General features: G+C 42.9%; 42 protein-coding genes. 17 read left to right on the top strand and 25 right to left on the bottom strand.

Annotated elements, in window-relative coordinates:
- Window positions 1–809 (top strand): IS3 family transposase (locus ACED53_RS14055; RefSeq protein WP_371715267.1); only part of this gene is annotated, 809 nt, incomplete at its 5' end.
- Here ACED53_RS14055 and ACED53_RS14050 read toward each other — a convergent pair.
- The 4 genes from ACED53_RS14050 to ACED53_RS14035 form a co-directional block, all read right to left on the bottom strand.
- Window positions 751–1,065: a hypothetical protein gene (locus ACED53_RS14050; protein ID WP_371715266.1), complete on the bottom strand. Its 315-nt coding sequence runs from the start codon at window positions 1,063–1,065 to the stop codon at window positions 751–753. The two genes, ACED53_RS14055 and ACED53_RS14050, sit on opposite strands and share 59 nt — an antisense overlap.
- A 199-nt stretch (window positions 1,066–1,264) precedes the next feature.
- Entirely contained in the window at window positions 1,265–1,387 is a 123-nt protein-coding gene (locus ACED53_RS14045; RefSeq protein WP_277948684.1) for a hypothetical protein, read from the bottom strand.
- Window positions 1,341–1,535 carry a hypothetical protein gene (locus ACED53_RS14040; protein WP_102580049.1) on the bottom strand — a complete coding sequence of 65 codons (195 nt, stop codon included), beginning with the start codon at window positions 1,533–1,535 and terminating at the stop codon, window positions 1,341–1,343. Before ACED53_RS14040 ends, ACED53_RS14045 begins: the two co-directional genes overlap by 47 nt.
- The gene (locus ACED53_RS14035; RefSeq protein WP_050546904.1) at window positions 1,535–1,894 is read right to left on the bottom strand and encodes a hypothetical protein; all 360 of its coding nucleotides are present in this window, start codon (window positions 1,892–1,894) and stop codon (window positions 1,535–1,537) included. Before ACED53_RS14035 ends, ACED53_RS14040 begins: the two co-directional genes overlap by 1 nt.
- A 219-nt stretch (window positions 1,895–2,113) precedes the next feature.
- Here ACED53_RS14035 and ACED53_RS14030 point away from each other — a divergent pair, with 219 nt between their 5' ends.
- A complete protein-coding gene (locus tag ACED53_RS14030; protein WP_017101102.1) occupies window positions 2,114–2,713 on the top strand; it encodes a porin family protein in 600 nt (199 codons plus the stop codon).
- 354 nt (window positions 2,714–3,067) lie between these two features.
- A complete protein-coding gene (locus ACED53_RS14025; RefSeq protein ID WP_029225506.1) occupies window positions 3,068–3,670 on the top strand; it encodes a DUF2971 domain-containing protein in 603 nt (200 codons plus the stop codon).
- Between the two features lie 158 nt (window positions 3,671–3,828).
- Here the strand turns inward: ACED53_RS14025 and ACED53_RS14020 are convergent, their stop codons facing one another.
- From ACED53_RS14020 to matP, 3 genes are all read right to left on the bottom strand, one after another.
- A complete protein-coding gene (locus tag ACED53_RS14020) occupies window positions 3,829–4,140 on the bottom strand; it encodes a hypothetical protein (protein WP_017101103.1) in 312 nt (103 codons plus the stop codon).
- A gap of 104 nt (window positions 4,141–4,244) precedes the next feature.
- Window positions 4,245–4,553: a DUF3634 family protein gene (locus ACED53_RS14015; protein ID WP_012603889.1), complete on the bottom strand. Its 309-nt coding sequence runs from the start codon at window positions 4,551–4,553 to the stop codon at window positions 4,245–4,247.
- A 23-nt stretch (window positions 4,554–4,576) separates the two neighbouring features.
- Window positions 4,577–5,032 carry a macrodomain Ter protein MatP gene (matP, locus tag ACED53_RS14010; RefSeq protein ID WP_009846670.1) on the bottom strand — a complete coding sequence of 152 codons (456 nt, stop codon included), beginning with the start codon at window positions 5,030–5,032 and terminating at the stop codon, window positions 4,577–4,579.
- A 189-nt stretch (window positions 5,033–5,221) separates the two neighbouring features.
- On the opposite strand from matP, the gene ACED53_RS14005 reads away from it, so the two are divergent.
- Window positions 5,222–6,874, top strand: coding sequence for a Lon protease family protein (locus tag ACED53_RS14005; RefSeq protein WP_017101104.1), 1,653 nt, complete (start codon window positions 5,222–5,224; stop codon window positions 6,872–6,874).
- 70 nt (window positions 6,875–6,944) lie between these two features.
- On the top strand, window positions 6,945–7,460 hold the full coding sequence (gene fabA, locus ACED53_RS14000) for a bifunctional 3-hydroxydecanoyl-ACP dehydratase/trans-2-decenoyl-ACP isomerase (protein WP_010440782.1): 516 nt from the start codon (window positions 6,945–6,947) through the stop codon (window positions 7,458–7,460).
- Between the two features lie 306 nt (window positions 7,461–7,766).
- Here the strand turns inward: fabA and rmf are convergent, their stop codons facing one another.
- The 14 genes from rmf to ACED53_RS13930 form a co-directional block, all read right to left on the bottom strand.
- On the bottom strand, window positions 7,767–7,940 hold the full coding sequence (rmf, locus tag ACED53_RS13995) for a ribosome modulation factor (protein ID WP_009846667.1): 174 nt from the start codon (window positions 7,938–7,940) through the stop codon (window positions 7,767–7,769).
- A 162-nt stretch (window positions 7,941–8,102) separates the two neighbouring features.
- The gene (locus tag ACED53_RS13990) at window positions 8,103–9,812 is read right to left on the bottom strand and encodes a DUF3466 family protein (RefSeq protein ID WP_017101105.1); all 1,710 of its coding nucleotides are present in this window, start codon (window positions 9,810–9,812) and stop codon (window positions 8,103–8,105) included.
- A gap of 9 nt (window positions 9,813–9,821) precedes the next feature.
- Window positions 9,822–11,738, bottom strand: a complete 1,917-nt coding sequence (locus tag ACED53_RS13985) for an ABC transporter ATP-binding protein (RefSeq protein WP_102580050.1) — start codon at window positions 11,736–11,738, stop codon at window positions 9,822–9,824.
- The gene (locus tag ACED53_RS13980) at window positions 11,716–11,976 is read right to left on the bottom strand and encodes a glutaredoxin family protein (RefSeq protein ID WP_017101106.1); all 261 of its coding nucleotides are present in this window, start codon (window positions 11,974–11,976) and stop codon (window positions 11,716–11,718) included. The genes ACED53_RS13985 and ACED53_RS13980 overlap by 23 nt, the downstream gene beginning before the upstream one ends.
- 25 nt (window positions 11,977–12,001) lie before the next feature.
- Complete coding sequence (gene rlmKL, locus ACED53_RS13975; RefSeq protein WP_017101107.1) at window positions 12,002–14,122, bottom strand: bifunctional 23S rRNA (guanine(2069)-N(7))-methyltransferase RlmK/23S rRNA (guanine(2445)-N(2))-methyltransferase RlmL; 2,121 nt, start codon at window positions 14,120–14,122, stop codon at window positions 12,002–12,004.
- Between the two features lie 510 nt (window positions 14,123–14,632).
- Complete coding sequence (locus tag ACED53_RS13970; RefSeq protein ID WP_017099303.1) at window positions 14,633–15,187, bottom strand: cell division protein ZapC; 555 nt, start codon at window positions 15,185–15,187, stop codon at window positions 14,633–14,635.
- A 257-nt stretch (window positions 15,188–15,444) separates the two neighbouring features.
- Window positions 15,445–16,455, bottom strand: coding sequence for a quinone-dependent dihydroorotate dehydrogenase (pyrD, locus tag ACED53_RS13965; RefSeq protein ID WP_009846660.1), 1,011 nt, complete (start codon window positions 16,453–16,455; stop codon window positions 15,445–15,447).
- Window positions 16,456–16,801: 346 nt separating this feature from the next.
- Window positions 16,802–21,643 (bottom strand): NAD-glutamate dehydrogenase, encoded by a 4,842-nt coding sequence (locus tag ACED53_RS13960; RefSeq protein ID WP_017101108.1) that lies wholly within the window; start codon window positions 21,641–21,643, stop codon window positions 16,802–16,804.
- Window positions 21,644–21,871: 228 nt separating this feature from the next.
- Window positions 21,872–22,090: a DUF2835 domain-containing protein gene (locus ACED53_RS13955; RefSeq protein WP_004733645.1), complete on the bottom strand. Its 219-nt coding sequence runs from the start codon at window positions 22,088–22,090 to the stop codon at window positions 21,872–21,874.
- Between the two features lie 221 nt (window positions 22,091–22,311).
- Complete coding sequence (gene pepN, locus ACED53_RS13950) at window positions 22,312–24,918, bottom strand: aminopeptidase N (RefSeq protein ID WP_017101110.1); 2,607 nt, start codon at window positions 24,916–24,918, stop codon at window positions 22,312–22,314.
- 218 nt (window positions 24,919–25,136) lie between these two features.
- Window positions 25,137–25,820 (bottom strand): hypothetical protein, encoded by a 684-nt coding sequence (locus ACED53_RS13945; RefSeq protein ID WP_012603881.1) that lies wholly within the window; start codon window positions 25,818–25,820, stop codon window positions 25,137–25,139.
- Between the two features lie 266 nt (window positions 25,821–26,086).
- Window positions 26,087–28,081, bottom strand: a complete 1,995-nt coding sequence (gene prc / locus ACED53_RS13940; protein WP_009846655.1) for a carboxy terminal-processing peptidase — start codon at window positions 28,079–28,081, stop codon at window positions 26,087–26,089.
- Between the two features lie 17 nt (window positions 28,082–28,098).
- Window positions 28,099–28,722: an RNA chaperone ProQ gene (gene proQ, locus ACED53_RS13935; protein WP_009846654.1), complete on the bottom strand. Its 624-nt coding sequence runs from the start codon at window positions 28,720–28,722 to the stop codon at window positions 28,099–28,101.
- Between the two features lie 97 nt (window positions 28,723–28,819).
- Window positions 28,820–29,311, bottom strand: coding sequence for a GAF domain-containing protein (locus tag ACED53_RS13930; RefSeq protein WP_017101111.1), 492 nt, complete (start codon window positions 29,309–29,311; stop codon window positions 28,820–28,822).
- Window positions 29,312–29,400: 89 nt separating this feature from the next.
- Between ACED53_RS13930 and ACED53_RS13925 the strand changes: the two genes are divergently transcribed.
- The 4 genes from ACED53_RS13925 to rsmF all read left to right on the top strand — a co-directional run bounded on the left by ACED53_RS13925 (window position 29,401) and on the right by rsmF (window position 36,813).
- On the top strand, window positions 29,401–31,197 hold the full coding sequence (locus ACED53_RS13925) for an ABC transporter ATP-binding protein (RefSeq protein ID WP_017101112.1): 1,797 nt from the start codon (window positions 29,401–29,403) through the stop codon (window positions 31,195–31,197).
- 78 nt (window positions 31,198–31,275) lie between these two features.
- Window positions 31,276–32,577, top strand: coding sequence for a paraquat-inducible protein A (locus ACED53_RS13920; protein ID WP_017101113.1), 1,302 nt, complete (start codon window positions 31,276–31,278; stop codon window positions 32,575–32,577).
- Window positions 32,564–35,221 carry an MlaD family protein gene (locus ACED53_RS13915; RefSeq protein WP_017101114.1) on the top strand — a complete coding sequence of 886 codons (2,658 nt, stop codon included), beginning with the start codon at window positions 32,564–32,566 and terminating at the stop codon, window positions 35,219–35,221. Before ACED53_RS13920 ends, ACED53_RS13915 begins: the two co-directional genes overlap by 14 nt.
- A gap of 170 nt (window positions 35,222–35,391) precedes the next feature.
- Window positions 35,392–36,813 carry a 16S rRNA (cytosine(1407)-C(5))-methyltransferase RsmF gene (gene rsmF, locus ACED53_RS13910; RefSeq protein WP_017101115.1) on the top strand — a complete coding sequence of 474 codons (1,422 nt, stop codon included), beginning with the start codon at window positions 35,392–35,394 and terminating at the stop codon, window positions 36,811–36,813.
- A gap of 347 nt (window positions 36,814–37,160) precedes the next feature.
- Here the strand turns inward: rsmF and ACED53_RS13905 are convergent, their stop codons facing one another.
- Window positions 37,161–38,069, bottom strand: a complete 909-nt coding sequence (locus ACED53_RS13905; RefSeq protein WP_009846647.1) for a S1 RNA-binding domain-containing protein — start codon at window positions 38,067–38,069, stop codon at window positions 37,161–37,163.
- 28 nt (window positions 38,070–38,097) lie between these two features.
- On the opposite strand from ACED53_RS13905, the gene ACED53_RS13900 reads away from it, so the two are divergent.
- Entirely contained in the window at window positions 38,098–39,453 is a 1,356-nt protein-coding gene (locus ACED53_RS13900; protein ID WP_012603874.1) for a hypothetical protein, read from the top strand.
- A gap of 119 nt (window positions 39,454–39,572) precedes the next feature.
- On the opposite strand, the gene ACED53_RS13895 is transcribed toward ACED53_RS13900, so the two are convergent.
- The gene (locus ACED53_RS13895) at window positions 39,573–40,058 is read right to left on the bottom strand and encodes a PaaI family thioesterase (protein WP_017101198.1); all 486 of its coding nucleotides are present in this window, start codon (window positions 40,056–40,058) and stop codon (window positions 39,573–39,575) included.
- Between the two features lie 176 nt (window positions 40,059–40,234).
- A complete protein-coding gene (locus tag ACED53_RS13890; protein WP_017101199.1) occupies window positions 40,235–41,122 on the bottom strand; it encodes a putative PEP-binding protein in 888 nt (295 codons plus the stop codon).
- Window positions 41,123–41,329: 207 nt separating this feature from the next.
- Between ACED53_RS13890 and ACED53_RS13885 the strand changes: the two genes are divergently transcribed.
- Together ACED53_RS13885 and ACED53_RS13880 are read left to right on the top strand one after the other, a co-directional pair.
- Window positions 41,330–42,388 carry a 3-deoxy-7-phosphoheptulonate synthase gene (locus ACED53_RS13885; RefSeq protein ID WP_017101200.1) on the top strand — a complete coding sequence of 353 codons (1,059 nt, stop codon included), beginning with the start codon at window positions 41,330–41,332 and terminating at the stop codon, window positions 42,386–42,388.
- A 12-nt stretch (window positions 42,389–42,400) separates the two neighbouring features.
- A complete protein-coding gene (locus tag ACED53_RS13880; RefSeq protein ID WP_004733632.1) occupies window positions 42,401–42,883 on the top strand; it encodes a YajQ family cyclic di-GMP-binding protein in 483 nt (160 codons plus the stop codon).
- 164 nt (window positions 42,884–43,047) lie between these two features.
- Here ACED53_RS13880 and ACED53_RS13875 read toward each other — a convergent pair whose 3' ends face one another.
- The gene (locus ACED53_RS13875) at window positions 43,048–43,989 is read right to left on the bottom strand and encodes a bifunctional precorrin-2 dehydrogenase/sirohydrochlorin ferrochelatase (RefSeq protein WP_017101273.1); all 942 of its coding nucleotides are present in this window, start codon (window positions 43,987–43,989) and stop codon (window positions 43,048–43,050) included.
- Between the two features lie 510 nt (window positions 43,990–44,499).
- Here ACED53_RS13875 and ACED53_RS13870 point away from each other — a divergent pair.
- The 5 genes from ACED53_RS13870 to ACED53_RS13850 all read left to right on the top strand — a co-directional run bounded on the left by ACED53_RS13870 (window position 44,500) and on the right by ACED53_RS13850 (window position 49,670).
- Window positions 44,500–45,528 (top strand): amino acid ABC transporter substrate-binding protein, encoded by a 1,029-nt coding sequence (locus tag ACED53_RS13870; RefSeq protein ID WP_004733634.1) that lies wholly within the window; start codon window positions 44,500–44,502, stop codon window positions 45,526–45,528.
- A 71-nt stretch (window positions 45,529–45,599) separates the two neighbouring features.
- Window positions 45,600–46,805: an amino acid ABC transporter permease gene (locus ACED53_RS13865; protein WP_009846641.1), complete on the top strand. Its 1,206-nt coding sequence runs from the start codon at window positions 45,600–45,602 to the stop codon at window positions 46,803–46,805.
- Window position 46,806: 1 nt separating this feature from the next.
- Window positions 46,807–47,904 carry an amino acid ABC transporter permease gene (locus ACED53_RS13860; protein ID WP_009846640.1) on the top strand — a complete coding sequence of 366 codons (1,098 nt, stop codon included), beginning with the start codon at window positions 46,807–46,809 and terminating at the stop codon, window positions 47,902–47,904.
- Between the two features lie 22 nt (window positions 47,905–47,926).
- Window positions 47,927–48,691, top strand: a complete 765-nt coding sequence (locus ACED53_RS13855) for an amino acid ABC transporter ATP-binding protein (protein ID WP_009846639.1) — start codon at window positions 47,927–47,929, stop codon at window positions 48,689–48,691.
- A 313-nt stretch (window positions 48,692–49,004) separates the two neighbouring features.
- Window positions 49,005–49,670, top strand: coding sequence for a Bax inhibitor-1/YccA family protein (locus tag ACED53_RS13850; protein WP_012603870.1), 666 nt, complete (start codon window positions 49,005–49,007; stop codon window positions 49,668–49,670).
- The last annotated feature ends 103 nt before the right edge of the window (window positions 49,671–49,773 follow it).

Genomic DNA, 49,773 nt, shown 5'->3' with positions numbered 1-49,773 from the left:
ACCGCTCTGAGTTCGCAAGCTTACCTCCGACTCAAATCGTCCCGACACTGCTTGATAGAGGTGAGTATATCGCCTCTGAGTCAAGTTACTATCGGATACTGAGTGCACAGGGGCAACTAAACAAACGAGGTCGTCAAAGAAGTAGGCAGAAGCGTGCGAAACCAACAAGTTACACAGCTACAGATTCGAACCAAGTCTATACATGGGATATCACTTACTTACCTTCAAAAGTTCGAGGCCAACACTATTACCTGTATGTCATCGAGGATATCTACAGTCGAAAAATCGTGGGTTATGAGGTGTATGAGCATGAATGCGGTGAGCTGGCGTCACAACTTCTGCAACGAACGTTGATGCGAGAGCAGTGCTTCAATCAAGCTCTGGTTCTTCACTCAGATAATGGTGCGCCGATGAAGTCGTTGACGTTCAAAGCTAAAATGGAAGAGTTAGGTATTACTTCATCGTATAGTCGCCCAAGAGTCAGTGATGATAACCCGTATGTTGAGTCATTGTTCCGCACGGTAAAGTACATGCCAAGCTGGCCAACAAAGGGCTTTGAAACAATCGACAGTAGTCGAAGTTGGGTTGAAGCCTTCGTACGCTGGTACAACACCGAGCACAAGCACAGTAAGCTGAATTACGTCACGCCTTCAGAGCGTCACAATGGAAAAGATAAAGAGATCTTGAAGCGCCGAGCGGAGGTATTACTCACTGCGAAAGAGCTAAACCCTGAACGCTGGCCAGGTGATATCAGAAACTGTGAACCTGTTGGTGACGTTCACTTAAATCCAGAAAGAGAAGCTGCTTAATAAGCAAGCAAATGATGACAACTACCTTGAAAAACACCGCTTGTTTAGAACGATCTATTTGATCAATTTTTAACGAATAATGATGAACAGATTTCTTGTCTTTACCTAATATTTCTAACAGCGTAGCTATTCTAAAAGCTTGTGGCCCTTCTTTTAGCACCACTTGTTTGATCAAACCTACATTAGAGTTATGGTACGATTTTTTTATCTTAATTTTTACATCTTCTAATGTATTCTCAGGAGGTAGTAACCCCATAAAACTTACCTCATCTAGCCCAAACTCTTTTTCATCAAGGCAATTTTATTTAAGGAACCTGATTATAATCATTAACCCTATCTATAACAGTGATTTAAGTCATTAGATGTGAAACTAGATGCTAAAGAGGGAGGCTCTTATAGATGAGATGTCAAAAGAGCCACTTTCATAAGAACATGGCTCTTTTAATAGGTTGGTTTTATCGGCGTTTCTTGTAGCGTTTTCGTGTGGTGTTCGCCATCACCACTCGCCCGTTCTTGAGTGTGTAACCTTTCTTAAGTTGGCCGTTTGGTCGACGTCCCTTGCATTTGTGTTCTTTCATAAGGTATCTCCAATTTTCGTATCCGTTGCTCTTGGTCTTGTTGCACTCGCTTTATCCAATTGATGTCTGTTTTTAAAGCCGCAATCGTGCCAAGGCTTGAGACTCCACCTGTAATTAATGCAATGATTAACGCTTCGAGATAAGCCATCACTTCGTTTTCCATCGAGAAGCGTAGTATTCAAGTAGGTATCGCACCATGGCACGCATGCCTAGCGTATCGACCACAACAGCACCTAAGACAAACCAATAAGGGTTAGGGATGTTCTGCAGTGCATTGAAGCCTTGTTCTACATATGGCGCGTAATTGGGAATGAAAGACAAGATGAGTGGTACGAAGACGACTAACAGGATAAATTCATCCTTAAATCCCCTATCTCGAATGCTGATGTCATCAAGGCTACTGGCCTGCTCTTCGCCATTTTGCAATCGACGCACCCTCGCCTGATGCTTCTCATTTTCGAGTTCATCTTTACGCTTTAACGCCTCAGCTTTGTTTTGATTGAGCAGTTTCCCTACCCGCCACTTTGTTGTATTCGGCTAAAGGCATATTGATTGCTTAAACATAAAGCAATATGGCGAAAATCAAATCATGTTGCTTCGTATTGATGTTTATATCGATAATAAGTTCATAAAATCAGATGGTTACACAAAACCATTATTAGTTTAAAGCTCTACATTTGGTAAGGTATTCAAGGAATCAATAACTTATTATATAAAAGGCTTAATATGAAAATCGGTATGGTTGCCCTATCACTATTCACCGCTTTTGGCATGAGTTCATACGCGCTTGCTAATGAAAATGACACAGCAGCTAAAGAGCTTGGTCATTTTTATGCAGGTGTAGATGTCGGATTTTATAATGAAACCGAATTAGAATACCGCGGTAGCAAAATTGAAGATTCTTCTGATCTAGCTGACTTGAGTTATAACTTAGTTGGCGGTTATGAGTTCAATACACACGATGTAGTAAAGCTGGGATTAGAAGCGGAGTACCGAAAAATTGGCAAAGTTAACTTTGCTCAAATGATGGATATGGAAGGCCAAGCCTTCTTCGTGAATGTTAAACCCAAATTCATCGTTAAAGGCGACGTCTTGGATTTGTATGTCTCCCTGTTAGCAGGCGTTGGATCTATTGATACGGAAATCAAAGCCTTTGGGCTCTCAGCTTCTGAATCTGAGGCCGCTTACCAAATCGGTGGAGAATTTGGCGCAATAATTACCGATAACATCGACGTTCATATCGGTTACCGCTCTGCACATATTGAAATAGAGTCCATCGATGTTTCATCCAAAACAGCATACATTGGTGCACGATACCATTTCTAAAGTTCCTTCAATGGCTAGACCAATTTATTGCGGTCAACTAGCCTAACATTGCAAATAGTCCGATCTCTTTGAGGTCGGATTTATCATTATTGGTTCACTTAACTTCCTTTACATTGCCTCCAAATATAGACCTATTCTTCCACCAATATAAAGTTACGTTGCAACTTATTAAAAAAACCAGCGCTATTGCAAGATAAATCACTCAAACAGGCTGCTATTTCGTGTTTAAATTTTGATCTATCAATCAGTTATATGATTAAACTTGGTGACTAAGCAAGCAAACACTATGCATTCACGCTTACATTATGAATTATAGTGTTAACATCAGACAATGTTGTAAACCAGGTGTTTGATATGTTGCCTAAACTTTATAAGTTCAGATCTCTTCACGATAGAAACATACAATCGATATCCGAGTGTTCGTTGTGGTTTGATTCCGCTAAGACCTTTAATAACCCTTTTGAATCTCATCACCTGTTCAACAAAGAACTTCAGAATGACTTCAAGGTTATGTGCTTCTCTCAATCGAATGACCATCCCATACTTTGGTCTCAGTATGGCGATAACTTTAAAGGTATGTGTATTGAGTATGATCTTAACTGTTATCACGGTGAGGCAGATCTCAATTGCTTTGAAGTTCAGTATACTGACAACCCAAGCATGCTTAGTTCTCCTTCGCTAGTTAAGTCAAAAGCATCGAAATTAGCCGTGAGCGTACTTGGAATCAAACATTCAAACTGGCGTTACGAAAAAGAATATCGCTGGGTACTGCCCAATGAAGAGATTATTGGCAACAAGCTGTATCTGAATAAAGAGTGTATAAGCTCTGTGATTCTCTCAGAACATGCTCCTGCCGATAGAAAACTAAAGGTACTAATGACTTGCCAACACCTCGGCATCCCCGTTAAACACGCTGTCGCTAAACAAGATTCGTGTACATTTGGCACCTTCGGTTAAATAGATATCAGTAAAATGAACGCCCTACGAGACATATTGTTATATCAAGTGACAGTACAACATACTGAAATCTAACTCAGATCACCGTAATTCACTCGTATTCATTGACGTTTTAGTCAATCAAATTAATATTATTTAGTTATAGTGCATCATAATGGTCAGTTTGTGATATGAAGTCGGATGTACTTTTCTGGAAAACTATATTTGAACTTTTTCTTGGTTGGTAAGTGCTGTTTCGCCTGTCTACAAGCTTTACTATCGCCGGACGTTCTCACTCTCTTGATTTTTGTATAACCTTTGGAGTGCTTCATTTCAATCATCAGGTCACAATAACCATCGATTTCAACATTGCTCTTTTTTAGTCCTTTCATGACCGTGGCTTTGATTTTTTTGGCTACGGGATTAACCAATGCATCGTCGGGAAATACGACTGGGGATGAAAAAAACAACAAAAGGATTAGATATCTCATACTGTTCTCCTTTATTGGAACTGAGAACAGTATGACGATGGCTAAGGCAAGCGAAGAACTAACTTAGTATGAAGATTGACAAGATAAGACGTAATTCTTGACCATTACGCCTTCTTTGAGCCTTTAGATTTGAAGCCGTTATGCGGGAATACATTACGGATACGTTGTTGCACGTTCTTAGGTACATCCTTTGTGAACTTGAGATTATAACCAGAACGCTTTGCGTACACTTTTAATTCACCTTTAAAAGTGTTGTTGTGGCCAATCTCTTGAAGGTTGTGCTTAAAGCTCGGTGGAAGATGACCTTTAACTTGTTCGATCGCCCCATCGTTAAATTTGATTTTCAATACCGGCCTATCAACCGCAACTAACCAAAAAACCAACGCTGCACCGATTAAGATTACATACATCATAATGTCACCACTACTGTTGATGATTATTTATCGTCAGAAAGGAGCTTGCTTAAATCTTCTTTAAGATTGGTTACTGTCTTGCTGGCCTGTTCACTACGAGATGCTTCGCTTACCAAATACTCGATGGCATCTGATAGCGTACAACCTAGCTCGTTCGCACGCTGGGATAGCTTTTCCCATACACGATAATCAAGGTCGATTGATTTTTTCTTGGTGTGAACTTGTTCAGCATTAAAGTGACGCTTTCGCTTAGCTCGGATCGCTTGCTTAAGCTTATTATCGAGCTCAGGAGACATGTTGTCAGATATCCACTCAAGAACACCTGTTGGTTGGTGTTCAAGCTTCAATAAGGCTTGTACAGCAACGTCAGCTTCACTTGAATCAATATGGCAGGTGATCGACTCGCCTTCTTTCCATTTTTTGACTAGATAGTTCCATTTCCAACCACATTCCAAGTTTTCAAGTTGCTGATATTTCATGTCTAATCTCGAGAGTTAATCCTAGTGACAGCGTAACCCAAAATAGGCTATTTAACAATTGTTGTCTTGAAAGAATAGACCAAGATCATACTTATATTAGCTTAGTGATTAGTAACTACAACATAGAGCTACAAGCGAGATCGGTTTTTCTATATACTCCCTACCTCATTATCATAATCAGAAACTTAAATGACTCTAGTAGATTGGCGACATGTTACGCCTCAGTACGACGAATATAGCGCTCAATTAGAGCAATTCCCTGACATCTCGCCTTTCCCATTTTCAGACATTCAACATAGATTCAACGATGCGCTAACCCGCTTTGTCCGCTTGTCCAATCTTTCGCGTGTTTTACTTGTCAACGCTCCGGACAATTCGATCTATCGTCAAATGATTGTTGAATCTTTAGTAACTGCTCTAGATGATCACACGTTACCAGTAATAAAAACTGAGTCTTTAAATGCTGTCTCTCTGTTTGACCAAGTTCAATCAAAAGACGGCCAAGTCGTTGCGACAAAGCCTGGCTTACTGGCTAGAGCGAACAATGGTTATCTGATTGTTTCAGCCAACTTGATTCTAGCAAACCCGGGAAGCTGGTTACTGCTTAAATCTGCACTTCTTGGTGAAGCCGTAGAGCCCATCAGTAGCAACCCTGAACACTTAAACCAATCTCCATCTTTACCGCTTACCTACAATATTAAGTTGATTGTGGTTGGAGACCGAGCTCAACTCGGCGATCTTGATTACCTAGACAGTGATATTCAAACCGGCTTCTGCCTATTCAGTGAAATTGAACAAGACATAAAGCTAACAGAAGAGACGCTGACGCAATATCTTGGTTACCTTAAATGGCTCCAACAACGTTATGAATTGCCAAACATCACGCAACAGGCGGTGACAGGCATTCTTACTGCAGGTGCGAGAGAAACTGAAGACCAAAGCTATATACCGTTATGCCCGATTTGGCACAATGCGTTATTGAACGAAGCTTTGATTGAAGCCGACCATGATGAGATCGATGGTCACCATATTCAGCAAGCACAACAACACAAATACAACCGCGAATCGTACTTACCTGAACGTGCTCTTGATGATATTCGAGATGGCCAAGTTATTATCGAAACCGAGGGTGAACAAGTTGGACAAGTTAATGGTCTGACGGTTATCGATGTACCAGGACACCCTGTATCGTATGGCGAACCAGCCCGAATTTCATGTGTTATCCACTTTGGTGATGGTGATATTGCCGACGTTGAACGCAAAGCGGAACTCGGTGGTAACCTTCACGCCAAAGGCATGATGATCATGCAAGCATTTGTAAGCAGCGCATTAAACCTTGAAGATCCGCTGCCCTATGCGGCTTCTGTTGTGTTTGAGCAATCATACTGCGAAGTTGATGGCGATAGTGCTTCTCTTGCTGAGCTTTGCTCTTTGGTCAGTGCTTTGTCGGAATACCCTATCAATCAACAAATAGCGGTAACCGGTGCTGTCGACCAATTCGGTCGTGTACAAGCAGTTGGTGGGCTAAACGAGAAAATCGAAGGCTTCTATCATGTGTGTAAACACAACGGGTTAACTGGCGAACAAGGTGTGATCCTTCCAAGATCTAACTTACGACATCTTGCTCTGAAGCCTGACCTAATTGAAAGCATCAAAAACAAAGAATTCCATATTTGGTCTGTCTCTAATGTAGATGAAGCTATTCCTCTTATTATGAACAAACCATTTAGAGACGATGAACAAGAAAGCGTTCTGAGCAAAATTGCGGAACGTATTGAAAACTTTGAAAGACATGAGCACCCTATTGGAATTGTTGGACGCATTAAAAACTGGTTTGTCTAGTACTGATCGGACTTGTTTAGCGTACACCTGTTCACTAATATGCACCTATCAAAAATTGGAGTAATTGATAATGCAAAACAAACGTGATTCTTACACTCGCGAAGATCTTCTAGCATCAAGCCAAGGCGAACTATGGCCTGAAGGTCCTCAACTACCAGCACCGAACATGTTGATGATGGATCGCATCACTAAAATGTCTGAGACTGAAGGTGATTTCGGTAAAGGTTTGATTCTTGCTGAACTGGATATTACTCCTGACCTATGGTTCTTCGACTGTCACTTCCCTGGTGACCCAGTAATGCCTGGTTGTCTAGGGCTTGATGCAATGTGGCAGCTTGTTGGCTTCTACCTTGGTTGGGTTGGCGGCAAAGGTAAAGGCCGTGCTTTAGGTGTAGGCGAAGTGAAATTCACTGGTCAAATCCTACCTACTGCGAAAAAAGTGACTTACGAAATCCACATGAAGCGTGTTGTTAACCGTCGCCTAGTTATGGGCCTTGCAGATGGTCGCGTACTTGTTGATGGCAAAGAGATTTATGTTGCTAAAGATTTGAAAGTTGGCCTTTTCCAAGATACGTCAGCATTCTAATCCAACTGTTTAATTAGAATAACGCAGTTAGATTTTAATAAAGCAGCCAATGGCTGCTTTATTTTCACTCCAATAAATTTAGTTATAGTGCACTAGAGTGTACTGGTTAAACAAACTTTCTTATCCCGAAACTGTACTGTATTAGTCCACCAGCAACTATGTATTCCACTATCACTATCAGCTTAAGCACTAGCTCTCTACGCCATTACATTTATTTTATCTAAATTATGTGCCCACTCAGAAACTAACAAGGCTCCACTGCTGTACAACAATGGAGCCTTGATCTTTGAATATGTTCCGCCCTATCTATTTATAGAGACCTGATTGCTTATCACCTTTGGCGTCACGCCAACCACCTAACCAATAAGACCGAGAATCCATTTGGCTATATGGGCAAGCTTCTTGTGACCTACCGTTTATACCAGCTTTGTAGCCTTGAGATTGTGCTCGTTCTAGTCGATCACGCTTTTGTCTCTTCATAGTGCAGTCCTCATACGGGTGTTCTATTTACTAACATACAATGATTACAACTTTGCGGAGTTTTTGTGACTCCAACTTTAAGAATCGACCAGTTTTTCACTTTTCTCAAGGCGAAAAAAAAGCCCGAATTCAGAATTGTGAACTCGGGCTCAAGAGATGAAATTATTTAAATTTTCTACGGAACCCTAATAAGCCGAGTACAGTCAAAGCGAACCAACCTAAGCTACCGCCTTTACGATCGACCTTTGCTGTATCAGTACTACGAGCTTGGATATCGCTCTTACCTTTACCTTCGATAGGAATCAATTTAACCGCAACAACCTTTTCAACCGCATTAGACGCAGCACCGCCACAGTATGAGTTGTGAGACGTTGTATCGTATGGTTTAGGTGTGCCGCCAACAACACATTTGATAGCCGTCGCAGAGATAACACCCGCATCGTTGATGCCTGAAGCATCAATGATTCGGAACTTGTTGTTCTCTCCAGAAACGTTGCCATCATTAGTTAGATCGTCTAGCCACCAAGCTTTGTTCTGAAACAGATCAATTCTTGATGGGTCAGTACCCGTTGCTTGATATGGATAAATAAAGCCGCGGTGTCTACGCTCACTTCCATCAACTTCACGCGTTGTTTCTGCGTCAACTTGACCAACAATTTCATTGAAGTTGTTAACTGCTCTAGCTTCACCACTCGAACCAGCAAAGAAGATACCACCCGTTAGGTATGTCGCTGTTGGAGTCGCAACTGAAGCATCAGTAACAACAAACATCTTGCTGCCTGCGCTACCATTTTCAGGCACTCGACCATTACGCTTAGAGTTACCAATAACAAACAAGTTTTTGTTGATATCGGTCGCTACAGAGTTACTGTATTTGTAATCATTAGACGAGTTAGAGTTGACCTTAGCCCCCTCAATTGATTTGGTCGTCCAAGTATTCGCGCTGTCAGCTAAGTCCAGAGATTTACTGATGAATACAGATGCATTCATATCTTGCAGATCACCACTACCATCAACAGTATTGTAGCCTACGCCATAAAACTTAGTATCCGATTCGGCAATTGAACGCATGCTACCTTGAGCATAGTAATCGCCTTGTCTAGCAGTCCCACCACGAGTCCAATCGATTTGCTTGGTATTCGTACCATCCCAAATAGCAGCTTTTGAACTAAATACAGGATCCGGCGTTGACGTCTCCGTAATGGTTTCACTAGTAGAAACACTACCTACATTGTAAACAGTACCATTACTCGCTGTGATGGCTTTCCATGCTCGAGTCTCAGAAGATCCTGCAGGCTTGGCTGTCGTTGTAAATATTGCATTGTTTCGGATGGTTCCCTCAGACTTAACACCGAGTGGGTTGGCATCTTTATCTAGAGAGTTGATCACTGTATTGCGAGTATCGAGTATTGCCCCGTCTTCTATAAATGCCTTTGCATTTACATAACTCAGGTTGTTTCTTTCCTTAAACCAAGTATCTTCCCAGCGAGTTTTCGCCCAGCTTTCACATGTGGAATATCTTAGTTCACGGTTACAATAGTTTTTGAAGTCATCGAACTCTTGTAAATATTGGAAGACAGCATCCATAGCGAAAGGAACTTCTTCACGGTAACTAATGGCTTCAAGCGAATTACGTGTTTCACCTGCTAGCTTAAAGCTATCACAAGCGACACCACCGATAGTACCAGTGGTAAAACAACTTTCAGTTCCGGTAACCGCCGCTGGTTGAATCGCGACACCAAACGTTTCAGAAGCTCCGACAATTGAGCTAGGAGTCGCGACTTCAACTACCTTGTACAGTGCAGCATTCGCGTTAGTTGCAGCCAAAACTAAGGCTGCAACTGTTGTTAATTTAAATTTATTACAAGTCATGATTACTTCTTAACTTTCCTGTTGTAGTGCCTCGAGCTCTTCCCAGCGCTCAAAAGCAACTTCAAGCTCCTGCTCTGCTGCAGATAGCTTATCTAATACTGGTTGTGTCTGCTCTACAGATTTTGAAAAGAAGCTAGGATCGTTGACTTCTTCCTGAAGAGTTTCAATTTGAGTTTCCAATTCTTCCAAATGCAAAGGTAGCGCTTCTAGTTCTCGTTGTAGCTTATACGATAACTTCTTAGCTTTAGCCTTAACTGGCGCAGTTTTGGGAGTTTCCTCAACTACTTTCTCTGGCTTTGATGGCTTTTCAACCTGTCGGTACTCTATAGCCTGCTTTCTTTGTTGCTGAGCATCGTGGTAACCACCAACAAATTCTTCAACAACGCCGTTGCCTTCAAATATCCAACTTGTCATAACCGTGTTATCAACAAACTGTCGATCGTGGCTCACTAAAAGAAGCGTACCCTGATAGTTGGCAAGCAAATCTTCTAAAAGTTCCAAAGTTTCGATATCTAGATCGTTGGTTGGCTCATCGAGAATCAATAAGTTATTCGACTTAAGGAAAATACGAGCTAATAACAGACGGTTTTTCTCACCACCAGACAGTGCCTTCACAGGAGTGCGAGCACGTTTAGGAGAGAACAAGAAATCTTGTAGGTAGCTCAGTGCATGGCGCTCACGGCCGCCTACTGTCACTTCTTGCTTACCATCCGCCAGATTGTCAATTACTGACTTCTCAGGGTCTAGAATTTCGCGATATTGGTCGAAGTAAGCCACTTCAAGTTTAGTACCACAATGCAGACGGCCAGAATCAGGCTTCAGCTGATCAAGAAGCAGTTTAAGTACGGTACTCTTACCACAGCCATTAGGGCCGATCAGAGCAATACGATCACCACGCATAATGTTGAAGCTGAAATCTTTAACAATCTCTTTGCCTTCAAAACCAAAGTTAAGATTCTCTGCTTCGAATACAATCTTGCCTGAACGTTGACCATCATCGATCTGAATAACCGCTTTACCCTGCACTTCACGACGATTGATGCGCTCTTCACGCAACTTCTTAAGTGCACGTACACGACCTTCGTTACGCGTTCGACGAGCTTTAATGCCCTGACGAATCCACACTTCTTCTTGAGCAAGCTTTTTATCGAATTCAGCGTTCTGCATCTCTTCGACACGTAACGCTTCTTCTTTCTCTAGCAAGTAGTTTTCGTAATCGCCAGGGAACGAGCTCAGCTTGCCGCGATCAAGATCAACAATGCGAGTTGCCATCGATTTGATGAAAGCACGGTCATGCGAGATAAAGATGATTGAACCACGGAAATCTTTCAGGAAGCCTTCTAACCATTCGATTGTCGCAACATCTAGGTGGTTAGTCGGTTCGTCGAGTAGAAGCACGTCTGGGTCACATACAAGCGCACGAGCAAGCGCCGCTTTACGTTGCCAACCACCAGACAAATCCGTCAGTTTTGTTTCAGCAGTGAGTTTAAGCGCCGCCATTACGTTACTTACGCGATCTTCGAAACGCCATGCGTTGGCATGATCCAACTGCTCTTGCACACGAGTAAGACGATTTAAGTTCTTTTCGCTAGGGTCAGTACCAATGAGATCCAAAAGATCATGGTAGATCTTCAACTGTTCGCCGATTTCCGCTAGGCCACCAGCAACGTAATCATAAACGGTGCCTTCTTCATTACGCGGTGGATCTTGCTCAAGGCGAGACACAACCACATCTTGTGTGATTTGCATCTTGCCGTCGTCCATGATGATGTTCCCTGACAGGATTTTCATCAACGTAGACTTACCCGCGCCATTGCGCCCTACTAAACACACACGTTCGTTTTCTTGCAGTGCAAAGTCCGCACGATCTAATAACGGGTGATCGCCAAACGCTAATTGCCCGTTATGAATTGTAAGTAATGCCATTCTTTTTTAACCAATCATTAAGTTCTAACAAGCCAAATGGCCAGTTAAGCTCTGAGCTTTGAGAAAAGTCAGAGCTTTCAAATTTGAGCACCGGAATAGTGACCCCGTAACGGGAAAAGAGCTCATCATCAAATGCAATGTCGACAACGTTGACGTGATGGCTAATGTTTAACTGTTCCGTGAGTTGGAATGCCATCTCACATAGATGGCACCCTTCTGTACTGTAGAGAGTCAGCACTATATATCCTTATACAATCTCTTAACTACTTATGAGTAATCAACCAGCAGTTATGAATGTGCTTATTGCGAGAGAAGTCCAATGGAAGCGTCTTAGCTGAGATATTTTGAGCTTTAAGACCTAACGCTTCTAGGCCTTCTACATCCATTTTGAAGTGACGCTTGTTGTTAGAGAACACAATCGTGCCTTCTTCACGAAGAAGACGCTTAAGGTTTTCCATCAATTGAATGTGATCACGCTGAACATCAAAAGATTGATCCATACGCTTAGAGTTTGAGAACGTTGGGGGATCAATGAAGATCAGGTCGTAAGAACCCTGCTCTTTAACCAACCACTGTAAGCAGTCAGCTTGAACAAACTGATGTTGACGACCAACACGGCCATTAAGCTCCATGTTCTGCTTTGCCCACTCAAGGTAAGTATTAGACATGTCAACGGTTGTTGTAGAGCGTGCGCCACCCACAGCAGCATGAACAGAGGCACTGCCTGTGTAAGCAAATAAGTTAAGGAAATCTTTACCTGCAGCCATTTCGCCGATACGACGACGAGTGATCTTATGATCTAAGAACAAGCCCGTATCTAAGTAGTCATGAAGATTAACAATCAGCTTAACGCCGTATTCGTTCACTTCTAGGTTAGAGGAGTCTTGAGCCATTTTTTGATATTGAGATCGGCCTTTCTGCTTCTGACGAACCTTAAGAACCACGTTGTTTGCTTCAACGCCAGTGACTTGAATAGAAGCACGGATGATATCGGTTAAGCGACGTTTTGCTTTCTCTTCCGGTACATCTTTAGGTGCTGCGTATTCTTGAATCACTAGGTGACCTGGGTATACATCAATCGCTACATTGTATTCTGGTAAGTCCGCATCGTAGATACGGTAACAATCTAATTGCTCTTTCTTAGCCCACTTGCCAATTTTACCGATGTTCTTTTTAAGACGGTTTGCGAAGTCTGGAGCAATAAGTTGCTCTTGTTCACCCGTTGGACGCTCTGACATCGGACGGTCTGAAATTGAGTAGTTCTTTTGGTGACACGGTAACGCACCATTGTTCAATTTGAACTGTTTGTCTGCACGCATACGTAAGCAGCTAAGCAGTTCGTCAGAACTAGAGAAGATAGACGCGTTACAACCGCCAAATTCCGCTTTAAGTTGTGCACCGAATGCCGTGTAAAGTGCAATAAGACCCGGCTCTGTGCCAAGACGCTCACCATAAGGTGGGTTTGAAACAATCACACCATCAGTAAACTCTGTAGGACGCTTAAGCTTTGCAGCATCGCCTACTTCGAATTCAATCAGCTCTTCAACACCAGCACGACGAGCATTGTCACGCGCTGTTTTGATCATGCGCTCGTCATTGTCGTAGCCATAGAACTTACACTCTACTTTCTTAACGCCACGACGACCTTGAACGTTCGCTTCAGCTTTCACTTCAGCCCACAGTTCTGGTTCAAAATCTTCTAGTGATTCAAAACACCACTTCTGGCGTTTAACACCTGGAGCCATGTTCGCAGCCATCATTGCCGCTTCAATCACTAACGTACCTGAACCACACATTGGGTCTAGGAAAGGCTTAGTCGCATCCCAGCCACTACGAAGAAGAATCGCAGCAGCAAGGGTTTCACGCAATGGTGCTCGGCCTGATTCTGGACGGTAACCACGTTGGTGAAGACCGCTACCTACCATATCAACACCAAGAATCGCTTTATCACGATGTAGACGAACGTGAATACGAATATCTGGATTTTCCTTGCTGATAGACGGACGAGGCAAAGACTTTTTCTCAAAGCTATCAACAACGGCATCTTTTACTTTCATCGCACCGTATTGGCTATTACGGATTTCGTTGTTTGTACCGTTAAAGTCAACAACAAAACGCTTAGAGCTATGGAATTGATTTACCCAGTTAACCGCGGTGGTTGATAGGTACAAATCCATGTCGTCCATACAAGTGAATTCAGAAAGGACACGTACAAATCTAGAAGCCAAACGACTCCATAAACAACAACGATAAATTTGCTCATTGGTCGCTTTGAATTTAACACCTGCTTGAACAGGTTTTGCATTTGTAATCCCTAGTTGGGTTAGTTCTTCAACTAATAAATTCTCAAGGCCGTTTGAGGTAACCGCTAGATATTGATTCATAGTGTTCTTTTATTGATAAAAATTAGCTCGATTATACCTGAATTTGTTATTAGAGCATCACACTAAACTTGTCTTTTCATTGAATCTTTCGACTAACTGGCTAGCAAACACACAGTCATGAAGCGATCGCTTACCCACATCCCCTTAGAACATAAGACTTATCGAATCAGCACAATTTATGACCAAACATCGACCAATGCGGCGGTGTGAATTTATATTCACCTTAAATTTGGTATACACCAACCCCAACTTAAGGCTGAAAGTTAGCTACAAAAGCACAAAAACAGGGAATAAAGGGGGGGTAATTTACACTTCTGGCGATGAAAATAGGCAGAAATTAAGATGAAAAAACAGTCACAAGTTCACTAATTAAATAGTTAAGCGGTGATGTATTTATCTGGATGAGGTTTTTTAGGCACAAAAAAATCGGCTATTGAGCCGATTCTAAGGAAGGTTTGATAGGTTTATGCGTTGCAATGTGTGTTAGAAATGATGAACTAAACTGGGGAATTAACCGACCATTGCAATATGTGTATGGTGAAAATGAAGAATAGAGTTCGCGTCTACCATCCTATCGTGCATCACCTTAATCGAGTCTCCAAAGCTTAACCCTTTTGAAGGTGTGAGCAGAAACTCTTCTAAGTCGACAAATGCACATAGGCTCGCACACTCTCCCACTTCCAGTACAATGAAGTAACCTAGGCTATGCTCGTTATTCATTTGTACGATATCCCCTTCTTGAGGAGATTCGTGGCCAGCGCCTTGTGAATCGAAGAACCAGCTTTTAGGCTGTACAGGCTTGTGGAAGCGCTTTGCTGCCACACAATATAGTGCGAGTTCAGCTTGGCGAGGCTCAGACAGTTCTAAGCCAGAAATTTGTTCTTTGAAGGTTTGGTATGAAGATGCGTCATCAACGGTGAATTCATTATCTCTAAACGCGCAGTCCACCAGCTTATTGCGGACCAGATTCGTTTTGAAAATCATATCCTCTCCGAGGTTTAGCATTAATGAACATTGCTGCTCATCGTAATACCAACTCCATGTATCGCTAGGTTTAAGCATCATTTCGTCTCACACTGTTGAACCATTCCATTAGGTAAAACGCAAAATTACCTTCAATTACAGTAATTTTACTGAGCAATAGGCAAAAAAAAAGAGGAAATGAATTCCTCTTTCTTATCGCTTCTGTCTACAACTCAGTGAGTTACAGTGTCTCTTTTAGTAAGACGATGCCAAATTATAGCTTTCCTAAAATAACCAAATCTTTTTGATAACTCTGTTTATAAAAGCTCTGGGTTTATAAAAGATCTGGTTTTCGGGGACTATAAATTTTTAACGATGTCGCCTACAAGACCTGGGCCTTTGTAGATGAAACCAGAGTAAACTTGTACAAGCTTCGCGCCTGCCATCATTTTCTCTTTCGCAGCAACGTAAGAGTCAACGCCACCTACCCCGATGATCGGTAATGCGTCACCAAGTTCTTCGTGAAGTTTACGAACCACTTCAGTACTGCGAGATTGAACCGGACGTCCACTTAGGCCACCCGCTTCATCGCAATGTTTCATGCCTTCAACGATTGAACGATCCAATGTTGTGTTTGTTGCGATCACACCATCGATCTTATTTTTGATCAATGATTCACAAATTTGGCTAATTTCGTCATCACTTAGATCCGGAGCAATCTTAAGAGCAAGAGGAACATATTTACCATGCTTCTCTTCTAGTTCAGATTGTTTTGTTTTAAGTTCAGACAATAGATCGTCTAGAGCTTCGCCGTATTGTAGAGAGCGAAGTCCGGGAGTATTTGGTGAAGAGATATTCACAGCAATGTAACCAGCGTATTGATATACCTTCTCCATACAGATCAAGTAATCTTCAGCGCCCTTTTCAATTGGTGTGTCTTTGTTCTTACCGATGTTGATACCTAAGATGCCGTCGTAGTTCGACTTCTTAACGTTCTCAATAAGATTGTCGACGCCTAGGTTATTGAACCCCATGCGGTTGATGATACCTTCAGCTTCAACAAGACGGAACAGACGTGGTTTGTCATTACCGGCTTGTGGACGAGGAGTTACCGTTCCTACTTCAACGAAACCAAAACCCATTGCGCCAAATGCATCAATACATTCGCCGTTTTTATCTAGGCCAGCCGCTAGGCCAACTGGGTTTTTAAAAGTAAGACCCATGCATTCTACAGGTCGATTAGGTAATTGTTGGCGATACAAAAGATCAATAGGAGTGCCTGTGAAGCGTTTGAAATTTTGAATTGCAAGATCATGTGCCTTTTCGGCATCAAGTTGGAAAAAGCCAGTTCTGGCTAGACGGTAGAGCATTGTGCCTCCGATAGAAAAAAGCCCCGTGTAAACGGGGCGATATTATTTACTTATTTACTCAACTATTCAATCTATTACTGTCTGTAAGGGTAAGATAATCGAGTTTGTTAGCGAATGAGGTTCTTTATTAAGCAAACGTTATCGTTTCTGCAGTCAGTTTACTCATTTCTAGTCTCTACCATATTACAGCCACCCACTCTTTTAACAACAAGCAAGGTGTCCACGAAGTGGGTCCGTCAAAAGAAGTGGGTCCGTCAAAAATCGTTAGACCTATTGATGCCACTTTATAGAAACGAAAAAGGCAAACCTTATGGCCTGCCCTTATGTCTTTCGTTTTATCTAATCACTAATCTGTCGACATGCAGTTTAGATTCAATAACATCAATTCACGCAGTGCTACTGAGAACTTGGCAAACTCATGAACCGAGCCTACTTTGAATTCATTGAGGATACTTTCCCAACGATGTAGAGAAACAGAGTTACTCTCCATCCAATCATCAAGCGCTTTAATCACATCGATGTCTGAAGCACAACCGCAGTTAAGCACTTGGCCAGTTAGCTGACGTTGCTGCCAATCCAGATCTTCTCTGAATGCTGCACGTGCCAGCGCTTGCCAGTTGTTATCTACAGCTTGACCATTGATTTGCTTCAAGAACCAGTGCAGAGACAAACGGTCGCCAAGGTTGAAGTAAAGCTTCGACGCTTGTTGTACTGTTTTACCTGTCTCACGAGCCACTGTGGATATATCCAGTGCCGAGTACAAGCTAGACAAACGCGCAACTGAATTAGCCAACTCAGGGGTTACGCCTTGGTCAATCCATAACTGTGCCATTGCGTTATGCTCTTCTACTTCAGAAGCCACTAGGTTTTCATCCAGTTTCTCTGTGATAGTAAGAACATCGCCTTGGTAAAGTTCAATCAATGCTTTCACTGACTGTTTTCCGGTACGGTTTCTTAGCAACCAACGAGCCAAACGACGAAGTGTACGACGAACATGGTAGATCAATTCATATTGAGCTTCAGAACTTGAAACATTGTCCAGTTCACGGATGCTCTTCAGGACTTTACCAAGACCGTAGATTTCACGTGATGCCGCGTAAGCATTGGCAATATCAACGATATTTGCGCCCGTCTCTTCTTGCAGACGAGTAACGAAGTTACAACCCATCTCGTTAACCATTTGGTTAGCCAGTGCCGTCGCAATGATTTCAGAACGTAGTGGATGATTATCCATGTGTTGAGAATAGTTACGACGTAACGCTGTTGGGAAGTATTGCATAAGTTGTTGAGCATGGAATTCATCATTAGCGATATCATCACTAACAAGATCTTCTTTAAGCACCATTTTACCGTAAGCGACGAGTACAGAAAGCTCTGGTCTTGTTAGGCCTTGGCCCTGCTTTTCACGCTCAAGCAGTGTTTCGTCATCAGGGATGTATTCCAAACCACGATCCAAGTACCCTGCTTTTTCCATTGTATGAATAAAGCGGATTTGCTCTTTGACTAAGCCAACACCTTGATGCTCAGTAACCGAAATAGACTCAGCTTGGCAATATGCGTCGTCTAGTACGATTTCGCCCACTTCATCTTCCATTGATTCAAGCACTTGGTTACGTTGCTTAACGGTTAGATCACCATTAGACACCAAACCATTCAAGAAGATCTTAATGTTTACTTCATTATCCGAACAGTCAACACCACCAACGTTATCAACGAAGTCAGTATTAACGCGGCCACCCGTCAGCGCATATTCAATACGACCCAATTGAGTCATACCCAAGTTACCGCCTTCACCAACAACCTTAGCTTTCAGGTCACGGCCATCGATACGAAGCACGTCATTTGCACGGTCACCTACGTCAGTATGAGTCTCGTTCGAAGACTTAACGTATGTACCGATACCGCCATTCCAAAGAAGATCAACCTGCATAGACAAGATCGCTTTGATCAAGTCATTTGGTGCCATTGATGCTTTCTTAGTACCCAGCATTTTCTGAATTTCAGGCGTCAGAGAGATAGACTTAGATCGACGAGAGAAGATGCCACCACCTTGAGAAATCAGGTCTTTGTTGTAATCTTCCCAGCTTGAGCGAGGTAGGTTGAACAAACGCTCACGCTCTACCCAGCTTGATGCTGATTCTGGATTCGGGTCGATGAAAATATGCATGTGGTTAAACGCAGCTTGCATACGAATATGCTTAGACAATAGCATGCCGTTACCAAATACATCGCCCGCCATATCACCTACACCTATAGCGGTGAAGTCCGTTGTTTGGCAGTTGATGCCCATTTCACGGAAGTGACGTTTAACAGATTCCCAGCCACCTTTCGCAGTGATACCCATGGCTTTATGGTCATAACCGTTAGAGCCACCAGAGGCAAATGCATCGCCTAACCAGAAATTGTATTCAGCAGATACTGAGTTTGCTAGATCTGAGAACGTTGCGGTACCTTTATCGGCGGCAACAACCAAATACGGGTCATCTTCATCGTGACGAACAACACTCTTAGGTGGAATAACCTCACCTTCAATGATGTTGTCTGATACGTCTAGTAGTGCACGGATGAAGCGCTTGTAACAACGTTGACCTTCAGCAAAGATCTCGTCTCGGCCAGACATAGTATGCTGACGCTTACAAACGAAACCACCTTTTGCACCAACCGGTACAATTACTGTGTTCTTAACTTGCTGTGCTTTAACTAGGCCTAGAATCTCAGTACGGAAATCCTCTTGACGGTCTGACCAACGTAAACCACCACGAGCGACTTTACCGCCACGTAGATGCACACCTTCAATGTCTGGTGCGTAAACGAAGATCTCAAACGCAGGAACCGGCGCTGGGATATCTGGGATCTCGCTTGGTCTCATTTTCAGAGCCAACCAAGGTTTAGACTGTTTGTTGTCGTCTAACTGGTAGTAGTTAGTACGAAGCGTTGCTGTGATCATTTCCATGTAACGACGAATGATACGATCATCATCCAAGCTTTCTACATGATCCAACTGTTCAGTGATCTTCTTAATAAGATCTTGTTGGCCTTTCGCGCTGCCCTTTAATTTAGGATCAAAACGCTTGCCGAATAAGCTCACTAACCCTTTCGCTAGATCTGGGTAATGAGACAATGTGTCTTCAATGTATTGTTGGCTAAATGGGAAACCCACTTGGCGCATGTAACGCGCATACGCACGTAAGATTGAGATTTCACGGCCAGAAAGAGCAGCACCCAATACCAAGCGGTTAAAACCATCGCTGTCTAATTCTCCTTCCCAAATTGCCGCAAAGGCTTGTTGGAAAAGATCGCGAGCTTCACGAAGATCAATCGTCTTGTCACTCTTATGCAGCATCGAGAAATCAAGGATCCAATAAGTCACCCCATTGGTCTTGCGCACTTCATAAGGTGATTCACCAATAACGCGCAGGCCAAAGTTTTCAAGCATTGGCATAACATCAGACAGGTGAATCGGCTCATCACTGTGGTAGAACAGCTTCAAACGAACAGCTTTAGAGTCTGCTGCCTCTTCTTGAGGGCGGTAGAAAAGCATACCCAGTTTGTTGTCTTCACTTAGTGCTTCTAGACGCTCGATATCTGCAACAGCAGAACCAGGCATCATGTCTTCTTTGTACGAACGTGGGAATGCACGCATGTACTCTTTCGATAACGGAAGACCTTTGCTCTCACCGAAGTTAGCAACGATTGATTCAGACAGGCGGTCATCCCACGTAGACGATACTTCCATTAAATTTTGCTCAATTGTTTTCACGTCCACATCCATGTTGTTGTTATCAACACGAACAATATAGTGCGTTCTTGCCAGTGGGCTTTCAGAGAAGTATGTCGTGAATTCGACCTCTTCTTCGCAACCGAAATACTGCTTCAAGATGCGTTGGGTTTGACGACGAAGTTCGGTGTTGTAACGATCTTTGGTAACGTAAACCATGCAGCTAAAGAAACGGCCAAACGGGTCTTTGCGAACAAACAAACGCAGAAGATCGCGATCTTGCATTTGAACTACGCCAGTACCGACTTCTAGCAATTCTTCTTCACGAGCTTGAAGCAGTTCATCTCGCGGGTAGTTTTCTAGAATGTTGTGCAGAGCTTTGTAAGAGTATGAACCTTCACGGTAACCACTCGCGTCTAAGATACGCTCTACTTTCTCGCGAACAAGAGGAATAGTTTCAACGGTTTGGTTATAAACGGCAGAGGTGTAAAGACCAGTAAAGCGGTGTTCACCAATGACCTTACCGTTCTTATCGAACTTCTTAATACCAATGTAATCATTGTAAGCTGGGCGGTGAATGCGTGAAGCCGTGTTGCCCTTGGTTACGATAAGTACATACGGCTTTTTGGCTTCAAGACGTGCCGAATCAGAAAACTCAGACAGCTTAACGTTACGCACACGATCTGAATTCGCAAACAAACCAAGACCTTGCTCCTTGGTCGGTTGTAGTTCTGTGTCGCCATTTACAGAAACAAGGTCATATTCCTTGTAACCCATAAACGTAAAGTTGTGCTCGCCTAACCAACGAAGAAACGCCAACGTCTCATCAAAACGTTGAGCGTCTACAGGAATGCTTTCTTTTTGCTTTTCAACTTGATTCGTTACTTCCTCAAGTTTTTCAACCATCTTCAGCCAATCGTTCACTACTAAACCAGTATCGGTAAAGATATCCAGTAGTTCCGTTTTGAGCGCTGTCATTTCAGCTTTGCTGCTAAGACGGTCTACTTCGATATGGAAAAGCGATTGGAATGCACCTTCGTTATTGCTCACGCCGACAACACTGCCCTTATCAGAGCGAGAGATTTGTGTTGGATTGTGAAGCATAAGGTGAGAAGAAAGGTCTAGGCGAGTCAGCGCCATTTTTACAGAGTCTACAAGGAATGGGCTATCTGGTACGACTATCTCTACGATAGTGTGAGTAGATTGCCAACCTTGACGACTTACTGTCGGGTTAAAAACACGAACAGAGATTTGGTCAGCTTTCTTTTCATTGATGTGATGCCATAAGCTAACTACAGCACCGTATAAATCGGATTCGTTTCTCTGAGTTAGATCGTCGTGAGAAACATTACTAAACAAGTGTTGAGCAAGTTGAGTTACGAGAGGTCGATGAGCAAGGTCAAGTTTGTCTTGAATCAGTTTGTAAACTTTTTCAAGTAAAACTGGAACCACAGTTTCACGTGCGGTCATAGTCACACTCCACAATTAGAATTTTATTTTATTATTAGGGGGCTTACTTAAGCTAGCGTTTGAATCAAGCCTTCAAGGCCAGTTCTACTAACGAGTTAAGCAAAGGTAATGCATTCATTTATTGTAAAAGCATTATTGATAAATAGTTAATTGTTTTAGAGGTGGTAAGAGGTGAAATGTTTGATTATGTGATTAAGATTCCCTTTAACTCACTAGGCACGCCAAGCTTTACAGAGCTTCCAACTTAATAAACTTATTTTTTTGGTCAGTTGTTAACCTAAACTGCCCTCTAACCCCTATTTGTGTAAGAAATGGTCTGAAGCGAGTTGCAGGTAGCTGTAAGCGTAGCCCTGTTGTTGTTATCACTTGAACTTTACTTGCGGCACCCGAATAGCTAGCCAAAAACTGCTGATATGAGATGTTAAGTTGGAAAATATAGCGATTCATACGATACCTGTATAAACATACAGCGCCGGTGTTTTTGGCACTTAACGATGTCTGAAAGTGAAACTGAACTTGAAACTGCTCTAGCTTATCGAAAATTCGATAAACCAGAAACAAAAAATCAGTGGCAGATATTCTCTACCACTGATGACTTTTCGTTACTAGTAAACTGCTTATTAGCAAAACCTCTTATGATAAATCAGTTACCTGAATAAGCGGCTGACTTAAGCCTCTAGTGCTTTTGCCACTTTCTCGAATAAGTCTTTTGCAAGGTTGTCCATGTTCTTCAGCGTCTCAAGTTCTTTTTTGATTAGAGCTTGGCGTTCATCATCGTACTTACGGAACTTAAGTAGCGGGTCAATCAAACGTGAAGCCACTTGCGGGTTGCTGCTGTTCAGTTCACGTAGGATCTCGCCCGCAAACGCATAACCTTGTCCTGACTTGGCGTGGAATTGAACCGGGTTCATGTTTAAGAACGAACCTACCAAGTTACGAGTACGGTTCGGGTTCTTCAAGCTAAACGCTTGGTGCGACATCGACGCTTTAATCACTTCAAGTGCATTAGAACTTGGGTTTGAACCTTGCAATGCAAACCACTTATCCATGACAAGACCATCGTGTTTCCACTTGTCGCTGTAATCCGCCATCAAGGTTTCACGACATGGTAGTTGCGCACTGTTCGCCGCGCCCATTGCAGCCATTGTATCTGTCATGTTGTTTGCTTGTTGGTACATAGCAACAACCAAGTCATTACCCTTTTCAGTATGCGCTAAGTAACTTAGACAAACTTTACGTAGAGTACGCTTACCAATCGAATCGTGATCGATCGTGTATTCTGTTAGTGCATGGCTGTGATAAACCGCCGCTAACTCGTCTTCAAGTTCTGCAGCTAGTGTTACTTTCATTGAGTTAAGAACAGATGCGACCGCATCAATATCAACGCGCTCATACCAACCCGACACTTCGTTATGGCTCGGTAGAGAAAGCATTTCTGCAATAAACGCAGGTTCTAGTGAATCACTAAGCAGTACCCCGCGGAATGCATCAACAACAGAAGCAGAAAGTTCAAACTTTTGACCTTGTTGAACGTTATCTACGTTGCTACGGATGTATTTCGCTAGCAGCATTTGTCCCGCATCCCAACGAGAGAACTCATTGCGAGCATTCACCATCAGGAAGATCAGCTCTTCATCTGAGTAATCGTATTCCAATTTCACTGGCGCAGAGAATTCACGAAGTAGCGATGGGATCGGTTGCTCTGAAACGTTTTCAAACACAAACGTTTGTTCCGCTTCTTTCACATCAAGTACATTGTGAACTGGCTGACCGTTACATTGTAACCCAATCACTTCACCCGACGCGGTGTATAGCTCGATGTCTAGAGGAATATGCAGAGCTTGCTTTTCCGTTTGCTCATGAGTTGGAGCCGTTACTTGGCGAGTTGTTAACGTGTACTCTTTTTTGTCTGCGTCGTAGTGACTTTCAACAGAAAGCGTCGGCGTACCAGATTGGCTGTACCATAAACGGAACTGAGACAGGTCAACGCCCGACGCATCTTCCATTGCAGCAACGAAATCTTCGCAAGTTGCAGCGGTACCATCGTGACGTTCAAAGTAAAGCTTCATGCCTTTTTGGAAACCTTCCTCACCCAACAATGTGTGGATCATTCGGATCACTTCACTGCCCTTTTCGTATACAGTCAATGTGTAGAAGTTGTTCATTTCTATCACTTTTTCAGGGCGAATTGGGTGAGACATTGGACTTGCATCTTCAGCGAATTGTGGCCCGCGAATAATACGAACATTGTTGATTCGGTTTACTGCGCGAGAACCAAGATCAGATGAGAACTCTTGGTCACGGAATACGGTTAAGCCTTCTTTCAAGCTTAGTTGGAACCAATCGCGACATGTCACTCGGTTACCGGTCCAGTTATGGAAATATTCATGACCGATTACCGCTTCGATGCCTAGGTAGTCGGTGTCGGTTGCTGTTTGGTCGTTCGCTAAAACAAACTTAGAGTTGAATACGTTTAGACCTTTATTTTCCATCGCACCCATGTTGAAGAAATCAACGGCTACGATCATGTAGATATCTAGGTCGTATTCAAGATTGAAACGCTCTTCGTCCCACTTCATTGAGTTAATTAAAGAAACCATCGCGTGGTTCGCACGGTCCAAATTGCCTTTGTCGACAAAGATTTCTAGATCAACTTTACGGCCTGATTGAGTGGTGTAAGCGTCACGAAGTACATCAAAGTCACCCGCAACTAAAGCAAACAAGTACGCTGGTTTTGGATGTGGGTCTTGCCATTTCACCCAGTGACGACCGTTTTCAGCTTCACCTTCATCTATACGGTTACCATTACTAAGTAAGAATGGATTTTCTGCTTTGTCTGCGATTACCGTTGTGGTGAATTTTGCCAATACATCAGGGCGGTCCATGTAGTAAGTAATACGACGGAAACCTTCAGCTTCACACTGAGTACAGAATGCGCCACCCGACTTATACAAACCTTCAAGTGCACTATTCCCTTCAGGATTAACTTCCGTCACGATCGTGAGTGTGAAATCTTTCGGTAGTCCGCTCAGTGTCAGTTGAGTTTCAGATTGCTCGAATTGCGTCCACTCTTGACCCTCAACTAAAACAGAAACCAACGTCAAACCTTCACCATCAAGTACTAAGGTCGAACTATCTTTCTCTTGCTTAACACTAGACACCGCCGTAATAATGGACGCTGAATCGTACAAATCGAAAGTAAGATCGATTTGAGAAATAGTGTGAGATGGTGATTGATAATCTTTACGATACTTGGCTTGAGGTGTATGTGCCATGACGGGTTCCTTTTGATCGTTATACGTAATTGTATTTTAACTGTATATATCTAAAGGTTGAGGGCCAAGAACACAAGGGGAATATTGAAAAAAGGAGGCATTGTAGTAAAACGCCTCCATGTTTTGCTATTTTATCAACCAAATAAGAAAGGAACGGCTAATAAATGAACTGTGAGCCATATTATCAACAAGCCTGACTTTGCGCATCCAACTCGTCATTATCGAATACGATTGAGTACTGCAAACATGTCGCCTTCTTCACCTTGAAGCGTCAAGACGTCGCTGTTTAATGTGTAACGAGTGCCGTGCTCGCCATTTTCATACAGAAGCACCAATTGATCGCCTTCTGTGTAATACACCCCACGACGAACAACCTCACTCCCCACTTCATCGGACACTCTGAACATAAATACAAAGTCAGGTTGAAGCACTAAATCCATTTTTTGAATGTTACTCGCGCGCAGGTCGCTACCTGAAAGCTCAGCACTCGACCAAATACCTGCCAGTGCATTCGGTAAGGCTTTGGTAAACATGACACCGTTGAGGTTCAACATATTATGGTTACTGCTATAGGCGTAAACTTGAGGTTCAGAGGTGTTTAAACCCAAAATAATGGTATCTTCATTGGCGTTATACAAGCCTTCCCAATGGTCGACACTGTAGTCTTTCTTTTGAATATCAATGGAGAATGAATAATTTGAATCAAGGGTTAGCTTTATCGCTCTAAAATTTTCAGTACCTTGTTCAGGATCTGGGTTCATCAAATACCAATCACCAAGCAGTAAAGGAAGGTCAAAATGAGATAGATTGCTGTCACTTTTTGATTGCTGCTCGCTTGAAGCGACCTCACTCCCAAAAGCAACAAAACTTAAACAAGATAAAAATAGTAGAATCCATTTCATACGCGCCCCCTCGTTTTCTTTAAGCTTAGGCACGTAATGAATAGAAAGCGAAAAAATTTGATCCAAGTCACTAAATTTTAAGTGCAAAGTAACTTAAATGTCATTATTCGACACAAAACAGAGCTAAATAACCCTGAACATTGAGAGTTCTTTGCGACAGTCTCAACGGTTACAATCAGGTATTCCTGTCAAATCATAGACACAAAAAAAGCGAGCCTAAGCTCGCTTTCTTAAAAAACGCTGCCTTTAACAAGGCACGTTAGCGTCTATTTCTTTATCATATCCAGCATGATAGCGACTGACTCATCAAGATAAGCATCTGGGGCTTCGTAGTCTTTAGGGATATCATCCAACGTTTTAAATGCCTCTAACTTAGCGGCTTTTTGACGTTGATTGATACGCTCTAGACGAAGCACATCCCCATCATCACTCTCTTGTTGACGTACTTTTTCGTTCAAAGAAAGGTCATTATCATCTTTATCAGCCTTATATTTTTCAATATCTTGCGCGATAAAGCCAAACTCCATGTCTGTCGCAATACGAGCTTGGTGTTGAGCGGTTAAAGCAGCAACTTGCTCATCGTTACGCTGTAACACTGAATAGTTAGCTTTATCTATGCTATCCCAAGGCAGAGCATTATCTTCAACACTTTCACCAGTATCTGCTGGATCAATTGCCGTTGGGTAAGCAATATCAGGCACTACACCTTTGTTTTGCGTACTTCCGCCATTGATTCGGTAGAATTTCTGGATGGTGTATTGAACGTAGCCTAACTCTTTATCGAACAAATCATAAATATGATTCAAAGAGCGGTGTTGTTGCACCGTTCCTTTACCGAAAGAGTTTTCACCAAGGATAATTGCACGACCATAATCTTGCATCGCTGCTGCAAAGATTTCAGATGCTGAAGCACTGTAGCGATTCACCAATACCGTTAATGGACCTTGATAACTAATTTCGCCATCAGTATCACTGTTCACTTTTACACGACCGTAGCTATCACGAACTTGAACAACGGGACCCTCTTTGATAAACAAACCAGAGAGTTCGGTTGCTTCCGTTAGTGCACCACCACCGTTGTTTCGCAGATCAACAATGATACCTTCGACACCTTGCTCTTTAAGTTCGGTGATCAGTTTATCAGTATCTTTAGAAAGGCCAACATAGAAGCTTGGTACTTCGAGTACGCCAATCTTCTTGCCATCTTTCTCGATAACTTCTGATTTAACAGCGCGGTCTTCTAAGCGAATCTTATCGCGTACAATTGTGACAACGTGACTTTTTGCATCTTTACCATCTGGCAAGATCTGTAGCTTAACTTTAGTCCCTTTCGGTCCTTTAATTAATTGCACTACATCGTCTAAACGCCAGCCGATAACATCAACAATATCTTCGCCATCTTGGCCGACACCAACAATACGGTCACCATCACTCAATTGTTTGCTGTTTGACGCAGGGCCACCAGCAACGAGAGATCGGATAACGGTGTAGTCGTCTGTCATTTGAAGTACAGCACCAATGCCTTCTAGAGATAGATTCATCTCAGACTGGAATTGCTCTGCATTTCTTGGAGAAAGGTAACTGGTATGAGGGTCAACTTCTCGCGCGAATGCGTTCATGTAGATCTGGAAAGCATCTTCGTTGTGCGATTGCGTAATACGCTTCATCGCATTGTTGTAACGCTTTTCCAAAACTTCTTGAATCTCTGGCCACTCTTTACCTGTAAGTTTTAGATTCAACGCGTCGTATTTAACACGCTTCCTCCAAAGCTCATTCACTTCAGCGATATCTTTTGGCCATTCCGCTTCGCTACGATTGAGCTCAATACTTTCATCAGTATCAAACTTAATCTCAGTATCTAGTAAAGACAGCGCATATTGGAAACGTTCAAAACGCTTCTGCATGGACAAATTATAAACATCGAATGCAATTTGGTTATTACCGGCTTTCAGTTGGTCATCAATTTGTTTAGATGAAGTAGCGAAAGAGTCAATATCAGCTTGAGTGAAGATATTACGGTTATAATCCAGCATCTCTAAATAACGATTAAAGATAGCTTGGGAGAAATCATCGTTGAGATTGAAGTGTTTATAGTGGGAACGAGTAAATCGTGAAGTAACACGTTTACTAGCAGTTTCGTGTTGAACCTCAGGAGCGAGTAGAGGTAAATCGTCCTGATTTAATTTGGCTTCAAGAGCCTGAGCTGAAGCTGCTAGCAAAAAGCCAGCAGCAATCAGTGTCAATTTTGAACGGCATTTCATGCGTAGGAGTATCTCCTTTAAGCGCGCAAGTGCTCCGCTTTAACAACCATTTGTAGGCCGTTTGCTAACTGAACACGCACATCTTCCTTATTGATTTCAACAATGGTCGCAGCCATGTTTCCTGTACCCATGTTCACATTTACTTCTTTACCAGTGATAAATTCATCGGCGTTCAAAGCGCGTGTTTCTACAGGCTTTTCTACTTTCGGTGCTTTAGGCGCTTGACGACGAGGCTGTTGAGCTTTCTTCGCTTTAGCTTTCGCTTTGCCTTCGTCACGAGCTTTCTGTGCTTGTTCTTTACGACGAGCCTGAACTTTCGCTTTGCTTTCTGCAAGTGTCGCTTTAGCGTGCTCAACGTGCTCTTCTTCTAGTGTGCCACATACGTTGCCGTCTAGGTCAACACGTTCTGCGCCAGCTTTTACGCCGTGCAGGTAACGCCATGATGATGTGTACTGTCTTAACGCTGCACGAAGCTGAGTCTTACTTACTTTTTCGTCTTCATTTAGACGTTCAGCAAGATCTTGAAAAATACCAATTTTAAGTGGTTTCGCTTCACCTTCTAGAGTAAAGCATTTAGGGAAACATTCAGCAACATATGCGATAACTTCTTTGCTGTTTTTTAACTTTTCAGTGTTTTCCATGTGGGTTCCTGGTTTTTGCGGTTTTCCGCGAGCATTAAGAAAATATTTTTACGTATTATAGAGAGATGCTTGGGAAAAACCACAGTAAGAGAATAATTTATGCCTTGTTCGCGTGCGAATTAAGCAGCTTTTCCACTTCTGCCATGAAAAATGTTAATCCGTCCTCGTCAATTTGAGAAAAACGGCCAACATTTGGGCTATCGATATCAAGAACGCCCGCAATTTTCCCGTCAATCGAAAATGGTATAACGATTTCTGAGTTACTTGCAGCGTCACAAGCGATGTGTCCTTCGAATTCATGAACATCATAAATGCGCTGAACTGTATTCGTCGCGACCGCAGTTCCACACACACCACGCCCTACCGGAATTCGAACACAAGCTGGTTGACCTTGGAATGGGCCAAGCACAAGTTCGTCTTTTTCCTTAGATTGGTCCTGCTTCATTAAATAGAAGCCTGCCCAATTTAATTCATCCAACTCCATGAATAATAATGAGCTGATATTAGCTAGATTAGCAGTTAGATCGGGTTCTGATTCAATTAATGCAACGGCTTGTTTGGTTAAGCGTTGGTAATGTTCTATTTTCATATTAACTTCCAATTAAATTGAGACTTCCATTATCAAGAGAACGCAGTAAAATGCGGCCATCAAACTAAATAGGACTTATTCTCATTACAATGACCAATTCAGAAGACACTATTAGCCGTTCTTGGTTAATAACTCAAGTAAAAAAACACAAGTCCAAATTACTGTTTGCTAACATTATTGCCATACTTGCAACTCTCATTAGTGTCCCTATCCCGTTGCTCATGCCATTAATGGTTGATGAAGTATTACTTGATAAGCCGGCTTCTGGCTTAGAGATGATGAACCATCTACTTCCAATATCGTTGCAGACACCAACTGGCTATATTGCACTGACTTTGCTGTTAGTCATAATCATGCGTACTGTTAGCCAAGCGTTGAACATTCTACAAGGGCGTCAATTCACGCTTGTCTCAAAAACAATTACCTATCAAATGCGCAGCAAGATGATAGATAAGCTTGGCCGCATTAGTATTAGACAATACGAGACCAAAGGCAGTGGCGGTATTAATGCTCACCTGATAACAGACATAGAGACAATAGATAAGTTCATTGGTTCGACTCTATCTAAGTTCATAATTAGCTTCTTAACCGTTTTCGGTACCGCTATCGTGTTGCTATGGTTAGAGTGGCGTTTAGGACTGTTCATTTTACTGGTCAATCCTGTTGTGATTTATTTCTCCCGTAAACTAGGTAGCAGAGTTAAACACCTTAAAAAGTATGAGAACCAATCTTTCGAGCGCTTTCAAAACCGTTTAGTGGAAACCTTAGACGGTATTTACCAACTGCGTGCGGCAAACAAGGAACGTATCTTTCTCGATGAACTTAAGGTTCAAGCAAACCAAGTGAGAGTCGATGCAGACAAATACGCTTGGCAATCAGAAGCTGCTGGCCGTGTTTCGTTTCTGCTGTTCTTATTAGGTTTCGAGCTTTTCCGTGCCGTCGCGATGCTAATGGTGTTATTCAGTGACTTAACGATTGGTCAGATTTTCGCGGTATTTGGTTACTTGTGGTTTATGTTAGGCCCGGTACAAGAGTTGTTAGGGATTCAATTCTCTTGGTATAGCGCAAAAGCAGCACTTCAGCGCATCAACGACCTTCTTCAGTTAGAAGAAGAGAAGCGCCCTATCAGTAAAGTGAACCCATTTAATGAAGATCAAGAAGTGACAGTCGACATTGAAGACGTTACATTCTCTTACACATTAGAAAACACTGTTTTAAATAGGCTATCGCTGCACATTCCAGCAGGTAAGAAAGTCGCTTTGGTGGGTGCGAGTGGTGGTGGTAAATCTACGTTAATCCAGTTACTGATTGGTGTTTATCAAGCGGATTCTGGATGCATTCGTTATAACGGCGAAACCACCGACGACATCAGCTTCGATGTAATACGCAGTCAAATTGCCGTTGTTTTACAACAACCTATACTTTTTAACGATACATTAAGGCATAATCTGACGCTTGGTGCTGAATACGATGAAATGTCGTTGTGGCGTGCACTTGAAGTCTCTCAAATGCAAGATGTCATCAAGCAACTGAGTAATGGCTTAGATACACAAATTGGTAGGAATGGCGTTCGACTGTCTGGCGGGCAACGACAACGCTTAGCGATAGCCCGAATGGTGCTGAGCAATCCTAAGTTTGTTATTCTAGATGAAGCGACATCAGCACTCGATACAGCAACAGAGTCAGCACTGCATAAAGCGCTGAGCGAGTTTTTGAAAGATCGCACAACTTTGATAGTGGCTCATCGATTATCAGCGGTGAAACAGGCCGATCTAATCTATGTTTTAGAAGATGGGCAAGTTACACAGACAGGAACACATGGTGAATTGGTTGAACAACAAGGATTATATCAAACACTCTATGGCAGTGTGCAATCGCACGCCTGATGTTTCTTGTTCTATAGATTTAAATCAGTGTTGTTCTAGGCATTTAAATCAGGTTAAAAGTCTGATTAGTGTTTCATCTTGGGAGGTCGCGTGACCTCCCCATCCGTAACCAACTCTTTATCAACTAAGCAGCAGTTATCGACTCAGCACCAGTGCGATAGTAGCTCTGTACGTCTTTGTCAGGGCTGCGAACTTCCCGTTGATAAAATGGACATCCCTTTGGGGAAATCCGCTTACTGCCCAAGATGCGGTACTCAGCTTTATAGAGGCGGCCCCCCTAGCCTGTCTGGAAACCTTGCAATCGCTATTACCTGCTTATTGCTGTTTATCCCCTCACACTTTTTTGAATTCATCAGTATTCGCCTGATTGGTGTCATGATACCTGCGACGTTACCATCTGGCGTATTTACTTTAATGGGTGAAGGCTTCCCTCTACTTGGTTTGTTGATCTTATTCTGCAGTTCGATCGCCCCATTACTTGTTTGTACCTCGGTACTCATCACCCATTTATCATTGCGCTTTAAGATTTTCACACCATTTCGTTATGCATTAGCTATCATTCAGACACTTAAGCACTGGATGATGTTGGATGTATTTCTGGTGAGCGTGGCAATCTCGTGCTTCAAATTACAAGATTACTCAGATATTTTCGTCGGCCCTGGTTTAGTTGGTCTGATTCTACTGCAGCTTTTCAGTGTGTTACTGGTAAGCCGAATCAGTGTGCGTCGCTACTGGGAAGCTTGGGCTAAAGAGTCTGACTACTCTTTCGATCAAAGTAAGAACGTACACTGTCATAACTGTCACCTGTCTCAGCCTGACGGACACACTTGCGTGCGTTGTCACCATGACTTATATCATCGCAAACCCTACTCTGTACAAAAGACATGGGCTCTACTTTTTGCCGCCTCAGTGGCTATCGTGCCGGCCAACGTCATTCCAATTTCTATCGTGATAACAAACGGACAAAGATTAGAAGACACCATCATCTCCGGTGTCGCTTCGCTAATTAATAGCGACATGTATGGCATCGCAGCAATCATTTTTATTGCCAGTATCGTCGTGCCTGTCGCGAAAATACTTGGTCTAACGTATATCTTAATTTGTATCAAAATGAAGCGTGCGGTTTACCATAGACAACGTATGACCATCTATTTCATTGTGAAATGGGTGGGAAAGTGGTCGGTAATGGATCTGTTCGTTATTTCGATCATGATGACCTTGGTCGACCGTGGACAAATTTTAAACTTTACACCAGGTTATGGTGCAGTCGCTTTTGGCGTCGTGGTTGTTCTCACGATGCTAGCGGCGGAAAGCTTAGATCCTAGGCTAATTTGGGATAACTACACCTCTAAAGATGAGTCAGTGAATGAACAACGATAACCAATCACAAACGTCATATTCACCAGAAGTCAGGAAAAACAAAGGTATTTCCCCTTTGTGGATCCTGCCGATACTAACCGTCGCATTAGCGGGTTGGTTGGTCATGAAATCGATACACGATGCAGGACAACGTGTGCAGATATATTTCTCAGATGCCGCAGGTTTAGTCGCAGGTCGAACGACAATTCGCTACCAAGGCTTAGAGGTAGGTATGGTGCGCGACATTACCTTGTCCAAAGATTTATCGAGCATCTATGTCGATGCTGACATCTACCCAGAAGCGAAAAAGCTACTCTCAAAAGGCACGCGTTTCTGGCTCGTAAAACCAACAGCAAGTTTATCTGGTATCTCAGGGTTAGATGCGCTTGTTTCAGGTAACTATATTGCTATCCATCCTAGCGAAACCAAGCAAGAACCAGAAACCGTTTTCCAGGCCTTAGAATCATCCCCTTCTGACTTATTGGCTTCGGAAGGCCTGAATATTTCATTGACGACCAAAGACCTGGGGGGGGTGTCTGTTGGCTCTCAGATCGTTTATCGTAAAATTCCAATTGGTGAGGTTTACAACTATCAGCTAAACGACAACGCAAAATCCGTGACGATTCAAGCGGCGATTAAAGATGAATACAGCCACATCATTACCGACCAAAGCCGTTTTTGGAATGTCAGTGGCTTAGGTGCCAGTATCGGATTTTCTGGTGTCGACGTACGCTTAGAAAGCCTCAGTGCTCTGCTTGGCGGTTCAATTGCGGTCGACTCTCCGGGAGAAGGTCAACCCGTAGAGATGAACACCAAATTCAAACTGTACCCAGATTTGAAAACAGCCGGTCGTGGTATCTCGATCAAGATAGCCGTACCCGACGACAACAAGATCAGTGCAACGGGCGCTCCGATCATGTATCGAGGCATCGAAATCGGTCAAATCACTGACCTATCTTTAAGCGAAGGGCGTGAAAACGTCGTGGCATCGGCTGCAATCCAACCGGCATTCAGTGACTTTTTAAATAGCGGCAGTCAATTCGTTTTAGAGGAAGCTGAACTATCACTTACTGGAATGAAAAATATTGCCAACTTAGTCACGGGCAACTTTCTAACCTTGGTTCCAGGTGAGGGTGAAAAAGCGCGTCGATTTACTGCGATTCGCAAAAATGAGTTCAGTCAGGAACAAGAAAAATCCGTTGCGATTCGCTTAACGTCGAACAATTCATTCGGGTTAGATGTCGGTACACAGCTACTCTACAAAGGCATTGCTGTTGGCTCTATCATCCAAGTAGGTTTAGTCGATGGTGTGGGTACTGGCTCTGATAAGCACGAAGTGTTTATGGATGCGCTTGTCGATAACGAATATGCTCACCTAATCAAAAGCCATAACCGTTTCTTTGTGACAGGCAGTGCGACTGCAGAGCTAACCGAATCTGGCTTAAGTGTAACAGTTCCACCGGCAAAACAACTTCTTACTGGCTCAATTAGCTTTGTTAGCGAAGGTCAGTCGAAAGCACGAACTGACTATCAGCTTTTCCAAAGCAAATCGTTAGCAGAAATCGCCAAGTTTAATCAGTCTGGCTCAAAGACGCTTTCGTTGTTTGCGAGCGAGCTACCTTCAATTTCTAAAGGAAGCCCACTACTCTACCGCAACCTACAAGTGGGTAGCATTTCTGATTTTCAGCTTGTCGATGGTGGCGTGAGAATCAAAGTCACGATCGAAAATCGTTACACACACTTACTCAATGAACATACTGTTTTCTGGAACCGCTCAGGCGTTGAGATTGATGCGTCGCTATCGGGTATTAGTATTAAAGCAGCTCCCGTTAAAACGCTTATTCAAGGCGGTATTGCTTTTGACTCTCTTCCGGGAATAGACAACAAACTCGGTGATGTGTGGAAACTTTATAAAGATTCGAAATCCGCGCGAAAATTTGGTCGTGCGATTACGATTACCTCTTCAGACGATCAAGAAGTCAGCAAAGGCATGGCGATCAAATATCAAGGCGTCACCGTCGGTGAGGTTACCTTGGTGATTCCTAACTTCAATAAAGGCGGTATTGAAATTACTGCGCGTATTTTACCTGAGTACGTAGACAAGATTGCCGTTGCGAAGAGTCACTTCTGGTTAGCAGAACCTGAAATCGGCCTTAATGGCATCAAGAACGTCTCTGCACTGCTCTCTAAGCACATCAACGTAGACCCGGGCAATGGTGACAGAAATACGAAATTTAAGCTTAGCAAGGGTCCTGTACAGCCTGAAGGCAAGATATTCCAGCTACAAAGCGAAACGCGAGGCTCGGTATCAGAAGGCACACCTATCCTATTCCGTGAGCTAGAAATCGGCAGTGTTATTGATGTTCAGTTAGGCGAGTTTGCTGACCGAATCATCTCTACGATTCAAATCGAACCTGACTACGCGTATCTGATCCGCGCAAACACCGTGTTCTGGAACGTATCTGGTGTCGATGTCTCTATCGGTCTCTCTGGCGCAAACATCAAAGCTGGAACGGTAGACAGCTTGTTAAGAGGTGGTATTACATTCTCAACGCCACCGACCAATGAACTTCAGCCAGTGGCAAACGAAGATCAGTCTTTCTATCTCTATCCTAAAGCCGAAGATGAGTGGAAATCATGGAGAACCGCAATTCCTCGCCCATAAAGTGAACCCTCAGAAGCTCCATGCAAATTAATACCGCTTAACAAAGAATAATTCATCATCAAAATGCAGCCATTCGGCTGCATTTTTGTTGTTTGCTATAAATATGGTTTAGGACGGCCTCATTTTGCTTTAAACTCCCCCGCATTAATGCAATAAATCGAGACACTCTTTTGCACGCTAACGTATATATTCCTGAAGAATTCCTAACGCACATCGAATCAATCATGCCTAGTCATCTAGATATGGCTTCTTTTGTCGCGTCATGCCAAAAACCACTTCGTAAAAGTATTCGAGTCAACACATTGAAAATCAGTGTTGAGGACTTCTTACTGCGAGCAAAAGAGAAAGGCTGGGAACTGGAACCTGTACCTTGGTGCGAAACGGGGTTTTGGATTACAGCTGATGAAAGTGAAGCGCCACTAGGTAATACGGCAGAACACATGTCTGGCCTTTTCTATATCCAAGAAGCCAGTTCTATGATGCCACCGTCAGCACTTTTCCAAGGTGAGGCTGACTACCAAGCCGTATTAGACACTGCGGCTGCACCCGGTTCAAAAACAACACAAATCGCGGCGCTAATGAATAATCGCGGCGTATTGGTTGCCAATGAATACGCAGCAAGCCGCGTGAAAGTTCTTCATGCCAACATCGAACGTTGTGGCGTTCGTAATGCTGCACTCAGTAACTTTGATGGTCGAGTTTTCGGTGGGTGGTTACCAGAACAGTTTGATGCTGTGCTGCTAGACGCGCCCTGCTCTGGTGAAGGTACGATTCGCAAAGACGCTGATGCGATGAAGAACTGGACGTATCAATCTGTAGTCGATATTGCTGACACTCAAAAAGATCTGATCGAAAGTGCTTTTCATGCTCTCAAACCTAACGGCGTGCTGGTTTACTCAACCTGTACGTTAAGCACGGAAGAGAACCAACAAGTATGTCATCACCTAAAAGAGACCTTTGGTGATGCGGTTGAGTTCGAGTCTTTAGAAAACTTATTCGACAATGCTAAAGCAACCACGACAGAAGAAGGCTTTCTACACATTTTCCCACAAGTGTATGATTCAGAAGGCTTCTTCGTTGCACGCATCCGTAAACTAGCGTCTGTGACACCACCAGAAGTGAAAAAACGTCTGGGCAAATTCCCATTTGAACAAGCGTCAAAGAAAGCTCAACAAGAAGTCGCTGAACAACTGCTGGGCGCACTTGATATAGAACTACCAAGTGATACTCAAGTTTGGATTCGTGACAAAGACGTTTGGCTATTCCCGGAAGCGCTAGAACCTATGATCGGTGAGTTCCGTTTCTCTCGCATGGGCATCAAGATCGCTGAAACCCATAAAAAAGGTTACCGCTGGCAGCACCAAGTCGCGACAACGCTCGCAACAGGCAATGAAGCCAACATTGTAGACCTTAGCATTGAAGATGCTCGTGAATGGTTCATGGGACGCGATGTTCGCCCTGAAGACTTGTCAGGCAAAGGTGAAGTACTAGTGAAGTACAATGGTGCGATCATCGGCCTTGGTAAGTGGGTTGGCAACCGAGTGAAGAACGGTTTACCACGCGAACTCGTGCGCGATAAGAACCTATTCTAAATAGCTTTCGGGCTTAACGGCTTAACGGCTTAACGGCTTAACGGCTTAACGGCTTAACGGCTTAAAGAATCGCACAAACAAAAAGCCCAAACAATGTTAATTGTTTGGGCTTTTTCTATTCTACCGGTCATGTAACTCTGTGTGCGAGCGCTTGTAAATCAACGACTAATTATACAAACATCAATTCAAGTCACTATTTAAAATAAGAAAAATCGCACTTTAGGAAATCTAAACTAGACTTCAATCTAATAGTCAAAAGATTGAAACGATTAGCGTAGGCTCTTCGGAGCCCTTTCCCCTAAGCCCAAACAGGAAGGTTTGGGCTTTTTTTTGACCGAAAGGATCGCTTATTTAACTAAGCTGATACCTTCTTTGTCGATAGTGATCTTGCCAGATTTGTACAAACCACCAATTGTCTTCTTGAACGTACCTTTACTTGTTCTGAATGCAGAGAAAATAGCTTCAGGAGAAGACTTATCATTCAAAGGCAGGTAACCGCCCTTCTTCTCAAGAAGATCCAGAACCTTAGTGCTTAGGTCATCCATCTTAGCGACACCAATTTTCTGAAGAGACAAATCAATCTTACCGTCTTCTTCACGAACGTTTTTAATGTAGCCTTTTAGTGTCTTACCAATAAACAGCTTACCGATGATGTCTGATGGGAAAATCATACCCCAGTGTTCACCGTTCACGATCGCTTTGTAACCAAGTTGGCTGCGCTCAGCGATAATGAGATCAACTTGTTCATTTTGCTTATAAGTCGCAGGCGTGTTGTCTAACCATTTGTTGAACTTCGTTGTACCAACGATACGGCTCGATGCTTTATCGATATACACATATACTAAGATTGACTGGCCTTCGTTTAAACGGCCGCGCTGCTCGCTGAAAGGAACAAGAAGGTCCTTACCTTTCACGCCCCAGCTCATGAATGCACCAGTGCTGTTAACACCTTCAACCGTCATCAAGCCAAACTGCCCTACTTGAGCGATTGGTTTTTCAGTTGTGGCAGCGATCTGGTTGTCAGAATCAATGTATAAGAAAACATCTAGCTTTTGACCAATTTCAACACCTTCAGGAGTAAATCGTTTCGGCAGCAACACCGTTCCATAGTCGCTCGCGTCAAGGAATACACCGAAGTCTGCTTGTTTTACTACTTCTAGGTTGTTTATTTGACCAATATTAATCATCAAGATTGTCTCTACTTTAAATTTGGCGGTGATTATACGTGATCTCTGATATGCTTTCGCTAGTTTCATTCATATTTTTATATTCTAGGAGACATCGTTGATCACCGTTGATAAACAAGATGCGATAACACTTAAAATTAACCATGCGATGGCGAAGACCAAAAAGCTCGATATGGACGTTTATCTATTCATTCCCGGTGAACTCGGACTGACTCCGGAAGTACTTTCTGAAAGTGCCTTCTTCTACAGTTCAATTACTCAAAAGCGCGCTTACTACAGTGATAAGACACTATTACCATTGGTACACAGCCGCTTGGCAAAACGCGGACGCTTATCGACGACACAGTATCGTGTGAGTTTGAGTTTGTTCGCCTATCAATACGTGATTGCTTTAGATAAAGCCGTGAGCAGCTTGAATAAGACAGATAGTGACGACGTAACGGCTGATGACGTCGATGAAGTCATCGAACTGGCTTTGGATATCCTCAAGAAGCTTCGTCGTAGTATTCCTTATGAAGAAAACCTAAAGCGCTATTATGCCAATATTGATAATTACCTTTCTTGGTACACGGAGCAAAAGTTCTTATCTTTGGTATCACATATGCCACGTGGCAGTGAATACTCGACGATAAAAGAGCGACTCTTGACGCTTTGTGAAAAAGAGACCGCCCATCGAAAACTTAATCGCTATAACTCAGCGAAGGTACGAGAAGACGTAACGCGTTTGAGCAACAAGATGCGACTGTTACGACGCTTGATCGAACACCCTATCGTCCTCAAAGAAAAGACGACATCAATGGGTAAGAACGTGAAGAGAGCCGTTAAAGGCATCGCCACAGGCTTGGTCATGGTGGTAGTTACCACAACCGTTATATTAGCTCGCGACTTTCTTGGAGAGATTACCGCATCTTTCATCGTATCGATGTCATTCATTTACGCTTTGCGTGAAATCTTCAAAGATGATTTAAGAGACATACTGTGGCGCTGGCTGCGTAAAGGCAAACCTAAGTGGAAGCGTCGCTACTTTGATCCAACAACCAATAAATCTGTCGGCCATAAGCTTGAATGGTTGGACTACGCGAATTTTTCTAAGTTAGCAGACCGTATTCAATCAATACGCAAGAAACGTGTTGTTCAACGTGAAGAGCAAATTTTGCACTATCGTTCGCATACAGAAATGTCGACATCGACATTCATGAGTGGTTACGAAGAGACTCGTGAAACGGTATCGATCAGCCTCAGAGCACTGACACGCTTAATGGACAAGGGTTCAAATAACGTATATCGAATGAATGAAGGGCAAGTAAGCCGAGAATCAGTAGAAAAACGCCACCTGCTCAACCTGATCATTAAAGAGAACAATCACGATGATGAGCCTACCTATTACCGCTGGAAAATAGTCATGAACCGTTCAAAAATCGTTGATATCGAGCAAATCACTCAAGAATCATAACGTTGTTAGGATGTGCGGTACGGTATGTGGGTATTCAATTCACATACCGCTCCTCCACTTGTTCAACGACTTCTGTCGAACTATGATCTTCAGATTCAGCCCAACCTTACACTTCAGAGCTATGATCTAGCTGGGACTTTCTTAATCGAAAGTGTTAGCGTGAATTCCGCCATTGGTTCGTCGCCATGCAAAGACGGGCAGGTCGCTATGATGGTCACTGGTTGATTCACACGCTCGCCAGTAGACATGGTTTCTGCCAACATAGTGTTGATCAGCTCACCATCGTTACAAGTGAAGTGTACGTCACCTTCTGGACGCTTCAAGAAATTACCTGTCACCTCTTTAAATGCCAAAGAAATCTTTTCGCCCTGCTGCTGAGATTTACTCATAGCAAGGAAACCACCTGCTACGTCAGCTCCCACAGCTAACACACCAAAATACATACTATTGAGGTGGTTCTTAGTTCGCCTTTTGAGAGGAATTTTCACTTCAACATGTTGATTATCCAGCGCGAGCAGTTTTGGTCGACATAGCCAGATCAGAGGTACTTTGAAAAAGCCAAACATGCTCAAGTAGAAATTTGCTTTTTGTAGAGGGGTCAGCATTCGGATTACCTAGTCAAATAAGTCATCAGACCAGTTAATCGATTAGCGATGTACATGTCAAAAAAATGTTACAAAAAAGAGATATCATCGCATAATGATATCTTCATTTTTCTCTAAGCTTTAGTGACTTAGATAAACTCAAACAGCAAGTTGATTTATCTAAACAATAAGCTGGTTTATGCAGTGATGACTGTTTCTACACCTTCGAGATCCGCAATGAACCCTTGTAAGCGCGGGTAGTCCACCAAGCCTTGAGTCACAAGCAGGACGGGCTTCTTTGCGTTCAGCGTTGCTTTAACAATCATACTCAACAAGGTAATAACCGCCTCGTTTTGAGGATCAAAAGCGTGTTGCTGAGCTTCATTGTGCTTGTCTACACCTAAAGTGAAAGACGCTAAGCTATCAACGTTCACCACAACACCATCGAAGTAATGAAGTAACCTTTCGCTTAGTAGCACAGCAGACGGCACATCGCACGAGAACAGAACTTTCAAGCCATTAAGCCCGCGTGGTAAGCCTTGCTCTGCAAGCAAATCAATAATCTTAGCGGCATCGCTTAATGCTCGTACATACGGTACAACCACTTCAACGTTAATACCCTGCTCTCGCAGCACTTTAATAACCTGACACTCTAAAGCGAAAGCCTTGCTGTACTCGGCTGTCGCATAACGCGCAACCCCACGAACACCTAGTGCCGGGTTTATCTCTTCGGCTTCACAGCTACCACCAAGTAACGAACGGAAGCCATAGCTATCAGCACTACTTAACGCAATACGAACAGTGGCGTGGTTTGGCTGAACGGCTGCTTGGATGGCAATAACCAAGGTTGAAACAAAATGTTCATCGACTGTTTTATCACCAAGGATCGCATCTAAAGAGGTTTTTTCGATATCAGTCAGTGTTTCTAAATGACTTTCAATACTTGGATGATAGAAGACACGATCCATGACCAATTCAGATAATGAAACGTATAAGTGGTTGGAATTATTATTATCGTTGTAAGAAGGCAGCACATCACCTAAGGCAAGTTCTGGGTGCAAAGTGCTTTGATTTTCTTGAGTCATTGCTGCTCCAGCATTTTTATGTTGTGTTCAAACGAAAATACCGATAGCTGCCTGTTAATACAAGTGAAAATCCCCCATTTGACGTTGGCCTGCTGATAAAAATGAGAATATTAGCAATAACAGAGATAACTTTGACTTAAGAGAGTTTATTCCTCTGTTCAATTCCGTTATCTTAACCACTTCGCAATAGAATAAAAAAGCTATCACATGCCATTAAAAACTGATGAGTTGAGAACCCAAGCTCTGGGTCCTATGCCAACTCCTGCCGAACTAGGCAATGCACACCCTATTACTGACGACGTTGCTGAGCGCATTAAGAATTCTCGCCGCCAAATCGAAGATATCCTAACGGGTCGTGATAATCGCCTATTAGTTATCGTTGGTCCTTGCTCTGTTCACGATACAGATGCGGCACTTGATTACGCTGAACGTCTAAGCCAGATTCAAGATCAATACAAAGATGAACTATTCGTTGTCATGAGAACCTACTTCGAGAAGCCTCGTACGGTTGTAGGTTGGAAAGGTTTAATTACCGATCCGAATCTCGATGGTTCATACGCACTTGAAACAGGCTTGAATAAAGCACGTAAGCTATTGCTAGATATCAACAAGCTTGGCCTAGCTACCGCGACTGAATTCCTTGATATGATCACCGGCCAGTACATTGCAGACCTTATCACTTGGGGCGCAATTGGTGCTCGCACTACTGAATCTCAGATTCACCGTGAAATGGCTTCTGCACTGTCTTGCCCAGTTGGCTTCAAAAACGCGACTAACGGCAACATCAAAATTGCCATTGATGCGATTCGTGCTGCGCATGCTTCACACTACTTCTACTCGCCAGATAAGAACGGCCGCATGACGGTTTACCGCACTTCTGGTAACCCATACGGTCACGTAATTCTACGTGGTGGTGATAAAGGCCCTAACTTCGATGCTGAATCTGTGGATAAAGCATGTAAGCAGTTGGCTGAATTCGATCTGCCTCAACGTTTAGTAGTAGACTTTAGCCACGCTAACTGTCAAAAACAACACCGTAAACAGTTAGAAGTGGCACAAGACATTTGTGAGCAAATCAAATCTAACAAGAATCAAATTGCAGGCATCATGGCGGAAAGCTTCATTGTTGAAGGTAACCAGCCAATGACAGATATCAACAACCTAGAATACGGCAAGTCTATTACTGACCCATGCCTAAGCTGGGAAGATACTGCAACAATGCTAGATATGCTTGCAACAGCAATTAAAGATAGAAACTTAGCTTAAGGAAACAACACAATGCCATCATTTGACATTATCTCTGAAGTAGAAGCAGTAGAACTGCGTAACGCGGTAGACAACGCAAACCGTGAACTATCGACTCGTTTCGATTTTCGCGGCGTTGAAGCTAGCTTTGATTACAAAGATGAATCAGTAAAATTGACTGCTCAAGACGATTTTCAACTGAAGCAAATGCGCGATATCCTTCGTAGCAACCTAACAAAACGTAATGTTGATCCTAACGCGATGGAAGCGAAAGCGGCAGACCAAACAGGTCGCACTTGGCACCAAACGGTTATCTTTAAGCAAGGCATTGAAACTGATGTCGCTAAGAAGATCGTTAAGCTAATCAAAGACAACAAAGTTAAAGTTCAAGCTTCTATCCAAGGTGACAAAGTTCGCGTAACGGGTAAAAAGCGTGATGACCTACAAGCTGTTATGGCTCTAGTTCGCAGCGGTGAACTTGGTCAACCTTTCCAGTTTGACAACTTCCGCGACTAATTAGCGAGTTTGAGCGACTGCTTATTGTGGTTGCTCATTCATCAGCATAATGTCGTGTTTTAAATAGCAAAAAGCCACTTCTTTTAAGAAGTGGCTTTTTATTTATCGGTCAGCTTTATTCGTATACCGCGAGGGCATTTGAACCGAGCTAGATAGATCGAGCCTTAACTGAGCACTTTTGCAGCAGACAATTTCAGGTCTTTACCTACCAATAGATTAAACTCTACGCTTGCTGGTGGAATAAACACGCACACTCGTAATTTCTCAGCTCTTGCCTGCTCAAGCTTGGTTGATAGCTCTCCGCTATTAACATAGCTCTCTCTTTCTGCATCTCGACGGCATAAGTCTATAAATTCGAATGGACAATCGATTGGTGAAAGTACTAGCTCTGCCTCTTGCATCAGACGTAAAGCCTTCATAGAAAGTAGCTCAACATCTTCTTCAAATTCGATCCAAGTGACCTGCCCTTCACTATCAACTTGCTCAGTCAACGACTGTTGATAGTACGATTCAAGTTGATCCCTATCCGTCACTTGATTAATAAAACTGGACGACAAAAAGCGCTCCCAGAATTTTCGGCGTTCATCAACAGTAGGAAAGGACTCTTTAATTGAATTGCGTTTTGATGCACCGAAATCCGCTATCAAACCTATGTTCTGTGGCAATACAGTTTCGAGTTTTTCTCTAATATTTCTCACCAAAACAGGTGATGCACCCCCACTTGAGATCGCTATTTGGATTCGTCCGCGATTTATCATTGAGGGTGTGATGAAATCACAATAGGGTAAGTCATCGACCACATTGACAAGAATACCCATTTTTTTTGCATCATTATGTACTTGATGATTTAGGTTTGGGTTGTCTGTGGTTGCCCACACTTGTAAGTAGTTTTTCGAGATAAGCTGTGACGAGTAAAAATTTTGAACCCAACGAAGTTTGTCTTCATCGGCTAGCTCTTTTAAGTAAGGTGCGACCTTAGGAGAAACCAAAGTTACATTAGCACCCGCTCGCAGCAAACTGTCGACTTTTCGGCAAGCAACCTCGCCCCCACCAACCACTAGAATTGGCTTATTCTCTACATCCAAAAACATTGGGAAATAACGCATGTTCTTCCTTGAGACTACTTCAATAACTATTCAGACATGCTACCAAATTTGGAGCATATTCATAACTATCCAAGCGTAATAAAAATATTTATTGACCAAATTTCCACCTTTCTTAAGGCTAATCCGCCATCAATATGACTTTAATTCAGAATATTTACCTAGACCACCATCAATATAAAAACCTAAATCTCGTTGCACCAACAGTGTGAACCGTTGCACTATTTACATTCAGTTAACATTTGGTCATTCTAATTGTGTTCGGATTTGTGATTTCATTCAAAATTCTTTTTAAATTATACATTTGTGAAACTACGGATCCTTTCCTAACCTTATAAACAGTTGTTTAAATCGCACACGGTTTCATTTGCAAAATGCAACTCGCGTAATTTGAGCAACAAGGTCATAGACAACGCAACACACAAGAGACACTCAAACGAGTATGAGTATGAGTATGAGTATGAGTATGAGTATGAGTATCAGGTGTCACCTGGTTAACAAGGAAGGATACAAATGACAAATAAACTAACACTTCTTGCTTCAGTAGTAGCTGCATCAACTGCGATGATGGCAACATCAGCATCAGCGGCAGAAAGCACTCTGGACAAAGTCACATCTCAAGGTTTTCTAACTTGTGGTGTAAGTACAGGTCTTCCAGGGTTCTCTAACCCTAACTCAAAAGGTGAATGGGAAGGAATTGATGTTGAGTATTGTCAAGCTCTTGCAGCGGCTGTACTCGGTGACAAGACTAAAGTTAAGTATGTACCGCTAACAGCAAAAGAGCGTTTTACCGCGCTTCAATCTGGTGAAATAGACGTACTATCTCGTAACACAACATGGACGCTACATCGTGACACTGCTCTAGGTTTGAACTTCGTAGGCGTTAACTACTACGACGGTCAAGGCTTCATGGTTAAGAAAGAACTTGGACTAACAAGTGCTCAAGAACTAGATGGCGCTTCAGTGTGTGTTCAATCAGGTACAACGACTGAACTTAACCTAGCCGATTACTTCCGTAACAGTGGCATGTCTTACAAGCCAGTGGTATTTGATACGGCAGCACAAACATCAAAAGGTTTCGACGCGGGTCGTTGTGATGTTCTTACAACTGACCAATCTGGTCTATATGCACTTCGCCTAAATCTAGCTGATCCTAAATCTGCACAGGTACTTCCTGAAATCATCTCTAAAGAGCCACTAGGCCCTGTTGTTCGTCAAGATGATGACAAGTGGTTCAACGTAGCTAAATGGACCCTTTCTGCAATGATTAACGCAGAAGAATACGGCATCTCTTCTAAGAATGCTGACGAAATGCTTAAGTCAAAAGATCCAAACATCAAGCGTATTCTTGGTGTTGACGGTCCTAAAGGTAAAGGCCTTGGCATTCGTGACGATTGGGGTTACCAAGTCATTAAACAAGTTGGTAACTACGGTGAGAGCTTCGAACGTACTGTTGGTACAGGTTCACCACTACAGATCTCTCGTGGCGTAAACGCACTATGGAATGCGGGCGGCTTTATGTACGCTCCACCAATCCGTTAATAAATTTACAAGCATCAATTAGGGCGGACTTTTCCGCCCTATTTATTAAATGGATTTGAGGTTATAGCAGTATGAAACCTAATGAAACTATTTCTCCAACTCAAGAAAAACCACAGCCCAAAAGTGCCAACCTTTTTTACAACCCCACTTTTCGCTCAATTGTTTTCCAAATTCTCGCCGTCGCGGCGCTTTGTGCTTTCTTTTACACGATTGTAAATAATGCACTCACAAACTTAGACTCCCGTGGTATCGCCACTGGTTTTGATTTTCTCTCCCAAGAGGCTGGTTTTGGTATCGGCTTAACACTGATTGAATACGACGAAACATTCTCATACGGTCGTACATTCTTTATAGGTCTTCTCAATACCGCTTTAGTTTCAGTATTAGGCATCATGTTAGCCACAGTACTGGGCTTTAGTATGGGTATCGCTAGGTTATCTTCAAACTGGCTAGTTAGCCGATTTGCAGCTGTCTACATTGAGATATTCCGAAATATCCCTCTTCTTCTACAAATATTTTTTTGGTATTTCGCCGTTCTACAAGCATTGCCTTCCGCTCGTCAGAGTATGAGCCTTGGTGAAGCTATTTTCTTGAATGTACGTGGTTTGTACTTCCCAGCTCCAGTGTTAGAACAGGGCAGTAGCATTGTCATCGCATCATTGATTGTCGGTATCATCGCTACTTTTGTTATCAACATCTGGGCTAATAACAAACAAAAGCTAACCGGCCAACAAACACCAATGTTGCGAATTGCTGCAGCGCTGATTGTGGGCTTACCATTAGTCACTTACTTTGTTATGGGTATGCCTATCTCTGCGGAGTACCCTGTTCTGAAAGGGTTTAACTTCAAAGGTGGTATCAGCATCATTCCTGAATTGGCAGCATTGATGCTCGCTTTAAGTATCTACACAGCAGCATTCATCGCCGAGATTGTGCGTTCAGGTATTAATGCGGTAAACCATGGGCAAACAGAGGCTGCTATGTCTCTAGGGCTCCCGCGAACAAGAACTCTTAAGCTAGTCATTATTCCGCAAGCATTAAGAATTATTATCCCACCACTAACTAGTCAGTATTTAAACCTGACCAAAAACTCATCACTTGCGATGGCCATTGGTTATCCCGATCTTGTATCTGTCTTTGCAGGGACAACATTGAACCAAACTGGACAAGCTATCGAAGTAATCGCGATGACAATGGGCGTCTACTTAACCCTAAGCCTATTAACATCTGCTCTAATGAACATATACAACCGCAAAGTAGCGTTGGTGGAGAGATAAGATGAGTACACATCAATTTCAACCTGATCTTCCGCCTCCAGCGAATACTGTTGGACCTGTCGGTTGGTTAAGAAAAAATCTATTTAATGGACCAATTAACAGTGTCGTAACTGTGGTGCTTGCTTACTTTGCTTTCACTTTATTATGGGCAATAGCTGATTGGGCATTCTTGAGCGCTGACTGGATAGGAACAACACGCGATGCCTGTACTAGCGAAGGCGCTTGTTGGGTTTTCATTAGCGTCCGTTGGGACCAATTCATGTACGGCTTCTACCCAGAAGCGGAACTGTGGCGTCCTCGCTTTTTCTACGCAACATTAGCTATTTTTGTTGCTTTGTTAGCTTACGAAAAAACACCTAAGCGTACGTGGATTTGGTTATTCTTCGTAAACATCTACCCGTTTATCATTGCAGGCTTACTATACGGTGGTGTATTTGGTCTAGAGGTTGTTGATACCCATAAATGGGGCGGCCTACTGGTTACACTAATCATCGCACTTGTTGGTATCGTTGTATCACTGCCTATCGGTGTCGCACTGGCGCTAGGGCGTCGTTCAGAGATGCCAATCATCCGCAGTATGTGTACCGTTTACATCGAAATCTGGCGTGGTGTACCACTGATTACGGTTCTATTCATGGCCTCGGTAATGCTTCCGCTCTTTTTATCAGAGGGGATGGAGACCGATAAACTGATACGTGCGCTTGTTGGGGTAGTACTGTTTAGTGCTGCTTATATGGCGGAAGTAATCCGTGGTGGTTTGCAAGCAATACCAAAAGGTCAATACGAAGCCGCTGACGCTCTAGGGTTGAGCTATTGGAAAAAGACGGGGCTTATCATTCTGCCTCAAGCTCTTAAAATCACGATTCCTTCAATTGTGAATACCTTTATTGGTTTGTTCAAAGATACCAGTCTAGTTTTGATTATCGGTATGTTTGATGTACTAGGGATTGGCCAAGCCGCGAATACCGACCCTGAGTGGCTTGGGTATTCAACAGAAAGTTATGTATTTGTCGCGTTAGTGTTCTGGGTGTTTTGTTTTGGCATGTCGAGATACTCGATTTGGCTGGAAAACAGACTTCACACCGGTCACAAACGATAATTAACAAGATCAAGGACGTATTATGACGCAGCAAACAGAAAACAACTCTCAAGGTCTTATGATCGAGTTAAAAGACATGAACAAATGGTACGGCGAATTCCACGTACTTAAAAACATCAATCTAGAGGTTAAGAAAGGCGAAAAAATCGTTATCTGTGGCCCTTCTGGCTCAGGAAAATCAACGATGATCCGTTGTATCAACCGGTTGGAAGAACACCAAAAGGGTCATATCTTCGTTTCAGGTAATGAATTGACGGAAGACCTAAAAAACATTGAAGCCGTGCGCCGAGATGTTGGTATGTGTTTTCAACACTTCAACTTGTTTCCACATCTGACGGTATTAGAGAACTGTACTCTAGCCCCTATTTGGGTCAAAAAGATGCCTAAAGAGGAAGCCGAAGCCATCGCGATGAAATTCCTTGAGCGTGTAAAAATCCCTGAACAAGCGGATAAATTCCCAGGCCAACTGTCAGGTGGACAACAGCAACGTGTGGCAATCGCTCGTTCTTTGTGTATGAACCCTCAGGTTATGCTATTTGATGAACCAACATCGGCACTAGACCCAGAAATGGTTCGCGAAGTATTAGACGTAATGGTCGAATTGGCCGAAGAAGGGATGACAATGTTGTGTGTAACGCACGAGATGGGCTTTGCTAAAGAGGTCGCAGATCGCGTTATCTTTATGGATGCCGGTGAAATCATAGAAGAGAACAACCCTGTCGACTTCTTTGAAAACCCACAATCGGATAGGACGCAGAACTTCTTGAGCCAAATCTTGCACCATTAATATGTTATGATGCATAAACTACAGAGGCGGCTTAGGTCGCCTCTTTATTTTTCGATGTTCTTTTTATTTTTCGATGTTATCGTTCGTTTTCCAAAGGTTATAAATCATTAGCCAGTAACTATAAAAGTTTGAACATCGAGTGTTAGCGACACTTTATCGTCATTAGAAATACTTTGTTACACCTTCAGAAACACTTAACCGACTATTTTGATTATTATTTTAGGTATACAAGAGGAATGAAAGACTTGATTTTTCGAACTTTCAGCCCCATAAATGTACTAATAACTATTGAAGTCACCTTACGAGGAAGATTATGAACAGCCCTATGTTTTCACGCACAGCATCTCAAGAAAGTGCTCTGCAAACCAATAAAGTGTTGCGTAACACCTACGCACTACTGTCTATGACACTACTTTGGTCTGCTGTAGTAGCAGGCGTATCTATGGCGATGAACCTTCCTCGCCCTGGTCTTATCATTATGCTAGTTGGTTTCTACGGCCTTCTATTCCTAACAGAAAAGAACCGTGACAACAGCATGGGTCTAGTCTTCACATTCCTATTTACAGGTTTCTTAGGCTACACCATCGGTCCAATCTTAAACATGTACGTTGGTGCAGGCATGGGTGATGTCATCCTAACTGCACTTGGCGGTACTGCACTGGCATTTATGGCTGCATCTGCTTACGCCCTAACAACTAAACGTGACCTTTCATTCCTTAACGGTATGCTAATGGCTGGTTTCGTTGTTCTGCTAGTCGGCATGGTTGCAAACATCTTCCTACAAATGCCACTACTATCACTGGCAATGAGCGGTATGTTTATCCTATTCTCGACTGGTGTAATCTTGCTAACAACGCAAAGCATCATTCGTGGTGGTGAAACGAACTACATCTCTGCAACGATTAGCTTGTATGTTTCTATCTACAACATCTTCATCAGCCTACTAAGCATCTTAGGCATTATGGGTAACGACGACTAATCGCTTCCATCACTGAATCATATCTAGCCCAAGAGCCTATCTCTTGGGCTTTTTTTAGGTTCATCGCGGCTTTCCGGGGAAAGCCGCTTTTATCTTCAAGAAG

The sequence above is a fragment of the Vibrio sp. 1F169 genome (genome assembly GCF_041439605.1).
GTDB lineage: Bacteria > Pseudomonadota > Gammaproteobacteria > Enterobacterales > Vibrionaceae > Vibrio > Vibrio tasmaniensis_A.
The sequence above is the reverse complement of the archived record's forward strand: the minus strand, read 5'-3'. Positions and strand labels throughout refer to the sequence as shown.

What these genes read in the sequence shown, in the direction of transcription:
- ACED53_RS14005 (WP_017101104.1), top strand. Translation starts at nt 5,222, where the DNA reads ATGACTCTAGTAGATTGGCGACATGTTACGCCTCAGTACGACGAATAT.
- pyrD (WP_009846660.1), bottom strand. Translation starts at nt 16,455, where the DNA reads ATGCTCTACCGTCTAGCCAGAACTGGCTTTTTCCAACTTGATGCCGAA.
- ACED53_RS13905 (WP_009846647.1), bottom strand. Translation starts at nt 38,069, where the DNA reads ATGAAACTAGCGAAAGCATATCAGAGATCACGTATAATCACCGCCAAA.
- ACED53_RS13985 (WP_102580050.1), bottom strand. Translation starts at nt 11,738, where the DNA reads ATGGCATTACTTACAATTCATAACGGGCAATTAGCGTTTGGCGATCAC.
- ACED53_RS14030 (WP_017101102.1), top strand. Translation starts at nt 2,114, where the DNA reads ATGAAAATCGGTATGGTTGCCCTATCACTATTCACCGCTTTTGGCATG.
- pepN (WP_017101110.1), bottom strand. Translation starts at nt 24,918, where the DNA reads ATGGCACATACACCTCAAGCCAAGTATCGTAAAGATTATCAATCACCA.
- ACED53_RS14045 (WP_277948684.1), bottom strand. Translation starts at nt 1,387, where the DNA reads ATGAAAGAACACAAATGCAAGGGACGTCGACCAAACGGCCAACTTAAG.
- ACED53_RS14025 (WP_029225506.1), top strand. Translation starts at nt 3,068, where the DNA reads ATGTTGCCTAAACTTTATAAGTTCAGATCTCTTCACGATAGAAACATA.
- ACED53_RS13945 (WP_012603881.1), bottom strand. Translation starts at nt 25,820, where the DNA reads ATGAAATGGATTCTACTATTTTTATCTTGTTTAAGTTTTGTTGCTTTT.
- ACED53_RS14050 (WP_371715266.1), bottom strand. Translation starts at nt 1,065, where the DNA reads ATGGGGTTACTACCTCCTGAGAATACATTAGAAGATGTAAAAATTAAG.
- ACED53_RS13955 (WP_004733645.1), bottom strand. Translation starts at nt 22,090, where the DNA reads ATGAATCGCTATATTTTCCAACTTAACATCTCATATCAGCAGTTTTTG.
- fabA (WP_010440782.1), top strand. Translation starts at nt 6,945, where the DNA reads ATGCAAAACAAACGTGATTCTTACACTCGCGAAGATCTTCTAGCATCA.
- proQ (WP_009846654.1), bottom strand. Translation starts at nt 28,722, where the DNA reads ATGGAAAACACTGAAAAGTTAAAAAACAGCAAAGAAGTTATCGCATAT.
- ACED53_RS14020 (WP_017101103.1), bottom strand. Translation starts at nt 4,140, where the DNA reads ATGAGATATCTAATCCTTTTGTTGTTTTTTTCATCCCCAGTCGTATTT.
- matP (WP_009846670.1), bottom strand. Translation starts at nt 5,032, where the DNA reads ATGAAATATCAGCAACTTGAAAACTTGGAATGTGGTTGGAAATGGAAC.
- ACED53_RS13970 (WP_017099303.1), bottom strand. Translation starts at nt 15,187, where the DNA reads ATGATGCTTAAACCTAGCGATACATGGAGTTGGTATTACGATGAGCAG.
- ACED53_RS13895 (WP_017101198.1), bottom strand. Translation starts at nt 40,058, where the DNA reads ATGCTGACCCCTCTACAAAAAGCAAATTTCTACTTGAGCATGTTTGGC.
- ACED53_RS13855 (WP_009846639.1), top strand. Translation starts at nt 47,927, where the DNA reads ATGACGCAGCAAACAGAAAACAACTCTCAAGGTCTTATGATCGAGTTA.
- ACED53_RS13930 (WP_017101111.1), bottom strand. Translation starts at nt 29,311, where the DNA reads ATGAAAATAGAACATTACCAACGCTTAACCAAACAAGCCGTTGCATTA.
- ACED53_RS13870 (WP_004733634.1), top strand. Translation starts at nt 44,500, where the DNA reads ATGACAAATAAACTAACACTTCTTGCTTCAGTAGTAGCTGCATCAACT.
- ACED53_RS13925 (WP_017101112.1), top strand. Translation starts at nt 29,401, where the DNA reads ATGACCAATTCAGAAGACACTATTAGCCGTTCTTGGTTAATAACTCAA.
- ACED53_RS13960 (WP_017101108.1), bottom strand. Translation starts at nt 21,643, where the DNA reads ATGACCGCACGTGAAACTGTGGTTCCAGTTTTACTTGAAAAAGTTTAC.
- ACED53_RS13860 (WP_009846640.1), top strand. Translation starts at nt 46,807, where the DNA reads ATGAGTACACATCAATTTCAACCTGATCTTCCGCCTCCAGCGAATACT.
- ACED53_RS13990 (WP_017101105.1), bottom strand. Translation starts at nt 9,812, where the DNA reads ATGACTTGTAATAAATTTAAATTAACAACAGTTGCAGCCTTAGTTTTG.
- ACED53_RS13885 (WP_017101200.1), top strand. Translation starts at nt 41,330, where the DNA reads ATGCCATTAAAAACTGATGAGTTGAGAACCCAAGCTCTGGGTCCTATG.
- ACED53_RS14015 (WP_012603889.1), bottom strand. Translation starts at nt 4,553, where the DNA reads ATGATGTATGTAATCTTAATCGGTGCAGCGTTGGTTTTTTGGTTAGTT.
- rlmKL (WP_017101107.1), bottom strand. Translation starts at nt 14,122, where the DNA reads ATGAATCAATATCTAGCGGTTACCTCAAACGGCCTTGAGAATTTATTA.
- ACED53_RS13850 (WP_012603870.1), top strand. Translation starts at nt 49,005, where the DNA reads ATGAACAGCCCTATGTTTTCACGCACAGCATCTCAAGAAAGTGCTCTG.
- ACED53_RS13915 (WP_017101114.1), top strand. Translation starts at nt 32,564, where the DNA reads ATGAACAACGATAACCAATCACAAACGTCATATTCACCAGAAGTCAGG.
- ACED53_RS13865 (WP_009846641.1), top strand. Translation starts at nt 45,600, where the DNA reads ATGAAACCTAATGAAACTATTTCTCCAACTCAAGAAAAACCACAGCCC.
- rmf (WP_009846667.1), bottom strand. Translation starts at nt 7,940, where the DNA reads ATGAAGAGACAAAAGCGTGATCGACTAGAACGAGCACAATCTCAAGGC.
- prc (WP_009846655.1), bottom strand. Translation starts at nt 28,081, where the DNA reads ATGAAATGCCGTTCAAAATTGACACTGATTGCTGCTGGCTTTTTGCTA.
- ACED53_RS14040 (WP_102580049.1), bottom strand. Translation starts at nt 1,535, where the DNA reads ATGGCTTATCTCGAAGCGTTAATCATTGCATTAATTACAGGTGGAGTC.
- ACED53_RS13890 (WP_017101199.1), bottom strand. Translation starts at nt 41,122, where the DNA reads ATGACTCAAGAAAATCAAAGCACTTTGCACCCAGAACTTGCCTTAGGT.
- ACED53_RS13880 (WP_004733632.1), top strand. Translation starts at nt 42,401, where the DNA reads ATGCCATCATTTGACATTATCTCTGAAGTAGAAGCAGTAGAACTGCGT.
- ACED53_RS13875 (WP_017101273.1), bottom strand. Translation starts at nt 43,989, where the DNA reads ATGCGTTATTTCCCAATGTTTTTGGATGTAGAGAATAAGCCAATTCTA.